Origin of the sequence: Nostoc sp. (genome assembly GCF_036917355.1) — a bacterium.
In the GTDB taxonomy this organism is placed as follows: Bacteria; Cyanobacteriota; Cyanobacteriia; order Cyanobacteriales; family Nostocaceae; genus Nostoc.
Genome location: NZ_JBALDP010000043.1, coordinates 1 through 56,472, shown reverse-complemented (window position 1 = coordinate 56,472; position 56,472 = coordinate 1). Strand labels below are relative to the sequence as shown.

61 protein-coding genes and 1 tRNA gene (1 of these 62 only partly in view) are annotated in these 56,472 nt (G+C 42.0%); 32 read left to right on the top strand and 30 right to left on the bottom strand.

Features of this window, described 5'->3' with window-relative positions; genetic code table 11:
- Positions 1-125 carry the start of an LCP family protein gene (locus tag V7K53_RS12535; RefSeq protein ID WP_335197819.1) on the bottom strand. The gene continues 1,300 nt to the left of window position 1, outside the view, so only the first 125 of its 1,425 coding nucleotides appear in the window; it begins with the start codon at positions 123-125; the stop codon falls past the left edge of the window.
- 286 nt (positions 126-411) lie between these two features.
- On the bottom strand, positions 412-753 hold the full coding sequence (locus tag V7K53_RS12530; protein ID WP_335197835.1) for a hypothetical protein: 342 nt from the start codon (positions 751-753) through the stop codon (positions 412-414).
- Positions 754-973: 220 nt separating this feature from the next.
- On the opposite strand from V7K53_RS12530, the gene V7K53_RS12525 reads away from it, so the two are divergent.
- Together V7K53_RS12525 and V7K53_RS12520 are read left to right on the top strand one after the other, a co-directional pair.
- Complete coding sequence (locus V7K53_RS12525) at positions 974-2,140, top strand: AI-2E family transporter (protein WP_335197818.1); 1,167 nt, start codon at positions 974-976, stop codon at positions 2,138-2,140.
- 340 nt (positions 2,141-2,480) lie between these two features.
- Positions 2,481-3,236 (top strand): SDR family NAD(P)-dependent oxidoreductase, encoded by a 756-nt coding sequence (locus V7K53_RS12520; protein ID WP_335197817.1) that lies wholly within the window; start codon positions 2,481-2,483, stop codon positions 3,234-3,236.
- A 358-nt stretch (positions 3,237-3,594) separates the two neighbouring features.
- On the opposite strand, the gene aroQ is transcribed toward V7K53_RS12520, so the two are convergent.
- Together aroQ and V7K53_RS12510 are read right to left on the bottom strand one after the other, a co-directional pair.
- Positions 3,595-4,266 (bottom strand): gamma subclass chorismate mutase AroQ, encoded by a 672-nt coding sequence (aroQ, locus tag V7K53_RS12515; RefSeq protein WP_335197816.1) that lies wholly within the window; start codon positions 4,264-4,266, stop codon positions 3,595-3,597.
- A gap of 179 nt (positions 4,267-4,445) precedes the next feature.
- Positions 4,446-4,613 carry a hypothetical protein gene (locus tag V7K53_RS12510; protein ID WP_335197815.1) on the bottom strand — a complete coding sequence of 56 codons (168 nt, stop codon included), beginning with the start codon at positions 4,611-4,613 and terminating at the stop codon, positions 4,446-4,448.
- Between the two features lie 392 nt (positions 4,614-5,005).
- Here V7K53_RS12510 and V7K53_RS12505 point away from each other — a divergent pair, with 392 nt between their 5' ends.
- The 3 genes from V7K53_RS12505 (at position 5,006) to V7K53_RS12495 (ending at position 6,747) form a co-directional block, all read left to right on the top strand.
- A complete protein-coding gene (locus V7K53_RS12505; RefSeq protein ID WP_194045000.1) occupies positions 5,006-5,494 on the top strand; it encodes a GNAT family N-acetyltransferase in 489 nt (162 codons plus the stop codon).
- 33 nt (positions 5,495-5,527) lie between these two features.
- Positions 5,528-6,205 carry a ComF family protein gene (locus V7K53_RS12500; protein WP_335197814.1) on the top strand — a complete coding sequence of 226 codons (678 nt, stop codon included), beginning with the start codon at positions 5,528-5,530 and terminating at the stop codon, positions 6,203-6,205.
- 86 nt (positions 6,206-6,291) lie between these two features.
- Positions 6,292-6,747 carry a PPC domain-containing protein gene (locus tag V7K53_RS12495; RefSeq protein WP_335197813.1) on the top strand — a complete coding sequence of 152 codons (456 nt, stop codon included), beginning with the start codon at positions 6,292-6,294 and terminating at the stop codon, positions 6,745-6,747.
- Positions 6,748-6,841: 94 nt separating this feature from the next.
- Here the strand turns inward: V7K53_RS12495 and cobS are convergent, their stop codons facing one another.
- Positions 6,842-7,615: an adenosylcobinamide-GDP ribazoletransferase gene (gene cobS / locus V7K53_RS12490; RefSeq protein ID WP_335197834.1), complete on the bottom strand. Its 774-nt coding sequence runs from the start codon at positions 7,613-7,615 to the stop codon at positions 6,842-6,844.
- 376 nt (positions 7,616-7,991) lie between these two features.
- Between cobS and V7K53_RS12485 the strand changes: the two genes are divergently transcribed.
- The 5 genes from V7K53_RS12485 to psbM all read left to right on the top strand — a co-directional run bounded on the left by V7K53_RS12485 (position 7,992) and on the right by psbM (position 10,946).
- On the top strand, positions 7,992-8,444 hold the full coding sequence (locus V7K53_RS12485) for a hypothetical protein (RefSeq protein WP_099102673.1): 453 nt from the start codon (positions 7,992-7,994) through the stop codon (positions 8,442-8,444).
- Positions 8,445-8,772: 328 nt separating this feature from the next.
- Positions 8,773-9,921 (top strand): tRNA guanosine(34) transglycosylase Tgt, encoded by a 1,149-nt coding sequence (gene tgt, locus V7K53_RS12480; protein WP_335197812.1) that lies wholly within the window; start codon positions 8,773-8,775, stop codon positions 9,919-9,921.
- A gap of 78 nt (positions 9,922-9,999) precedes the next feature.
- Entirely contained in the window at positions 10,000-10,137 is a 138-nt protein-coding gene (locus V7K53_RS12475; protein WP_006195022.1) for a photosystem II reaction center protein K, read from the top strand.
- Between the two features lie 185 nt (positions 10,138-10,322).
- On the top strand, positions 10,323-10,619 hold the full coding sequence (locus tag V7K53_RS12470) for a 2Fe-2S iron-sulfur cluster-binding protein (RefSeq protein WP_335187075.1): 297 nt from the start codon (positions 10,323-10,325) through the stop codon (positions 10,617-10,619).
- A gap of 210 nt (positions 10,620-10,829) precedes the next feature.
- Positions 10,830-10,946 (top strand): photosystem II reaction center protein PsbM, encoded by a 117-nt coding sequence (gene psbM / locus V7K53_RS12465; RefSeq protein WP_084227279.1) that lies wholly within the window; start codon positions 10,830-10,832, stop codon positions 10,944-10,946.
- Between the two features lie 147 nt (positions 10,947-11,093).
- Here the strand turns inward: psbM and V7K53_RS12460 are convergent, their stop codons facing one another.
- Together V7K53_RS12460 and V7K53_RS12455 are read right to left on the bottom strand one after the other, a co-directional pair.
- Complete coding sequence (locus tag V7K53_RS12460; RefSeq protein ID WP_335187077.1) at positions 11,094-11,945, bottom strand: universal stress protein; 852 nt, start codon at positions 11,943-11,945, stop codon at positions 11,094-11,096.
- 620 nt (positions 11,946-12,565) lie between these two features.
- A complete protein-coding gene (locus V7K53_RS12455) occupies positions 12,566-14,137 on the bottom strand; it encodes an alkaline phosphatase D family protein (RefSeq protein WP_335197811.1) in 1,572 nt (523 codons plus the stop codon).
- Positions 14,138-14,382: 245 nt separating this feature from the next.
- Between V7K53_RS12455 and V7K53_RS12450 the strand changes: the two genes are divergently transcribed.
- Both V7K53_RS12450 and V7K53_RS12445 read left to right on the top strand, forming a co-directional pair.
- Positions 14,383-14,553: a hypothetical protein gene (locus tag V7K53_RS12450; protein WP_335197809.1), complete on the top strand. Its 171-nt coding sequence runs from the start codon at positions 14,383-14,385 to the stop codon at positions 14,551-14,553.
- 97 nt (positions 14,554-14,650) lie between these two features.
- Entirely contained in the window at positions 14,651-15,394 is a 744-nt protein-coding gene (locus V7K53_RS12445; RefSeq protein WP_335197808.1) for a WD40 repeat domain-containing protein, read from the top strand.
- Positions 15,395-15,462: 68 nt separating this feature from the next.
- On the opposite strand, the gene V7K53_RS12440 is transcribed toward V7K53_RS12445, so the two are convergent.
- From V7K53_RS12440 to psbZ, 5 genes are all read right to left on the bottom strand, one after another.
- Positions 15,463-16,725, bottom strand: coding sequence for a glutamate-5-semialdehyde dehydrogenase (locus V7K53_RS12440; RefSeq protein ID WP_335197807.1), 1,263 nt, complete (start codon positions 16,723-16,725; stop codon positions 15,463-15,465).
- A gap of 4 nt (positions 16,726-16,729) precedes the next feature.
- The gene (locus tag V7K53_RS12435) at positions 16,730-17,137 is read right to left on the bottom strand and encodes a hypothetical protein (RefSeq protein ID WP_094348002.1); all 408 of its coding nucleotides are present in this window, start codon (positions 17,135-17,137) and stop codon (positions 16,730-16,732) included.
- 670 nt (positions 17,138-17,807) lie between these two features.
- Positions 17,808-17,879: transfer RNA gene (locus V7K53_RS12430), tRNA-Gly, on the bottom strand.
- A gap of 121 nt (positions 17,880-18,000) precedes the next feature.
- Entirely contained in the window at positions 18,001-18,579 is a 579-nt protein-coding gene (gene ribH, locus V7K53_RS12425; protein ID WP_099103015.1) for a 6,7-dimethyl-8-ribityllumazine synthase, read from the bottom strand.
- Positions 18,580-18,771: 192 nt separating this feature from the next.
- On the bottom strand, positions 18,772-18,960 hold the full coding sequence (gene psbZ / locus V7K53_RS12420; protein ID WP_289799468.1) for a photosystem II reaction center protein PsbZ: 189 nt from the start codon (positions 18,958-18,960) through the stop codon (positions 18,772-18,774).
- Between the two features lie 150 nt (positions 18,961-19,110).
- On the opposite strand from psbZ, the gene V7K53_RS12415 reads away from it, so the two are divergent.
- Complete coding sequence (locus V7K53_RS12415; protein ID WP_335197805.1) at positions 19,111-21,822, top strand: CBS domain-containing protein; 2,712 nt, start codon at positions 19,111-19,113, stop codon at positions 21,820-21,822.
- 12 nt (positions 21,823-21,834) lie between these two features.
- On the opposite strand, the gene V7K53_RS12410 is transcribed toward V7K53_RS12415, so the two are convergent.
- Positions 21,835-22,578 carry a Uma2 family endonuclease gene (locus V7K53_RS12410; RefSeq protein WP_335197804.1) on the bottom strand — a complete coding sequence of 248 codons (744 nt, stop codon included), beginning with the start codon at positions 22,576-22,578 and terminating at the stop codon, positions 21,835-21,837.
- A gap of 66 nt (positions 22,579-22,644) precedes the next feature.
- Between V7K53_RS12410 and V7K53_RS12405 the strand changes: the two genes are divergently transcribed.
- The 6 genes from V7K53_RS12405 (at position 22,645) to V7K53_RS12380 (ending at position 28,608) form a co-directional block, all read left to right on the top strand.
- Positions 22,645-22,770, top strand: a complete 126-nt coding sequence (locus tag V7K53_RS12405) for a hypothetical protein (protein ID WP_335197803.1) — start codon at positions 22,645-22,647, stop codon at positions 22,768-22,770.
- Positions 22,771-23,011: 241 nt separating this feature from the next.
- Complete coding sequence (gene abc-f, locus V7K53_RS12400) at positions 23,012-24,625, top strand: ribosomal protection-like ABC-F family protein (protein ID WP_335197802.1); 1,614 nt, start codon at positions 23,012-23,014, stop codon at positions 24,623-24,625.
- Between the two features lie 96 nt (positions 24,626-24,721).
- The gene (locus V7K53_RS12395; protein WP_334928773.1) at positions 24,722-25,048 is read left to right on the top strand and encodes a DUF6825 family protein; all 327 of its coding nucleotides are present in this window, start codon (positions 24,722-24,724) and stop codon (positions 25,046-25,048) included.
- Between the two features lie 210 nt (positions 25,049-25,258).
- On the top strand, positions 25,259-26,944 hold the full coding sequence (locus tag V7K53_RS12390; protein ID WP_335197801.1) for an ABC1 kinase family protein: 1,686 nt from the start codon (positions 25,259-25,261) through the stop codon (positions 26,942-26,944).
- 16 nt (positions 26,945-26,960) lie between these two features.
- Positions 26,961-27,698 carry a Stp1/IreP family PP2C-type Ser/Thr phosphatase gene (locus V7K53_RS12385; protein ID WP_099101680.1) on the top strand — a complete coding sequence of 246 codons (738 nt, stop codon included), beginning with the start codon at positions 26,961-26,963 and terminating at the stop codon, positions 27,696-27,698.
- A gap of 712 nt (positions 27,699-28,410) precedes the next feature.
- Positions 28,411-28,608 carry an NblA/ycf18 family protein gene (locus V7K53_RS12380; RefSeq protein WP_094348015.1) on the top strand — a complete coding sequence of 66 codons (198 nt, stop codon included), beginning with the start codon at positions 28,411-28,413 and terminating at the stop codon, positions 28,606-28,608.
- Between the two features lie 454 nt (positions 28,609-29,062).
- Here V7K53_RS12380 and V7K53_RS12375 read toward each other — a convergent pair whose 3' ends face one another.
- The 4 genes from V7K53_RS12375 to V7K53_RS12360 form a co-directional block, all read right to left on the bottom strand.
- The gene (locus tag V7K53_RS12375) at positions 29,063-30,616 is read right to left on the bottom strand and encodes a serine/threonine-protein kinase (RefSeq protein WP_335197800.1); all 1,554 of its coding nucleotides are present in this window, start codon (positions 30,614-30,616) and stop codon (positions 29,063-29,065) included.
- 390 nt (positions 30,617-31,006) lie between these two features.
- Entirely contained in the window at positions 31,007-32,005 is a 999-nt protein-coding gene (locus tag V7K53_RS12370) for a glycosyltransferase family 2 protein (RefSeq protein WP_335197798.1), read from the bottom strand.
- A gap of 225 nt (positions 32,006-32,230) precedes the next feature.
- Positions 32,231-32,677: a hypothetical protein gene (locus V7K53_RS12365; protein WP_335197797.1), complete on the bottom strand. Its 447-nt coding sequence runs from the start codon at positions 32,675-32,677 to the stop codon at positions 32,231-32,233.
- 127 nt (positions 32,678-32,804) lie between these two features.
- A complete protein-coding gene (locus tag V7K53_RS12360; protein WP_335197833.1) occupies positions 32,805-34,067 on the bottom strand; it encodes an anhydro-N-acetylmuramic acid kinase in 1,263 nt (420 codons plus the stop codon).
- A gap of 495 nt (positions 34,068-34,562) precedes the next feature.
- On the opposite strand from V7K53_RS12360, the gene V7K53_RS12355 reads away from it, so the two are divergent.
- From V7K53_RS12355 to V7K53_RS12345, 3 genes are all read left to right on the top strand, one after another.
- The gene (locus V7K53_RS12355) at positions 34,563-35,324 is read left to right on the top strand and encodes an Npun_F0296 family exosortase-dependent surface protein (RefSeq protein ID WP_335197796.1); all 762 of its coding nucleotides are present in this window, start codon (positions 34,563-34,565) and stop codon (positions 35,322-35,324) included.
- A 368-nt stretch (positions 35,325-35,692) separates the two neighbouring features.
- A complete protein-coding gene (locus tag V7K53_RS12350) occupies positions 35,693-35,875 on the top strand; it encodes a hypothetical protein (protein ID WP_335197795.1) in 183 nt (60 codons plus the stop codon).
- A 411-nt stretch (positions 35,876-36,286) separates the two neighbouring features.
- The gene (locus V7K53_RS12345) at positions 36,287-37,489 is read left to right on the top strand and encodes an argininosuccinate synthase (protein ID WP_335197793.1); all 1,203 of its coding nucleotides are present in this window, start codon (positions 36,287-36,289) and stop codon (positions 37,487-37,489) included.
- A 108-nt stretch (positions 37,490-37,597) separates the two neighbouring features.
- On the opposite strand, the gene V7K53_RS12340 is transcribed toward V7K53_RS12345, so the two are convergent.
- Positions 37,598-38,227 carry a DedA family protein gene (locus V7K53_RS12340; protein ID WP_335197791.1) on the bottom strand — a complete coding sequence of 210 codons (630 nt, stop codon included), beginning with the start codon at positions 38,225-38,227 and terminating at the stop codon, positions 37,598-37,600.
- Between the two features lie 485 nt (positions 38,228-38,712).
- On the opposite strand from V7K53_RS12340, the gene V7K53_RS12335 reads away from it, so the two are divergent.
- A complete protein-coding gene (locus V7K53_RS12335; protein WP_335197790.1) occupies positions 38,713-39,066 on the top strand; it encodes an STAS domain-containing protein in 354 nt (117 codons plus the stop codon).
- A gap of 485 nt (positions 39,067-39,551) precedes the next feature.
- Here V7K53_RS12335 and V7K53_RS12330 read toward each other — a convergent pair whose 3' ends face one another.
- Both V7K53_RS12330 and rpsF read right to left on the bottom strand, forming a co-directional pair.
- The gene (locus V7K53_RS12330; RefSeq protein ID WP_334928755.1) at positions 39,552-40,112 is read right to left on the bottom strand and encodes an Npun_F5560 family protein; all 561 of its coding nucleotides are present in this window, start codon (positions 40,110-40,112) and stop codon (positions 39,552-39,554) included.
- A 202-nt stretch (positions 40,113-40,314) separates the two neighbouring features.
- Complete coding sequence (gene rpsF / locus V7K53_RS12325) at positions 40,315-40,674, bottom strand: 30S ribosomal protein S6 (protein WP_194042163.1); 360 nt, start codon at positions 40,672-40,674, stop codon at positions 40,315-40,317.
- 380 nt (positions 40,675-41,054) lie between these two features.
- On the opposite strand from rpsF, the gene V7K53_RS12320 reads away from it, so the two are divergent.
- Positions 41,055-41,828: a fumarylacetoacetate hydrolase family protein gene (locus tag V7K53_RS12320; RefSeq protein WP_335005758.1), complete on the top strand. Its 774-nt coding sequence runs from the start codon at positions 41,055-41,057 to the stop codon at positions 41,826-41,828.
- A gap of 3 nt (positions 41,829-41,831) precedes the next feature.
- Here the strand turns inward: V7K53_RS12320 and V7K53_RS12315 are convergent, their stop codons facing one another.
- Positions 41,832-42,308 carry a Tic20 family protein gene (locus V7K53_RS12315; RefSeq protein ID WP_335005760.1) on the bottom strand — a complete coding sequence of 159 codons (477 nt, stop codon included), beginning with the start codon at positions 42,306-42,308 and terminating at the stop codon, positions 41,832-41,834.
- Positions 42,309-42,395: 87 nt separating this feature from the next.
- Positions 42,396-42,599 (bottom strand): hypothetical protein, encoded by a 204-nt coding sequence (locus V7K53_RS12310; protein WP_335197789.1) that lies wholly within the window; start codon positions 42,597-42,599, stop codon positions 42,396-42,398.
- Positions 42,600-43,201: 602 nt separating this feature from the next.
- Here V7K53_RS12310 and V7K53_RS12300 point away from each other — a divergent pair.
- Both V7K53_RS12300 and psaI read left to right on the top strand, forming a co-directional pair.
- Positions 43,202-46,495 (top strand): hypothetical protein, encoded by a 3,294-nt coding sequence (locus V7K53_RS12300; protein WP_442940486.1) that lies wholly within the window; start codon positions 43,202-43,204, stop codon positions 46,493-46,495.
- Between the two features lie 204 nt (positions 46,496-46,699).
- Positions 46,700-46,849: a photosystem I reaction center subunit VIII gene (gene psaI / locus V7K53_RS12295; protein WP_335055939.1), complete on the top strand. Its 150-nt coding sequence runs from the start codon at positions 46,700-46,702 to the stop codon at positions 46,847-46,849.
- A gap of 213 nt (positions 46,850-47,062) precedes the next feature.
- On the opposite strand, the gene V7K53_RS12290 is transcribed toward psaI, so the two are convergent.
- From V7K53_RS12290 to V7K53_RS12265, 6 genes are all read right to left on the bottom strand, one after another.
- Positions 47,063-47,182: a photosystem II reaction center protein J gene (locus V7K53_RS12290; protein WP_012411803.1), complete on the bottom strand. Its 120-nt coding sequence runs from the start codon at positions 47,180-47,182 to the stop codon at positions 47,063-47,065.
- A 71-nt stretch (positions 47,183-47,253) separates the two neighbouring features.
- Entirely contained in the window at positions 47,254-47,376 is a 123-nt protein-coding gene (locus tag V7K53_RS12285; RefSeq protein ID WP_094332364.1) for a photosystem II reaction center protein L, read from the bottom strand.
- An 8-nt stretch (positions 47,377-47,384) separates the two neighbouring features.
- Positions 47,385-47,522 carry a cytochrome b559 subunit beta gene (gene psbF / locus V7K53_RS12280; protein ID WP_015115279.1) on the bottom strand — a complete coding sequence of 46 codons (138 nt, stop codon included), beginning with the start codon at positions 47,520-47,522 and terminating at the stop codon, positions 47,385-47,387.
- A gap of 9 nt (positions 47,523-47,531) precedes the next feature.
- Positions 47,532-47,780 carry a cytochrome b559 subunit alpha gene (psbE, locus tag V7K53_RS12275; RefSeq protein WP_094348030.1) on the bottom strand — a complete coding sequence of 83 codons (249 nt, stop codon included), beginning with the start codon at positions 47,778-47,780 and terminating at the stop codon, positions 47,532-47,534.
- A 293-nt stretch (positions 47,781-48,073) separates the two neighbouring features.
- On the bottom strand, positions 48,074-49,093 hold the full coding sequence (locus tag V7K53_RS12270; RefSeq protein WP_335197788.1) for a photosynthesis system II assembly factor Ycf48: 1,020 nt from the start codon (positions 49,091-49,093) through the stop codon (positions 48,074-48,076).
- Positions 49,094-49,234: 141 nt separating this feature from the next.
- A complete protein-coding gene (locus V7K53_RS12265; protein ID WP_335197787.1) occupies positions 49,235-49,570 on the bottom strand; it encodes a rubredoxin in 336 nt (111 codons plus the stop codon).
- A 324-nt stretch (positions 49,571-49,894) separates the two neighbouring features.
- Between V7K53_RS12265 and ndhC the strand changes: the two genes are divergently transcribed.
- The 3 genes from ndhC to V7K53_RS12250 are packed head-to-tail and all read left to right on the top strand — an operon-like array spanning position 49,895 to position 51,508.
- Positions 49,895-50,257 carry a photosynthetic/respiratory NAD(P)H-quinone oxidoreductase subunit C gene (ndhC, locus tag V7K53_RS12260; RefSeq protein ID WP_012411797.1) on the top strand — a complete coding sequence of 121 codons (363 nt, stop codon included), beginning with the start codon at positions 49,895-49,897 and terminating at the stop codon, positions 50,255-50,257.
- Positions 50,248-50,985 carry a photosynthetic/respiratory NAD(P)H-quinone oxidoreductase subunit K gene (ndhK, locus tag V7K53_RS12255; protein WP_099103181.1) on the top strand — a complete coding sequence of 246 codons (738 nt, stop codon included), beginning with the start codon at positions 50,248-50,250 and terminating at the stop codon, positions 50,983-50,985. Before ndhC ends, ndhK begins: the two co-directional genes overlap by 10 nt.
- Entirely contained in the window at positions 50,978-51,508 is a 531-nt protein-coding gene (locus V7K53_RS12250) for an NAD(P)H-quinone oxidoreductase subunit J (RefSeq protein WP_099103180.1), read from the top strand. Before ndhK ends, V7K53_RS12250 begins: the two co-directional genes overlap by 8 nt.
- A 104-nt stretch (positions 51,509-51,612) precedes the next feature.
- Here V7K53_RS12250 and V7K53_RS12245 read toward each other — a convergent pair whose 3' ends face one another.
- The gene (locus V7K53_RS12245; protein ID WP_335197786.1) at positions 51,613-52,485 is read right to left on the bottom strand and encodes an Rpn family recombination-promoting nuclease/putative transposase; all 873 of its coding nucleotides are present in this window, start codon (positions 52,483-52,485) and stop codon (positions 51,613-51,615) included.
- A gap of 247 nt (positions 52,486-52,732) precedes the next feature.
- Between V7K53_RS12245 and V7K53_RS12240 the strand changes: the two genes are divergently transcribed.
- Together V7K53_RS12240 and V7K53_RS12235 are read left to right on the top strand one after the other, a co-directional pair.
- Positions 52,733-53,128 (top strand): Pepco domain-containing protein, encoded by a 396-nt coding sequence (locus tag V7K53_RS12240; protein ID WP_335197785.1) that lies wholly within the window; start codon positions 52,733-52,735, stop codon positions 53,126-53,128.
- Position 53,129: 1 nt separating this feature from the next.
- The gene (locus tag V7K53_RS12235) at positions 53,130-54,899 is read left to right on the top strand and encodes an SUMF1/EgtB/PvdO family nonheme iron enzyme (protein ID WP_335197784.1); all 1,770 of its coding nucleotides are present in this window, start codon (positions 53,130-53,132) and stop codon (positions 54,897-54,899) included.
- Between the two features lie 838 nt (positions 54,900-55,737).
- Here the strand turns inward: V7K53_RS12235 and V7K53_RS12230 are convergent.
- Entirely contained in the window at positions 55,738-56,103 is a 366-nt protein-coding gene (locus V7K53_RS12230) for a hypothetical protein (protein ID WP_335055956.1), read from the bottom strand.
- Between the two features lie 177 nt (positions 56,104-56,280).
- On the opposite strand from V7K53_RS12230, the gene V7K53_RS12225 reads away from it, so the two are divergent.
- A partial coding sequence (locus tag V7K53_RS12225) for a hypothetical protein (RefSeq protein WP_335197783.1) occupies positions 56,281-56,472 on the top strand: 192 nt, incomplete at its 3' end.

The window sequence follows — 56,472 nt, the reverse complement described above, 5'->3', positions numbered from 1 at the left end:
ATACCACCCATACCTACCCAAAACCACAGCCAACGTCCTGATGTCGAGTTTTGGGGAATTTTTTTATTGGACTTTGAGGCTTTTCCCGACTGGTTTTCTTCCGCCGAACTTCTTTGAATGGTCACAGACTTCCTCACACTTACTCACTAATCAAATTCAGTAATTTTGCAGACTAAAAACACCCAAACAAATCAACCCATAATAGCTAACTCTTAATTATCGGTGCTAACTTTTTTAATGTAGTGTCAACCACAACACTTATAGCAGCATTTATTCTTTTTTTGGGACAACCTGGAGATGTTTTACTGAAGTATGGCAATAATAAACTGGATTTGACTAGATATATAGAGAAATCAGCCAGAAATTTTCCAAAATTCAGTAAAAACACCGACAATTTATCACCTTAAAAAATTAAGATAAATACTTGCCAAACACTCGTTCAGCTAAATTACTAAACCCTGGTAAACGACTAGATTTGCCCTGGATTAGGCGTAAAATCAACCAAATACTTACTAAAAAGTAACCTGACGTGAGAAAGCTATTGAGGATAAATAGACGTAGCGGAAAAAAATCTGAAGTTGCTGCTCCGGTAGCTAATAATAGATAGCTCAACAACCAAGTAAGTGCCAAAGTAATAGACAGGCGACTAATAGCAAGTTGTTCCCGATTACCCTGGCCCCGATAGAGCGTCCACAAGGATGGAAAAAAGCCGACGATCGGAACTAAATGTAAAAACAACTGTGTTTTGGGCATTGGGGATGGGACATTATTATTCTCCCCCTGCTCCCCTGCTCCCCCGCTCCCCTGCCCCCCTGCTTCCCTGCTCCCCCACTCCCCATTCTCTTTTGGTTCAAAATTCTTCATTGGGGTTAGTCTAACTCCTAAACTAGAAGGATGAATAAGACTCATATAGTTAGAGATAATAAGCTGTAAAGAAAAATTTCATTTAGTTCTATTCCGCAATCAGCTCAAAATGCAGACACGTAAGCTACTCGACTGGTGGCAAACATTTACTCCAATAGCGCGAATCGGGGCGATCGCGCTATTCGCTCCGCTGCTAGTTCTCAATGGTTGGGCAATTTCGGTCTTTTTCAATTATTTCCATTCTCTCATAGTCATTTTAGTCGGAGCCTCAGTGCTAGCATTTCTGCTCAACTACCCCGTGAGCTGGATGGAGCATCAGGGTGCTAGGCGAGAGCAAGTTGCTATTTTAGTATTTCTCTTGGCTTTATCGATTTTATTGGCGTTGGGTGTGACACTTTTTCCCTTGGCTCTTACCCAAGCACAACAACTGGTGGCGCGTTTGCCAGATTTAATCGACTCTGGACGCTCTCAGTTAATGATCTTAAACGGAAAAGCTGAGACTTTTGGCTTACCGATTAACCTCGATGCTCTGGTGGTGCAAATCAACGATCGCGTCAAAGGACAATTACAAGCGATCGCCGGACAAGTTTTAAATCTAGCTGTACTCACAGTTACTAGTCTGCTAGATATTCTCTTGACGATGGTTTTGACTTTTTATCTTTTACAGCATGGGGGTGAACTCTGGCAAAGTTTAGTCGAATGGCTACCTAACAAATTTCGCGAGCCTTTCTCTAAAACAGTCCGCTTAAGCTTCCAAAATTTTTTCATCACCCAGTTGATTTTATCTACCTGTATGGCTTCAGCCCTTATTCCTACCTTTTTGTGGTTGAAAGTGCCGTTTGGGTTGCTATTTGGACTAACTATTGGCCTGATGGCTCTCGTCCCCTTTGGCGGTTCTGTAGGCATTGCAATGACTACACTGTTGGTGGCGTTGCAAGATTTTTCAATGGGTGTGAGAGTGTTGATCGCAGCGGTAATTGTACAGCAAATTCTCGAAAACTTAATTGCCCCCCGAATTTTAGGCAGTTTTACCGGTTTAAATCCAGTTTGGATTTTAATTTCGGTCTTAACAGGGGCAAGAATTGGCGGATTGTTGGGTGTAATTGTGGCAGTACCTACAGCTGTTGTGATTAAGACTGCTTTAAGTGCCTTGCGTCCTGGTGGCGGGATAAACGACAGCGCCACTGGGGAGATAACTGCATCCGTTCCAGGAAATGAGTCCTCGAAAGCTGACGCCAACAAAACTTTGAGCATTTCTGAAGCAACATTGCCTTAATACAAGAAGGCAGGAGCAGGAAGTGTATCATCAGTTATTTATCAGGAACGGTAAGGGGCAAGGGAAAGGATAAAAAGCTATTGCTCGTATGGTGGGCGACTATTATCAACCCTTTACCCCTCTTATTTATTTATTTATTAAATTCTGTTGCGATCGATTGTTTAATATAAAAGATTTTCCAAATACTGTGAAAAGTCAATCCTTGCCACAAGACCTAGATGGCAATTGGTGTTTTGCTTCGATGTTCTAGATAGCCAAGATCCGAACGGGTGCGTTCTCGTTTTTTCGCAACCCGTTTCTGACAACTTTTTCAAACTCAACAACTACGGCACTCATAATCATGAAAAAACTAGAAGGAAAAATTGCAGTCGTTACGGGTGCATCCAAAGGAATTGGTGCTTCTATTGCCAAACATCTGGCAGCCGAAGGTGCAGCAGTTGTCGTCAACTATTCATCTAGCAAAGAAGGAGCCGATCGCGTTGTCGCCGAGATTCTCAGCGAGGGCGGTAAGGCGATCGCAGTACAGGCAAATGTTGCGAAAAAGGTAGAGATCGAACATCTTTTTGCAGAGACACAGCAGGTATTTGGCAAGCTGGATATCTTGGTCAACAATGCCGGAATTTACGAATTTTCCCCAATCGAAGACATCACTGAAGAGCATTTTCACAAGCAGTTCGATCTGAATGTGCTGGGATTAATCCTCACTTCACAACAAGGAGTAAAGCACTTCGGATCGGGGGGCGGTAGCATCATCAATATCAGTTCAATCGTTAGCACCCTTGCGCCCGCTAACAGCTTGGTCTATAGCGCCACTAAAGCGGCTGTCGATGCCGTCACGAAGTCGCTAGCCAAAGAACTGGGTTCACGCAACATTCGTGTCAATTCCATCAATCCTGGGATGGTGGAAACGGAGGGCACGCACACAGCAGGAATGACCGTAGCCAAGAGCGAAGGCCGCCAACAGATTGAAGCGCAAACCCCCCTTGGTCGCATCGGACAGCCACAGGATATCGCACCTGCCGTTGTCTTCCTGGCATCCTCTGATTCAGCATGGATCACCGGCGAAACGCTGTACATATCGGGTGGACTTCGCTAGGTGTTCGGCGCGGTTACTTTAGCTCAATAGACATCTGGTGAAATTAATGATGCGTTACCTGAAACCCTTGTAGAGACGTTATATATAACGTCTCTACATTCATTGTCGGAGATGTCTTAAATCATTTTGAACTATTTTTTACATAAATCTAGGACTTACGCATTGACAAGAAATACTAAATATGAGTATGTTTAAAAACCACATTTTTTGTAAGGGCACAGCATGGTCTATTTACGTAGTTGACCGCCGTAGGCATCGCAGGATAATTAAGAAAAGCCTGAAATAACCTCTTTTAGTTAACGCACATCACGATGCATTTGTACAGTGCGTAAGTTCTAAAATCTAATTTTCCGAATAATTATCGAATTTCTCTTTTAGGGAAGGAAACCACTTTGCAAGAAGCGCTTTTAAATTGCAGCAGCGGTGAAATTGTTAGGTTCTGCACTTGCCGATCAATACCATCTCCCTGAATAATCACTTGGGAACGTGACTGAATTAATTCCTGTATCTGTGGGCAACCTAGAACAGAAGTCAGTTCTGTTAAAGCAAAGAGAAATTCTGTGTTTAATTTATCTAACGATGGTCGCAATGTCTGATTTAAGTCTGGCACGTTAGCAAAAGATTTAATGCCTTGCTTTTGCCAGTTTTGAAAATCAGCGGTTTGGATGAATTTTCCGGCTTCTATTTGTGCTTGAAAAAATGCTGCAACTCTATCGGGTTCTAGACTATGGGTTGTAGCTTGTTGCCTAACCTTTAATAGTAACTCTTGTTCGCGCTTTAGATCCTCAATCGGACGTTTTTGATTCCATTTCCAACGGGCTACATCATGTGCAATTAACAATCGCTGCTGGATCAATTTTAGTAATTTATCTACAGATCGTTGTTGTTCTGCGCTCGTAATAGCTTGGGGATTTACTAATTTTACTGACCCAGAATTTTGGGCAGCAACTACTGTACTACTGAAAAAAAGCCCAAAAAAAATGATGCTGACAAACAACAGTGGATGCTTTCTAAAAAAACTTAAATTCATCTCAAAAAGTTTATACGCCTGGCTACTTAGTATGAATTATCAGTAAATGTATAGGAATACAGTATTTTTAATCTCAAACAAAATATCTCATAGTTACTGACAAAAAGCAAATTCCGGCTTATACGGGTATTGAGAAAATACATCATCAAGTTACCAAAAACAAAAAGGATACAGAGCAACTAAATTTCTTTATGGGGATCGATAATGCAAGAATTTTGAATTCGGAGCGATCGCCCTTGGCGTCTCGTAGAGAAGCGACGTGACCTCGCATGTTCGGAAAACTGAATGTAATAAGGATCGCAGAATAGAGTTGCTGGTATGTACAATTCTTGACGGGTTAAGGCCATGAAGAAGGGTGTGGGGTGTAGGGGGTAGGGTGTAGGGGAGAAGACGGCATTGGTCAGGGCTTGGAACCCCGACCAACGCAATCGTTTTAAAAAACGGGGCTTCAGACCTACTGATTGTTGGGGCTATTTCTTCCCCCACACCCCAACGGGGCTAGGTCATAAACAATTTGTCAATCAGTAATAGTTGGCAAGAATACACTTGGTTGTGCATTGATGAGATAAGTAGATGTAGAGCCGATTTCTTTAGTTAAAGATGACTTTTCTCAGTACTGGCACAATTCACGCCTTGAGAGTACAGCTTGAAATGAACTCTGCAAAAATTGCTATTTGCTGAGTAAATTGGGATATAGATGCGGAAAATTTTTCTGGGTAAACTTGACCAGCAAATGGTAATGAAAAACTATTATCAAGATTTTTTAATTCGTGATTGGGTGAAAAGCGATCGCACAAGAGCCGCTGAAGTCATCAGTTATGTATTATCAGAATACGGTCTGGCTTGGGAACCCAAGGGTGCTGACCAAGATGTGCTGCGAGTAGAGGAATGTTATTTGGCTACTGGGGGAGAGTTTTGGGTAATTGAACACCAAAGTCAGTTAGTAGGTACTGGAGCATACTACCCCATACACCGAGGCGAAAAAGCTGTAGAAATCCGCAAAATGTATCTTTTACCCAGCATCAGGGGTTTAGGATTAGGGAAATATTTGTTACAACAGCTAGAAGCAGCGATCGCAAAGCGTGGTTTTCAGCAAATTTGGATTGAAACCGCCAGTGTTTTGGTGGAAGCAGTCAAGCTGTATGAAAGCAATGGCTACACTCCAGCAACGGGTGTAGAAACAACAAGATGCGATCGCGTTTATGTTAAGTCATTGGTCAAAGACTAATGACTAATGACCAATGACAAAGGACAATTCTAAATGCACGCTTGGATTAAAAATCTCACAGGCTTACTCAATCTTTTTCTCCAATCCCATTGCCCTCTATGTCAACGCGCAACTTCCCAAGAATTCTGTCATAACTGCACCAGACAACTGCAAAAATGTCAACGTAAAGACCCGATTTCTCTATGGCAAGAGCCTATACCTGTGTTTGGCTGGGGGGAATATGGTGGCCCTGTGAAACGAGCGATCGCAGCGATGAAATACGAAAATCAACCCCAAATAGCTCGTCCTTTAGGTCAATGGTTAGGGGAAGCATGGTTGTTAAATTCACCGAAGCGAGATAGCCAGGCTGTAGTAGTTCCTATCCCACTCCACGCTAGCAAACAAAAACAACGTAAATACAATCAAGCCGCACTGATTGCACAAAGTTTCTGTGAAATAACCGGATTAAAATTGAAACTAAACGGTTTAGCAAGAGTGCGAGAAACTGAAGCGCAGTTTGGTTTGTCGGTATCTAAACGAGAAAAAAACTTGAACCAAGCTTTTGCTATTGGGCAAGAATTTCGCCATCGTCCTCCAAATGTCCCAGTGCTGTTAGTGGACGACATTTATACTACTGGTGCTACTGCCAGGTCTGCTGTGCAAACACTTCGTCAGTATGGAATTGTGGTCTTAGGATTAGTTGCTGTAGCCACTGCCGTCAAAGACGGATAAATTAAGAAGCAATAGGCAAGCTTTGACAGATAAGTACATAAATTGACCGAATTACCCTATTTTTGTAGAAAAATTTCTTGAAATGTATGAATAAAGTTTTGGCGGCAGGTTTAAAACAACTCATCATCATTCCTGCCACATTGCTGGCAATAGGCATTAGTACCAGTGCAGCTTTTGCTCAAAATAAATTGTATAGTCCAATTCCTTTATCTAACAGTACTGAAATTGACGATCGCCTTTCGGATAAAGATATTCCCACCGGTCAAGGTGGGTTTGCCCGTGATTACACAGTGAAGTTACAGAAGGGTGATAATTTAGCAGTTGACCTGTCATCAGAAAACTTTGACAGCATCATCACACTGCTGGCACCTGATGGTACAACTCTGGCTGAAAATGATGATGGCCCTGATGGTAGTAGCAATTCCTTACTATTTACTCGCATCGTAGAGACAGGAAATTATGTTATTCGCGTCCGGTCTTTTGGGGAAACTGGGGTTGGGGCTTTTAAACTCAAAGTGACAAAGTTGCAACCGATTAAATGAAGTAGTCATTTGTCATTGGGCATAGGAAGAAGCAGAGGTGCAAAGCGGAAAGACTTACTGCTACTTCTCCTCTGCTCCCCCCACTCCCTATTTCTTAAAAAATGGTCAATACGCAGAGAAATAAGGCTTCAGTCCACTCAACGACTGCGCCGTAGGTATCTCCAGTGTGTCCGCCTAGTTTATGGTTGAACCATGCACCAGTTAAAGTGGCGATCGCACTTCCAATAACTATCATTGTCAGTGCGAGAAATAGCTGCTGTTTATCTATCAGCCAAAGTAAACCACTCAAACTAAACAACAACAACAATCCCGGTAACAAATCTTTATAAGAACGAATGGCTTGTTTGTGAAATGCGCCTTTACCAGTTGCTTTCAGATAAGGATATCGGGCGATCGCTAATTGTTGTCCCCAACGTCCCCAGCCACAAGCAGCCATCAGCAATAACCAACGGTTTTCTGGCATATCCGTCAAAGCTGTTATTTTCAGTATCACCAAGGCGATCGCAGCCATTGCTCCAAAGGCTCCTGTAGCACTATCTGCCATTACCTCCAATCGCCGATCTGGGTCGCCTACTGCTAAACCATCGGCAGTATCCATTGCCCCATCTAAGTGCAATCCTCCAGTTATGGCAATCCAAACACTTACTACAAAAGCACTACGAGTTAACACGGGCATCCCCAGATAATCCATCCCCGTATCCAGAAACCCTAAAATTCCCCCAATTATTAACCCAACAAGCGAAGCAAGATGTGCTACCCCCCGAAAGTCCAATCCGTTTAAATACGGCAGTGGAATTATTGTGTAAAATATTATACTAGCCGCCAGCTTTAACAGCAGCTTTTTCCACCACTGTTGCTGTTTCGTCATCTGAATTACATTAATTTTTGGTAAATTGCTGGATAATACTAATAATTTCGGTACAACCGACATCAGTAGACTTTAAAACTTTAAATAAGATTTACTTCCATTAAACATTCTCGTTGAAAATTTTGTTATGCTGGTCTAAGTGGTAAAAAAATAATTTTGAGTAATTTTTTATACAAAAACGAGTAACTTAGGAAGTTAAAATTCCATCAGGGAGCAAAATTTGTGTTTTGTATTCGTTAACTAAAAACTTACTCCAAATTATTAGACGATTGCCCCACAAAATTGATATTTTTTTAAATGTAGGGAGTAAACAAGCTATTCAATTATGACAGTTTAGCTATGTTGTTGCTCTCCTTAGCTCAATCGCAATTTTCCTATGAGTCACCATCTACCCGACACCAGGATACCAGCTCCGTGCATTATTAACACGGGCATCATTGTGAATAAGCTCGACATCCGGCGATTGCTGGCAGATTTAGGTCGAGTCCACTACATCTACACCCAAGAAGATAAGGTACTGAGCGAGGGTGAAGGGGATGTGATGGAAGTTTTTGCCAATCCGCAAAGGTCTACCTTAGTGGCTAACCGCGCGCTATATCTGAATGTTTGTAGTTTTGATTACTTGGAACTAAAACAGTCGTCGCAACAAGAAACCTACTTCGATTTGATGCAAGATGGAGTGTGTCTGCGGTTAATTCCCCGATCGACTCCTTTACAAGAGCGACGAGAGCGAAGCTTCAATGTCAGCGCCATAGAAGCGATGATGGAACAAGTACTCTCAGCCAGGTGGGATGCAGAAATTGACGATGACTGTTCTGATTCTTTCTAAATAACAATTATTTAGAGTATATACTCGTAAAGTTGGTAACTAGGTTAGTAATGAATGCTTAAGTGTTCGCTAAAACTCAATTACCAATTTTGATGTTTGGTCATAATTTAGCCAAATAATATTAATTTTGCCCTAATACCATTTGGTTTTATGGCTGCTAGTAGCGCAAGGCAAAAGCCAAAAGTCAAAAAGCTTTCATTTTGGGCTTTCTGGCTGTAATGAAATGGTAGGTTTATTTCTGCTGCGTTGTACTAGTTATGGATTTTTGAAACTCTTTGCCTATTAGTGTTTCACAATCCAAAATCTAAAATATAAAATTCCAAATGGCATGAGTGCGAATTTTTCTTTTCAATGTCTTGCTTGCTGTAGTCAAACCAAAGCTAGAGCAGGAGTGTTTTTCACCCCTCACGGTCTTGTAGAAACCCCCAGATTTATGCCAGTGGGAACACTGGCTAATGTCAAAACTATCACCCCAGCCCAGCTACGAGATACTGAGGCGCAAATGATCTTATCCAATACTTATCATCTTCACTTACAACCAGGAGAAGCGATCGTGGCTGGGGGTGGTGGGTTACACAAATTTATGGGTTGGAACGGCCCAATGCTCACAGATTCGGGTGGGTTTCAGGTCTTCAGCTTAAGCGAGATGCGAAAAATTACTGAAGAAGGCGTAACTTTTCGCTCACCTCATGATGGAAGAATTATTAACTTAACACCAGAGCGCTCCATTGAGATTCAAAATACTTTGGGGGCTGATGTGATTATGGCGTTTGATGAGTGTCCGCCCTACCCAGCGACTCGCCAAGAGGTAGAAACTGCAACTGAGCGCACTTACCGCTGGTTAGAACGCTGTATAACAGCTCATCAACGCAGCGATCAGGCGTTGTTTGGGATTGTGCAAGGGGGCGTGTATTTGGATTTGCGTTGCCGTGCGGCGGAAGCTTTGGCTAAGTTGGATTTGCCGGGATATGCGATTGGTGGCGTGAGTGTGGGAGAACCGCCAGAATTGATGGCTGAGATTGTCAAAGTGACAGCACCGCTTTTACCCCCAGAAAAGCCGCGTTACTTAATGGGTGTGGGTACTTACCGGGAAATGGCGATCGCGATCGCATCTGGTATAGATTTATTTGATTGCGTCATTCCCACTCGCTGGGCAAGACATGGTACAGCGATAGTCCAAGGCGGACGCTGGAATTTAAAAAATGCTAAGTTTCGTGAAGATTTTACGCCATTAGATGAAACTTGCCCATGCTACACTTGTCAAAATTTTAGCCGTGCTTACATATCTCATTTAGTGCGATCGCAGGAAATTTTGGCTTATACCTTGTTGAGTATTCACAACATTACCGAACTAATTCGCTTTACGCAAAAAATTAGAGAAGCAATATTGAGCGATCGCTTTGTCGCAGAATTTGGTCACTGGCTCAACTCATCTGAATCAGCATCAGATGAGGGTGAAATTACAAATGACTATTGACCAATGATCGATACTCAAACCATGTTAAGATACTTCTCAATTATGAAAGCTGTGTTGGATAGGTGGATTTAAACAAACATGGAAGCAGCACTTTTATTAGCAAAACTGCCAGAAGCTTACCAAATCTTCGATCCTTTGGTAGACGTTCTCCCAGTCATCCCGGTATTCTTCTTGTTGCTTGCTTTCGTTTGGCAAGCAGCTGTGGGATTTAGGTAAGTTAATCTATTTTTCAATTTATAGGACAGGTAGAGTACCTGTCCTATTTTTTTGTAGGGCTATGTTTTATAAAGTTAATCTTTATTAATATTTTGTAATGAATTATTATAAGAAATAAGATGTTAATTAGTCCATGTCAATATAAAGCCTTGAAAGCCAAGCCTACAGTCAAGGAGGAATCAGTTATGGGTAATATCAAATTCGTTAAAGAAAATAAAGAAGTAGTGGCAGCAGATGGTGCTAATCTCCGGCTCAAGGCGATACAAAATGGTATTGACATATATACATTGATTGGCAAGATGACTAATTGTGGTGGTAATGGTCAGTGTGGTACTTGTATTGTCGAGATAGTCGAAGGACTAGAAAATCTTTCCCCTCGCACAGACGTAGAAAACCGGAAATTCAAAAAAAAGCCAGAAAATTACCGCCTTGCCTGTCAAACTTTAGTCAATGGCTCAGTCAGCGTAGTCACGAAACCTTAGTTCTCCAATCTGCCATTGCTTCAATTTTTATCCACTCAGTAGTCAAAATACTTACCAAAATTAAGTTTCCTCTCTACGAGATGATATGCGGACATTTTGAATACTTTGACAAGCTCAGTACAAGTTTTGAATTTTGAATTGGTATAACTGTGTCATCGATAATGCTATCCTAATGTTGTTGACTGGAAATTAAAGAGAGGTTTTCTTGCCATGCAAGTTAATGACCTGGGGTTCATAGCGAGCATTTTGTTCGTACTAGTCCCTGCCGTGTTTTTACTAATTCTTTACATCCAAACTGCTAGCCGCGAAGGTGGAAAAGATAGTTAAGAGTTTGTGCATAAATAAATAACCCCTGCACCAATAGTGTAGGGGTTTTTATTTATCAACCAGCAACTTAGCGCTGAATAGTAAAGACAATAAAAGTCTTACTTTACTATTCGATCGCAACAATTATTATACTCAGCACTGTTGACTTTAAGCGATCGTCCGCGCTAACAATACCGGACAAGTGGCATTGACTCGAACATAGTCAGACAAGGAAGATCCGATGAGGCGATCTATATCAACAAAACTCTTAGCGATCGATGGACGACGATCTGGAGAACCGAGCAATAATAAGTCTATATTCAACTCTTCTGCCAATCGACAAATTTCTTCACCAGGTTTGCCACTGCTGATATAAGAACGAGATTGAATGCCTTGTTTCTGAGCTTCTGCAACAGCAGCTGCTAAAACTGGATATTTGTCGGAATTAACCTGGGTGATTTCTGATTTTTTACCGCCAAAATCTGTACTAATATTTGCCAAAATTAACTCGCCACCCGGAATATCTCGCAGTAAAAACAATGCCAATTTCAAGCAATTTTTTGCTGAATCAGAATTGTCTATCGCCACCATAATGCGCTTAATTCTTTTAACATAAATGTCATCTTTTACCAGCAACATGGGGCGAGAAGATAGCTGGAAAACATACTGACTGACTGAGTTCGATAAAATCGATTGCAGCCGCTTCAGTCCACGTGAACCCATAATAATCAAGTCAGCGTCGATTTCATCAGCTACTTGGCAAACCACATCTTTGGGATCGCCTTCACGCAAAATTGAAGAAACTTGGCTAGGATCTAAGTTCAAAGTTTGAATAGCATTCGCCAGAATTTTACCCCCATTTTCCCATTTAGTTGTCATGGTAGTAGCAGCATTTTGTGCTTGAACAACATGCAAAATCGTAACTTTTGCAGATTGAATGGAAGGGATTTCTTTCAGGGTTTTGAGCATTTCTTCTGCGTGTCCCAATCCCGATACAGCCAGCAAAATTCTTCTTATCATCTTACGTAATTTTTGTGAAGTTTACTTTTGTTTTCGCTGTTGGTACTTGGCTCTGGTCGGATTTTCACCACCTTGCTTGACAACCTAGTCAGTAAGTTGGCACAAATAAACTTTGTTTTTTAGTATTTAACACTCAAATAAATGACAAAGGATAAAAAACTAAACAAATATTTAAGTTTATTTGCACTTAGTTACTTAAACTTTCAACTAGACTTCAACTATTCAGCATACTCTCAATTTAGTCTGATGAACTTAATAAATTATGATGTTAGTTATTATTTTTAATCTATGTTTACTTTTGTTAATTAGAAGTTAGTTAAGTATTGCAAATAAATGCCAAAATAACTCTATAGTAAAATTGATTCAGTATAAGCCTTAAAAAGCGATCGCTCTCGACTTGGATAGTCTACATTGTTCCTGATTTTCCCATATTCTCTGCTTTTTTAAGTGTTGTACAGTTTTGGTAAATCAGATAAGATTGCTATATCCGAACACCTGCAAAATGCAGGATAACAACATCCAAATTCGGATATTCTAATAGTCGAAATCATATTTAATGACTATATTGAAACCCTCCAGATTATATTTGGAGGGTTTGTTTGATGACTTGTGAGATTTGCTTAACTTAGAAGTGCCCCTGGTTGTCCGTTTTGGACTACAAAGGAAGCTAGGGTTTTCACAGAGGCATTCATATCAACGATGCTTGATACAACGCGATAGTCACTTTGCCAGCGTTTTGGAGTCAGGTTGCAGCGGACGTATCCTCGGTAAGCTCCGTCAAAGAACTTAGTATGGGGATTGTTGCTTAGAGAAGCTTGAACTGGAGCGATGAATGAGGTGGGAAAGTCAGAGGTAATTGAAGTTCCTACAAACTCAGTGCCTACCGTCGGTGAGTTTGGGTTATTAAAGTCAAGCTTGAGGTTGTGTACCCAACTAGAATGGATGTCTCCAGTAATTACCACTGGATTAGAGGGTTGGCGCTGGTTGAGAAAACTCAAAAGCCGATTACGTGCAGCCACGTAACCGTCCCACTGATCCACATTGAAGACACCCGCACCTGGATTACTATTGAAATTGTACTCGGCTAGCATGGTCTGTTGAGCAATCACATTCCAGCGCGATCGCGATTGGTCTAACCCTTTTCGTAGCCACTGTTCTTGTTCTGAGCCTGTCATGGTAGCATTTGTATCAAAAGCTTGGGGACAGCGAGGCTTAAGTCCGTCATCACAAGGTTGATTAGTGCGATACTGCCTCGTGTCTAGCACATTGAACTCAGCTAAATTACCGAAAGTCAACCGCCGATAAAGCAGCGCGTCTGGACCCTTGGGCAATGAAGACTGACGTAGAGGCATGTGTTCGTAGTAAGCTTGGTAAGCATTAGCTCGCCGTTTTCTAAAAGCCTCTTGGGTTTGGTTGTCTTCGGGAATTAAGTTGGCGTAGTTGTTGTCAACTTCATGATCGTCCCAAGTGACAATCCAGGGAAAAGCCGCATGAGCGGCTTGGAGATTTGGGTCAGTTTTGTACAAGGCATGGCGATCGCGATAGTCTTTAAGAGTGATAATTTCTGGACTATTATGCTGGCGCGGCCCACCAGACTGTGGCCCGTATTCGTAGATGTAATCACCCAGATGAACCACAAGGTCGAGATTTTCCTCAGCCAAATGGCGATAAGCCGTATAGTAGCCATTTTGCCAATCTTGACAGGAAACAAAAGCAAAGTTCAGTTGTTGGGTATAGCTATAAAATGCTGGTGCTGTGCGAGTCCGTCCAATGGGGCTAACCTCCTTACCCGCTTGAAATTGATACCAGTACCAACGGTTAGGGTCTAGTCCCCGGACATCAACGTGGACTGAGTGTGCTAATTCTGGTGTCGCTAGTACTGTTCCTCGTCGCACAACCTGTTTCATGTTTTCGTCAAGGGCAACTTGCCACCGCACTGGAACATTGACTAGTGACATTCCGCCTCCAGAGAGTGGATTTGGAGCCAGTCGTGTCCAGATAACAACACCATCCGGTAAAGGATCGCCAGAGGCAACACCAAGACTAAACGGATAGCTAGAAAACCTTGAGTTAGCCAATACCGGATGCCATTGGCTAGCTATTGTTAACCCCATTAAGAACCCTGCACCCAACAAAAAATTCCGCCGTTTGCACCGATTTGCTAGCAGGCGTGTACCATCCATAAGTTCCATATTGATCCCTTCCCAGATGTAAATACAGTTGGCATTCAGGAGGGTCAATTGCCAAAAGCACAAATAATGGCTTGATTTGACTTGTTTCCTAATTGCTGCTCAACCAAACACAAGGAACCTATCAACCCAGGATCAAGTAGAAATTAAGATTTTGTTAAGTTTAAAATTAAATTAGGGGATTGAGTATTGAAACTAGAAGAAATTTGTGGAAGATTTAGACCCAACACCAAAATAGTAAAGAATTTATGACAGTTAACAATACAGTTTTGGGAGGGATTGAAAGAGTTAAGCAATTGATGGCGTATGGAAAGGTTGAACAAAAAATTGATGCCCTTCTAGATGCTTTTGAGTATGGAGAAGCTGGCTTAGACTTGATTATTGAAGCTTTACAGAACTCAGAGATTGATGTTCAATAAGCAGCTTATTGGCTACTTCAGGAAAGTACAGAGCCAAAAGCTAAACTGGCATTACAGGCATACAACCCCTATTTATTTTTTGAGTATCTTTTTACTATTGAGATATACAGATGAAGTTCGTAAGATAGCTTGTGTAGATATAAACCAAGAGTTGCAAACCTTAGTTACTTATAATTATGACAACATAATTCAAGTGTGGAATATACAAACAAAACGAGTAATATGCACATTTCAGCCAGAAGCAACGAAGGAATTTGATAAAATCGCGATCGCAGCTAACAATCGCGTTTTAGGACTTTGGAATTGTAATGATTATGCTGAAGTGTGGGATCTAAAAACAAAAGAAAAAATCTTCACTATACATCGGCGCTCAGATTGGTTTTGGTATATTGCCTTTAGCCCAGATGGTCAATCATTTTTAAATGCTGTTGACGGAGAAATTTTTGAATTGTGGAGTATACAAGTAAAAGGAATAATTTCCTATATTTCTATGTCCGATCTGAGTCATAATTTTATCTATTCAAATTCGCAAGTTTTAGTGACTCAAGAACAAGGCTTTGACCAAAAGTATAAAATATGGGATTGGCAAACACAACAATTAATTTGCACCTTAAGTCTTTCAGGGTATATGCCTGTAATTACTGTCAATTGCGATCGACGCTTTTTACTTAGTGGTAGTCGAGAAAATGGAATTATCAAAGTGTGGAATATTCGGACAGGACATGAACTTTGTAGTCTCACAAGTCATTTATCATCAATTACTGGTCTTGCAATTAGCTCAGATGGACAGAAACTATTTGTTTGGAGTGGAGACAGCACCGTTGAGGTGTGGGGAATTTAATTTTTCACGGTGATTTGAGATAGTTTTACTTTAAAATTCAGAATTATACTGTATAAATTACGAATTATTTAAAACCTACCATTTCCCTGAACAATGTGCTTAACGGTGGTCAATGTTTCCAGGCTGATAAATCCCCGGCGATGACCTTTTTGGTTAGACATACCGAGAAATACTGAATCCCCCCGCGAAGGGTTGCGGGAAAAACGCGGGGAAGTATTGATGTAAGTAGAAGCACTGTTAACTCCTAAAGCAAACTGCCGACTTTCCTGGTAGGATTCAGTCACGATGGAGTCAGCATGACCACTGCTGTATTCATTAATCCAGGCGATCGCAGCCTCTAAGCTATCCACTAGTTTAAAAGCTACTGTCCTCGTTAAATAAGGGTTTCCCCATTCGCCTTCTTTTACCAGCTGCAACTGGGGAAAGGCTTGTACTAGTTCTGCATCTCCTTTAATTTCAAAGCCTTTTTCCATCAAGCTGTTCCACAGAACTGCTAAAGATGATGGCAAGGCTTGACGATGAATTAGTACTTTTTCAATGGCATTAACTTGATCGGGTTCGCTCTGATGACTATTAAGAATCATCCAGCGCACCATTTCTAAGCTGCTATTCAGCGACCAATAAAGGTAACAGTTACCCATTGCCGACTTTAAAACTGGGCAAGTTGATTGTCTGACTACCTGCTGCACTAAGCTAGAACGTCCGTAGGGAATCACTAAATTCACGTACTGGTCTTGGGTAACTAGATCCCGAACTGAAGCCCCATGTTCTGCTGTGATCAGTTCTAGACAGCCAGGAGCTAGACCAACTTCTGCGATCGCATTTTGCAGTGCCTCAGCAATAGCGGCGTTGGAATGGCTGGCTTCGGTACTGCCTTTGAGAATTATACAATTGCCAGTTTTGATACAAAAACCCGCTGCGATCGCCCCTAAATCGGGAAACGCCTCATAAATAAATCCAATCACTCCCAAAGGCATTAACTGGGTGTAACTTTGGGAATCTTCTAGTTGATAATCAGCGGTTCTAACACGTCGCAGCGGATCTGATAATTCCCCCAACCGTTTTAAAATGTCTACTGTCATCTCTAGCCTTGTGGGAGTCAGCTTCAGCCAGTCCAATATCAACTCAGGCACCGCCATTTCCCGACTGGCTTCTAAATCCAAGGTATTGGCTTCTAGAATGTCGTCAAATGAGCGCTCAATCGCTTTTGCCATTGCCAACACTGCACGACTTCGGTCTGCTCCTTTTGTTAGCGCCAACTTTAGGGAAGCTTGATAGGCTCGTTGGGCACTAGTAATCGGTTCGGGGTAGTCATACAATTCAACAGTCATTGAGTTAACGTCTGTAGGTAAGCCAGACCATTAGTGCTGGTAAGATAGCCAATAGCACCGCCACCATTGCCCAAGCAATAATGCTGGAACCATTTGCCAATCGCAGTGCTAATGGCAGCCATATAATCACTAGCACGAAAATAATCCCCAGCGCTATAGGCAAATAGCTTTCTCCCAAGCGGGGATGGACAACATGCCAACTATTTCCCATCCAACGCCAAGCCCGTTTGTAGGGATAGGTGGTGGAAAGCTGTTCTAAGACATGACCATTATCTTCTACAACAAAGATTTGCTGACAGCGATCGCAACCAAATGCTTCTGTCAACGTAATCGGAATTAGCTGACCCCGGCGACGACAGGGACAGGGGTATTCGGTATTGAAATCGATTTTTTCGGGTTTTTGAGATTGCACAAGCGTTCTAATAACTTGGGCGTGTTTTACACGAACTACGAGAATATAATGCCTTGGTAAACACCTTAGAGGCTTCTGTCTTTATATACATAGAAAGGCGATACAAACATTGCCCTGATTAAAAATAGTAGATGCCGCTAACTTTAAGTATACTATTTGCCAAATTAGTACAGAGTTATCTATTTGTAATCTTTCCCCATAGCTGGCGATCTTGTTTAAAAATTTCCTTCTCTTCATCTGTCGCTTTCAAGGTAATGTGGTTGCGTTTTTGGGGATTTATTATGCTGACACACCTGGTACAATTTTAAACATAGGTGGCGATTCGCTTCTAAAGCAAATTCTTTGGGAAGGCTACGCTCATAAACAACACACATCAACAAACCCGCTAATTTTCCTTTGGGTCACTATATATTACTATCAGTTCTCAAGGTTAGATCGGCATTATGTCCAATCTCTATTCCTTGGAGTTCGCAATCGTTTGCAAAGCGGGAATTGCTAACAATACAGTGTGTAAATCTTTGTCCAAATATATAGATTCTGGCTAATCTTGACCTATCTCCCCACATTCGGAGCAGTTTACAAGAGTGCAGAGCTAATCTACGTACACTTCAACGCACCCTAAAAACACTAAACCTCTTGGAATTTTCAAATTCAAGAGGTTTTAGTTGGAAGCGGGTAACGCGATTCGAACGCGCGACATTCACCTTGGCAAGGTGACGCTCTACCACTGAGCTATACCCGCGATCATCACCCAAATATTAATATCTCAGATTTATCTGTAATTGTCAACCCCTTAAATTTGGTCATTAGTCATTCATCATTCGTCATTAGTGAATAACAAAGGACAAATGACTAATGACAGACTAGCCGAGTTCTTCTGACTCCAAAGTTAAATTGCCAACGCTGGCACTTGGAAAAGAAGGTGGCAGAGACTGGCTATTACGAGAATATGGCTCTGCTAGGTTAGAACGCAGTTGTCGCATCAGGCTAGCCATTTCTAAGGCATTCAGGGCGTAATCCCAGCCATGATTACCTTTTATGCCTGCCCGTTCTAGGGCTTGCTGCATAGTATCTACTGTCAAAATGCCAAAAATGACTGGCACTCCAGTTTGAAAGCTAGCGGCGGCAATGCCTTTAGAAACTTCTGAGGATACGTAATCAAAATGGGGTGTTTGTCCTCGAATGACTGCGCCAAGACAAATTACAGCATCATAACGATGGGAAAGTGCTAATTGGCGAGCTACTAAAGGTACCTCAAAACTTCCCGGAACCCAAACATAGTCCACTTGATTACCTTGGGGATTAGGGTCTACACCGTGGCGTTTTAAACAATCTTGACATCCCTCTAGCAGCTTTCCGGTAACGAGGTCATTGAATCGACCAATCACCACTGCAAACCGCAAAGGCTCCGTTTGGGTAAAAGTTCCCTCGAAAACTGCCATGATTGCCTCTTTATCAACTATACTTCTGGCCAATATACATTTCTTATTTAAATGTAGAGGAGCAGGAAAGCGCGGTCAAAATGAAGTTAGTAGGAAAAAGAAAAAATCCTTTGTTTCCCTTAACCTTTGACCTTGGCTTTTCTGCCCCTCTAGTTCTTATATTATGTGCCTGCGCCAGAGCGAAGCCGTCGCCTACACGACAAAAAAGTTTAACAAACCAACTAAAAACACCAAAGCAATCCAGACCCCAGAACCAACCCAGAGCAGTTTTTTAGATTCACCCCAATTTTGGGGAGTGGCGTAAGCAACCGGAACGCCCACAACTAGGACAAAAGATAACAAGACTAGACCTATCAAGGCAAATTGGAATATTATGGTCATTTTTACTTCTCCCAATACTGTGAAATACTAAAGATAGAATATCCTAAAGGGCGACACTGACACTTTCTTATTATTTTTAAGCTAGCAGAAATTGCAACATTTTTATCATTTGTCCTTTGTCTAAGTACAAGTGATTAATGACTCTTAACTATGGATTTAATTCTTTGCCACACAACAGCAGATTTTGACGCACTAGGAGCAGCAGTAGGGTTAACGCGCCTACTATCGGGAAGCAAGATTGTGCTAACTAGCGGATCTCATCCTCCTGTACGGGATTTTTTAGCATTGCATCGGGATGAATATCCGCTGATTGAACGCCGTTCGGTGAATCCAGAAAAAATTCGCTCTTTAACTGTGGTGGATACACAACAGCGCGATCGCTTGGGTAAGGCTGCTGAGTGGTTAGATTTACCTAATCTAAAAGAGATTATAGTTTATGACCATCACTTAGGGCAAGAATCAGATATTCCCGCCACGCGATCGCATATTGACTCAGTAGGAGCCACCACAACTTTAATCGTTGAACAATTGGAACAACAGGAAATTTCCTTGACTTCTGCCGAAGCAACTGTGATGGCTTTGGGTATCCACGTTGACACTGGCTCTTTGACATATGACCAGTCCACAGCACGGGATGCCCTAGCTTTGGCTTGGTTGATGCAACAAGGGGCTAGTTTATCAGTAATTTCCACCTACCGTGACCCCGGATTATCTCCGCAATTGCAGCAGCTATTAACTGAATCTCTGGAAAGTTTAGAATATCTCTATCTACATGGATATACGGTTGCTTGGGTAACTCTGAAAACAGATAGTTTTGTGCCGGGGCTGTCGAGTCTAGCATCGGAACTTGTAGAATTAACTGAAATTGATGCTCTACTGCTGGCTAATGAGTATCCTTTAGGTGAAGAGGATTCACGCTTAACTGTAATTGGGCGATCGCAAATTCCCAAAACGAATCTTAACCTATTATTCCAACTCTTGGGCGGTGGCGGTCATTCGCAAGCCGCATCGCTAAATCTAAGGGGAGTTGATTCGCAGGCGATATTAAAACAACTTCTTGACGGGATAAAAGCACAAATTCCCCATCCCCTCACTGCTAGGGATTTGATGTCTTCTCCTGTCCGCACGATTCTGCCTGAAACCACAATTGCCGAAGCCCAGCGCATTTTATTACGCTATGGACACTCTGGTTTGTTCGTAGTTGATACTCAAGGGCAACTAGTAGGTATTATTTCGCGGCGGGATATTGATATCGCCTTACACCACGGGTTTAGTCATGCCCCAGTCAAGGGCTACATGACCAAGAATCTCAAAACGATTACACCAGATACGACATTGCCACAAATTGAGTCGGTGATGGTGACTTATGATATCGGACGCTTACCAGTATTGGAAAATGAGCAGTTAATGGGCATTGTCACCCGTACTGATGTCTTGCGGGAATTACATCAAGAATGGGATGAAGAGCAAGAGGGAGAGCAAAAATTCAAAATTCAAAATTCAAAATTTAAAATTCCTCTCAGGACTGAATTGCAAAACCGTCTTGCGACGCAACTGTGGCAATTACTTGCTACAGCATCGCAAGAGGCAGAAAAACGGGGTTGGCATCTTTATCTAGTGGGCGGTGCGGTGCGGGATTTGCTATTAACAGAAGCAGTCGCGGGCACTTTGATGATTAAAGATATCGATCTTGTAGTTGATGGCTTTCATAAATCAGCAGATGTCGGTGCTGGTGTGGAATTAGCCAAGGCACTCCGACAACTTTACCCTATGGCTCGCTTAGAAATCCACGGGGCTTTTCAAACTGCGGCTTTGTTGTGGCACAAAGACCCAGAATTAGATTCTCTATGGGTAGATATTGCTACTGCTAGAACAGAATTCTATCCTTATCCAGCCGCAAATCCAGAAGTTGAGGCGAGTTCCATTCGTCAAGATTTGTATCGCCGAGATTTTACCATTAACGCCCTCGCCTTGCGCCTGACTTCTCCTCGTACTGGTGAGTTACTCGATTTTTTTGGCGGTTTACTAGATTTACAAGCTAGGCAAATTCGGGTTTTGCACGCCAATAGCTTTATTGAAGACCCCACCCGCATTTTTCGTGGCGTGCGCTTTGCCGTGCGCTTCGGATTTGAGATAGAACCGCAAACTGAAGAGTTTATCCGCTATGCCATCAACAGTGGTGTTTACGATCGCACTGCTCAAGAGAATAGCAGAACTCCAGCTCTGCAAACTCGACTGAAAACAGAACTAAAACACATCCTAGAAGCTCCCTACTGGAAATCAGCTTTACAGTTGCTCGATAACTTAGGGGCATTGCAATGCATCCATCCTAGCCTAAAGCTAGACGCAGAACTCCTGCGAAAATTACGTTTGTTAGAAAGCTGTTTGCGGCGATTTGACTCGCACCCAACCCTGATTAATTGGGAAATGCGTTTAGAAGCGTTAATTGCCCATCTAGCACCACAATATCGGGCGAAAGTAGCAAAAAATCTACAATTGCAAGAAGATGGTATTGAACGCTTGCAAAACTTGGCTTGTGCCCAAGCTGAGGTAGTGGAATCTTTACCTAAATGTCAAAGTCCTAGTCAAATAATGCAGTTGTTGCGAGAGTATGATTTACCAATGCTGATTTTAATCGCTTTGCAAAGTCCGCGATCGCTTAGACATCAGATTTGGGAATATTTAACTGTTTGGGCTAATGTGCAGCCACTACTGAATGGCAATGATTTAAAGAAACTGGATTATAAACCAGGGCCTCAATATCGACAAATGTTAGATGATATACTTGCTGCTACCTTGGATGGAGTAATTACAGACAAGACTGAAGCTGAGGAATTTTTAGCGCAACACTATCCTAAATGAAATAGCTCTGGTCTAAATTGTATCTGGATCGATATTTAACTCCCGCAGTTTTGCTGCTAAACGTTCAGCCTTTTGTTCGGCTTGTTCTGCTTGTTGTTGTAACTGTTCAGCTTTTTGTTCGGCTTGTTCAGCTTTTTCCTGTACCTGTTCTACCGTTTCTTCCGGTGTTGGTACTAGTTGCCCATCTCGTGTAAAAAATCGCAATAAACCTTCATAAACTCCCAAATATAAACCTAGCTGATGACTCCACAAATATCCTTGTTCAGTTACTTGTAGAGGTTGATATTCTCCATCTACTAAATGAAATCCCGCAAATTCTTGTGTGTAAAGGTCAAACCAAAAATAATCGGGTGTACGGAAGGTATCTTGATAAATTGTCTTCTTTAAACCTTTATCAGTATTAGCTGTTGAGTTGGACAAAATTTCTAGAATTACATTCGGATATTTGCCATCTTCTTCCCAAACTACCCAGCTTTTACGGGTTTTACATTCAGTTCCCAGTACAACAAAAAAGTCTGGTCCTCGGAAGTATTCTGATTTGCGTTGGTGCAGACTATAGTAGATAGTCAGATTTCCCGCCGCATAAAAATCATTTCTATCTCGCCACAACCATTCCAGACATGTTAAAAGTAGGATTATTTGCCGTAAATGCAGTTCGCTTTCCAAGGGAGGTTCGTCACTATATAAATCACCAGGGGGAAATATAACATCTTGGCAGATGCCCTCTTGAAAATCTAATTCTTGAGCAATGGTCATAGAATGGATACGGCATCAAGTAGTTATTAAATTATTTTACCACTGTCGTAGTTAGCGAGCGATCTGATGGTATTGCTATCGCTTACCGCGCTACATTGCCGCTTGGCAAAAACAGGCGATCGCATCCTCGCTTTCCGAAATACCTTAGTGCTACACTGTAGTCAATATCAAACCTCATCACAACTCCAATGAGATAGCACAAATGAAGTAGTACCAAACACCTGTTGCACTAAAGCAACAAATGTCAACGAAGAATAAACGCAACTAGTTTGACAGGGTTACTTCACATAGTCATGTACTAAAAATATTGTCACCACTCTTATATACATAGAACCGCTTGACGAGTGTCTGTGTCTGAGTTTTTTTGTGTCTAATCTACCCGTAATTTTTGGAAACACGCGGGTGGAAGTTGGGGAATTGAGGTTTGAGAATAATGCCGAAAAAATCAATATTGTTAGCTGAGAACTTAGCCTATGATTTCAGCGTACATAGAACTTTGTTTCAAGGAGTTCATGTGAATATCGACGCAGGCGATCGCATTGCTTTAGTCGGTCGTAACGGGGTAGGAAAATCAACCCTTTTCAAGATACTTGCAGGTCAAATTAATCGATATACAGGTTCAGTTTGGTGTAATGGTATTGTCTACTATTTGCCACAAATCAGCACTATCAGGCAAAAAATTACAGCAGATACAGTACTTAATTTTTTGAGTTGTATCTCTGATGAATGGTGGAAAATTGAGGATATTTTGCAAACACAATTTCACACAATAATTGACTTATATTTACCAATTGTTAACTTGAGTGGTGGAGAACTTACTAAACTGTTTTTGGCAATTGGTTTAGCTCAAGAGCCAAACTTATTATTGCTCGATGAGCCAACTAATCACATGGATTTGCAAGCATTAGAAAGCTTAAGACACTTTCTTTTGAATTTCACAGGTGCGTATGTAATTGTCTCTCATAAACCTTTTTTCTTAGACCAAGTAACAGAAGTTACCTGGGAATTTACACCTGTTGGCTTGAAAATATATGGCGGTAATTTCTCGTACTATCGAGAACAGAAAGGAATAGAGTTAGAAGCAGCATTGCGATCGCACGAATCCGCCAGAAAGGAACTCAAACGTACTCAAGCCACAGCGATGCAAGAACAGCAACGCGCAGCCCAATCTAGTCGCAACGGTCGCGCCAAGTTTCTGAATGGTAGTATTGATAGAATGGCAGCAGGACTGATTAAAACCAAAGCTGAGGTGTCTAGCGGAACTGCGAAAAAGAAACATGAAGCAGCAGTAGCAAAGGCTAATCAAAAAGTTGCAGAGACGAAAGTCAAAACAACGAAAGTAACGAGTATTCAGCTAGAAGAAAAAAATCACAAGCGCCGAAATCTAATTAATATCCAGGGTGCAAATCTTAGGATATCAAAGCGTCTATTGATTCAAAATATTCAACTACATATATCATCTGGCGATCGCATAGCCATTATCGGCGCAAACGGTTCTGGTAAATCAAGTCTGGTAAAGGCAATTTTGGGAATGGAAAACCAAACAGCGGTTTTAGAATCAGGTGAGGTTTTGCTCACACCAGCCATGAAAGCTGTATATCTCGATCAAACCTACGAATTGGTAAATCGACAATACACAATTCTGGAAAATATGCAAGCTGCCAATCCCGATCTCAGCTATCAGCTTTTGCGTCAACAGTTGGGGCACTTCCTCTTTAAATATGATGACGTTCACAAAAGCGTCTCTGTATTAAGTGGGGGTGAGTTAGCAAGATTAGCGATTGCTATGATTAGTATCTCAGAAATCGATCTACTGATTCTCGATGAGCCAACTAATAACCTGGATATTGAAACTGTTGAACAAATAATAGCAGGTATCAATGATTACCAAGGAACGCTTTGGGTAATTTCCCACGATATCGATTTCCTCAGCCGGATTAACATTACCCAAGGTTTCAAATTGAGGGAACAAACTTTGCAAATGACAACTTATTTACCGAGTACACCAGAGCAATATTATCGAGAGTTGCTGGAATGCGATCGATAAAGCGATCGCCTCATGTAAATTTCTAGCTCAACAATAGAAGCCGCAAAGCATACAGGCAAGTTATAATTCTCTTGCGGTGCAACGTAACAAAAATTTATGAGTAATCCCCTTGTGCAAGCCTTTTTCGTAGGCAGAGCGGTAGCAGAAGTAGTTAATGAGCGTTTAGAGGTCGCCTTGACCGATGCTTTGAGCGATCTGGGCAAATTTGATGCAGAAGCTAGAGAGCAGCTGCGCCAGTTTACAGAAGAAGTCCTAGAGCGGGCAAATCGGGCAGCAGAATCAGCTAATGCTGGTCAAGCTACTGCAAGTACTGGGCAAGCCAGTTCTGATTCCGGTGACTTACAAGCAGATATTGACGAATTAAGAGCAGAAATTGCCCTGTTACGAACAGAATTGCAACATTATCGCCGAACTTCTGCATAAATTTTAGTCATTAGTCATTAGTCAAAAATTATGAATTATGCACGAATGACATAGACGTGCCAGCGGCTACTCTACGAGTTATCCGAAGGAGTACCCGCAGGGTAAGACAAATGACAAATGACAAAGGACATTTAAGAAAAAAACAGTTTAGGAATCAGAGTGTCTTTTCTTCCAAGTGATTCGGTCGCAAACCAACGGTAAACAAAGTATATGGAACAAGGTTATTCAGAGAAGGCATACCGTTGGAATCGGGAAAAATACTCTAGCAAACGGCGTTTTGTGGACATTTGGTCTTTTGTCTTGACCTTATTGTTCAAACTTTGGCTATACAACAAATCTTGGAGTTATCCAGGTGGTGTGACTGATGTAAAGCAAGCTGCAAGACGCAAAATCCAAGCAGTTTGGATTCGCAATACTCTATTGGATTTAGGACCAACCTTCATCAAAGTTGGGCAACTGTTTTCTACCCGTGCTGATATATTCCCTGGTGAATATGTAGAAGAACTAGCCAAATTACAAGACAAAGTACCCGCATTTAGTTATGAGCAAGTAGAAGCGATCGTTGAGAAAGAACTAGGCAAGAAAATTCCTGAACTCTTCCATAATTTTGAACCTATTCCTTTAGCTGCTGCTAGCTTGGGGCAAGTACACAAAGCTGTACTACATACTGGAGAATCAGTTGTTGTCAAGGTACAACGTCCTGGACTAAAAAAGTTATTTGAAATAGATTTACAGATTCTCAAAGGAATTACCCGCTACTTTCAAAACCATCCCCAATGGGGACGGGGACGTGATTGGTTGGGTATTTACGAAGAATGTTGTCGCATTCTTTGGGAAGAAATTGATTATCTTAACGAAGGTCGTAACGCCGATACTTTTCGCCGGAACTTTCGCGGCTACGATTGGGTGAACGTCCCCAGAATATACTGGCGTTACGCCACTTCTAGAGTACTGACTTTAGAATATCTCCCTGGAATTAAAATTAGTCAATACGAAGCTTTAGAAGCAGCAGGTTTAGATCGAAAAGCGATCGCTCGTCAAGGCGCTCAAGCCTACTTACTACAATTACTCAATAATGGCTTTTTCCACGCCGATCCTCACCCAGGCAATATTGCCGTTAGTGCAAATGGTGCTTTGATATTCTATGATTTCGGCATGATGGGGCAGATTAAGTCCAACATCCGCGAAGGATTGATGCAAACACTATTTGGTATTGCCCAAAAAGATGGCGATCGCGTTGTGCAATCTCTGATCGATTTAGGCGCGATCGCCCCAACTGATGATATGGGCCCAGTACGGCGTTCCGTCCAGTATATGTTGGATCATTTTATGGATAAGCCCTTTGAAAATCAATCAGTCGCGGCAATCAGTGACGACCTTTACGAAATAGCTTATAATCAGCCATTTAGATTTCCAGCAACTTTCACTTTCGTGATGCGAGCCTTTTCTACCCTAGAAGGGGTAGGCAAAGGCTTAGATCCAGAGTTTAACTTTATGGAAGTTGCCAAACCGTATGCAATGCAACTTATGACCGATATGAATGGTTCAGAGGGGAATAGCTTTCTTAACGAATTAAGTCGCCAAGCAGCTCAGGTAAGTAGTACCGCCTTTGGTCTACCACGTAGATTAGAGGATACATTAGAGAAGCTAGAGCAGGGAGATATGCGCTTGCGCGTTCGGTCTATAGAAACCGAACGCCTGCTGCGGCGACAGAGCAGTATTCAGCTCTCAATAAGCTATGCTCTGTTAATCAGCGGTTTCACGCTTTCAGCTACTATTTTAGTGGTTAAGGATTATGTATGGTTAGCACTGCTGCCTGGTTTAATTGCAGCGGCGCTTTCAGCGATCATGATCCGATTACTTTTACGCCTCGACCGTTACGATCGCACGTATTAATTGTTGCAAAAAAATTATGAAACTTAATTTCACGGGTTTTAGCGATCCGGGACTTATTCGTTCTAATAATCAGGATGCTTACTATATAGACCCAGAAGGACGATTTTTCGTTGTTGCTGATGGTATGGGTGGTCATGCCGGCGGTGAAGAGGCAAGTCGGATTGCCACTGGAGAAATTCAGGCGTATTTGGTAGCCAATTGGGAAACTTCTAAATCTTCTCAAGAGTTGCTAGAGCAAGCTTTGTGGGGTGCCAATGAAGCGATTTTGCAGGATCAGCAAAATCATCCCGAACGCGCCGATATGGGGACAACTGTTGTTGCAGTGATTTTTCGCTCTCCAGAGTCGCCTTGGTGCGCTCATGTTGGCGATTCACGGCTGTATCGCTTCCGCGAGTCGCACTTAGAACAGGTGACGGAAGACCACACTTGGGTAGCACGAGCAATCAAAATTGGTGACATCACCTTAGATGAAGCACGATTACATCCTTTTCGCCATGTATTATCGCGTTGTTTGGGGCGCGAAGACTTGCATCAAATTGATGTGCAACCACTAGATGTAAAAGTTGGCGATCGCTTGCTGTTATGTAGTGATGGTCTTACAGAAGAACTTGTCGAGCAGAAGATTGCTAACTGCCTCCAAGATAGTCCTTGGCTTGATAAAGCCGCCATCTCTCTTGTTGAGGCTGCCAAAGAGCATGGAGGGCACGATAACATCACAGTTGTCATCGTCTCGCTTGAAGAAAATAGTCATTAATCATTAGTCATTAGTCGATGCTTAGTAACTTTAAACAAATGACTAAGGACATAGACGCGCCAGCGGCTACTCTACGAGTTCTCCGAAGGAGTACCCGCAGGGTAGGACAAAGGACAAATCTGGTAAATATACTCAGTAATTTGTTCAGCGTGAGCATTTTTCCTTTTTACAATTTGATACAAATATTTTTAGCCTCTAAAATCACCCAAAGAGGCTAAATTTGTATAAATTGGTAAATTGACATCTTGCACGTAATAAGGTAAAGCGACTATAATTCACGCTTATTACCATTAATTCCCCAACCTCCTTAAAATTTCTGTCCTCCGAAGCTTCTTCCACGCTTGGGGAGACAACATCTTAGGCTTTTTAAACACAAAGACTAAGACGGGTTTTGCATAGCACCAAATATTTTCTTTAAAGGAGATTCGTGCAAAGCAGAAAGGAATGAGGGAGGTAGTTATACCTATCTAAGACCAAATAGAGCTTATTTTCCGGAATATGGTTCAGCTGACTTGGGTGGTATATCAGTAGGATTAGGTGCAAGATATCAGAGCAGAAAAAGTCCACACTTTGGATGTGGGCAATCTGTCAAACAATTGTTATCTTTCGTAATACGGAGGAACAAATGTTGGACAGATATAAGTCCAAATATTATCCCATTTGGACTTCTGTGAGCGATATCACCTTTACGCGTTGTTTTTTCGGAGTAACTATGAATCAACCAATGAAACTATCCTTGGAACAGCAATTCAGCATCTGCTCATTTTCGACTCAGGTGCAAAATATGAGCCACGAGCAAGCTAAAGACTTTTTAGTCAAGCTCTATGAGCAAATGGTCGTGCGCGAGGCAACTTATCAAGAGCTTCTGAAGCATCAGTGGGGCTTAGATTCAGGTTCCACTATGGCATAGAGTCGTTCTAATGTCGCAGTGGGCGACCTCCTTCTCTTGCTTGGTTCCAAGGAGGAAAAGAGCTGGGGATGTCGGGGCGTCAACTTCGATAATTGCACAAGATGACGCAAAAGTTTAATTCACGAAATTAACCAAGAATGAGTAAACATTGTCTACGGCATATCTGCTGGAGTCTAGACTAACTTTAGAATTGCAGGCTAAATCTGTTGTTTGCTTTAGCCAAACTTCTTGTTGTTTCGTCTAGCGGGGGAATCACACCTGCATAAATTAACAATCCACTGGAATATTTGCACAGGAAGATTTAGAGATAATTTGGATACCACTGCTTTAGCAACTGGTGATTTCACTCTTTATACATATAACTAGAAGTTACATCTTTATATATCTTTTGTTTATAAAACGTTACATTCTTGGAGCGACCACCTATAAAACACGTAACATAAAGAAATTATGCCTAGCTGGAAAGATCGTATGGAGAATCTGTATCAATACTTTCCAGTTTTGTTATAATTTGAGGCTTAATCTTTTCGTACTCGTTTTTGAGCAAACTTTTACTAATTTGCGGGTCGGCAGAGGAAATCAACGTATTGCTCATTGCGACCCACTCTTGCAGTCGTTGCCGCTGGGCAGAAGCGACGCTGGAAAATAAGATGTGGGTACAGCTATTTGGTGCTTCTCGTGCAAAGAATAAGAGGCGGTAGTAACCTGTTTGCTGTAGTAACCGAGCCATTTCTTGACCAAGGCTGGTTTTGAGATCGAGGTAATAAGGCAACCATTTAGCGCCATGCTTGCGATTGTAGATGACAGTAATCCATAGCAGCATAGGATGGGGGATAGAGATGAACAGAAATTGGTTATAGCGTGTACAGAGTAAGCGTTTTTGAATTTCCTCTTGCGGTAGCATCACCCACAAAGCTGGTAAAATCTCCCCATTAGTCTGAATGGGCTGAGGAAACACAATATCGGCAATTGGTTTATTTTTGGGCCAGGAAATGGCACGAGCGATTTCATCGTTTGACCAGGATACCCGCAAATCGGCTTTGGTCTTTTGTTCAAGCTCAGTGCTAGCGGTAGTAGTAGGAACCAGAGAATGGCTGGCTTGCTGAATTTTGCGTGTATGCTCAGGCTTTTCTAAAGATGCTAAAACTCTGAGGATTTCAGTAATACTTTGGGGGCGATCGCCTGCTCTTTTAGCTAGACAACTCATCACCAAATTTTCAATTTCTTTTGGTAGTTCTAATCCAGGCGCAGCCTCAGCAAAAGAACGTGGTTTTTGATAGTGATGTGTTTTATACCACGCACCAAAAGAGTGAGTTGGTGCCACCAGTGGCATTTTGCCTGTAAGCATCTCAAACATCATGACGCCCAAACTATAAATATCAGCACGGTTGTCTAATTCCTTACCCTCCATCTGTTCGGGAGAAGAATAAGCCAATGTACCCAAATAGAATTTTGTATGGTCGCCATCTGACTGTAATAACTTAGCAATACCAAAATCTAGAACTTTGACCAATTCTCCAAAACTGGGATCTTGAATCACCAGCATATTGCTTGGCTTGACATCGCGATGGATAATTGGGCAAATAGTGCCATCAACCGGGATGCCATCATGGGCGCACTGTAACCCCAGGCTGAGTTGACGCGCCATACTGAGGAATCTTGGTAAAGGTAATCGTTGCTTGCGAATAATATTGTTCAGGCTTTGTCCTTGTAAGTATTCCATGACGTAGAACGGGGTGTTATTGTCATCTACGCCATAGTCCATAACTCGGACAATATGGATACTTTTTTGCCCTAGTAAAGCACAGGTTTTTGCTTCTCGCTCAAAGCGATCTTGCAATCGCATCTTTTCATTTTGGATTGATAGAGCCAGAAACTTAACCGCAACAGGTACACCTCCCAACAATGTATCTTTAGCACGATAAACCCGACCCATTGCTCCAGTACCGATTAACTCTTGGAGTTGGTAGCGTTTGCTGAGTAAGCGACCAATGTTGGGGTCTGACATAGAAAATTCGACTCCAAAAGCAGGTTGTAAATGTTTGGGAGGACAAGTGCATTCAAAAATTGTGGTGTAGTTTTAGTTTGCCCAATTTTGACTAATGCGCTATCATTCTTGGCATCTCCTCTTCCCTACGAGATGTTGCTTTGTGTTGGGAGAAGACAGCACCCGTTTTGGCTACACGAAACCTTACCTGCCTTTGTAGGTTAACAAACCCTTAAATTCGCATTAGTCCACGGAGGTAGGCTTTGTTTGTGTAATAGCGAATTATATTCGCCCAATACTTTTAAAACATTTTCTGATTACCTAACAATCCTTTTAACCTTTCAGCTAATTATTACTATATAAAGATGCATTTGTTATTGATAAAACTGTAATAGTCTAAGTAGTAGTTTTTCATTTTCTCTGTTGGTTAGGATAAATATCAAAAATTGATTTATTATTCATCACATAGTATTGAATTCGACGTTCGACAATACTATTAAATCGGGACATAAAATCATAAAAGAAACCCGGATATTTCCTGATTTCTGTAAATGCTGTTAACCATTTTCTTTGTTTTATAGGTTCTACAACTTGAAGATAAGCTAGATTTTTCTTATAGACTGAGAGATTATAAGATAGAGCACGCATTAGAGTAGGATTCTTTTTTACAATGTCTTGTTGCATGAAATAAGTAGTAGCTTTGCAGTATTGATTTAGACGTGGTAATTGGCTTTGATATACAAGAGAACCAGAGCGTGAACGGTAGAAATAATAGGGTTGTGGCTCAAGAAAAAACCTAGCTCCTTTGATTAAGCATTTCATGTCAATCCAAAAATCTTGACCCATTCTAATTTCTTCATCGTACTCGATGCCGTTCTTAATCAGGAATTCTCGTTTGAATAGAGGCTTGCTTAAGCCAAGATGCAACCCTGGTTGCCCATAGACATCAGTTTCTACAAAATAAACGATATCAATTTGGAAGATTTTATCTATACGTTCTCCACTTTCTTGAATCAATGTACTCCAAGGAGATGTTGTTCCGTCTTTGATCAAATAAACATCATCAGCAATCATGTCTGCATTTGTTTTATTTGCCAGAGATACAAGCTTTTCCAATCTTTCGGGAGCATACCAATCATCTGAATCAAGTACAGCAATCCATTCTCCTTGGGCTGCTCTGAAGGCGCGATTACGTGCCGCTGCCGCTCCAAGATTTTGCTGATTAACTATCACTTTGAGACGTTGATCGGTGAAACTTTTAGCGACTTCTACAGTTTTATCACTTGAGCGATCATCGACTATGATAACTTCAATGTCAGTGAGTGTTTGTTTTAAAGCTGACTTGATTGCCTTCCCAATATAAGTTTCAGTATTGTAAGCAGGTATAATAACGGAGACTTTAGGATTCACGAAACTGAACTCCTGACTACATGGTTAGGTAAAATACTAAAATCCTGACCATAATTTGATCGTTTCTTTTTTACTATACAACTCAGTAGGTCGGTAAGAATAAACGATGAGTGGTTAAAGTTGAGCTGGAGATATTAGACGTTGGTAAACCAGTGCGTTGCCAGAGTTCTTTGAACGGCGGTTTTTGGCTTAGAAGAACAGCAAAGCGGTGAGATAGGGCTGCTTTTAAGCTGACTGACGCTCTAGGCTAGCTTCCATTGTGTTAGTTAAAAAATGACCAGCCAAGATACCACTATTGAGGTAATATGTATCTTGCGAAATCCGGTGTAGGGTTTCAAAACCACTACGACGCTGACGATCGCCTAGTACCCAGTAACGCTGTACGATAGTATCCAGACCAATCCAGCCTTCGCCTTCAACCTGCCCCAAAATATTATGTTGTAGTAAAAAAGTATACTGACGCTCTCCATCATGCAACCGCCCTTTATATTGCAGAGAGATTTCAGAGCGATCGCTACCTGGGAAAATCAGTTTTGTGGCCATAGTAAACCAGTTATCTCGATTCCAAGCGACCAAGGTCATACCCTTGACGCTGATTGGCATACCATTACGTTCCAGCCAATTTCCTTCCATTGCCCAGCGTCCTGGTTCCAATAAAAAAGTATGAGCCACCTTTTATTCCCTGTCTTCCTCGAGTGCCGCCAAGACTATAGTTATAGCAGTGCTAAGTTACGAGTGCTAAGTTGCGAGTGAAGAATGAAGAAATTTTTTATCTTGTTTATTGTTCCTGACTCAGCATTCAGGATTGAACTTGGTGAATTTCTCCCAAAAGTACTTCTTGAGGTGCACCTGTGGCAGTAGGTAGGTTGCCAGGAATACCCAAATGTCGCCAGTAGGCTAAAACCGCGAAGGCGATCGCTTCTTTAAAATCTGCGCTCAAGCCGACTTCATCTGTTGTCGAAACTGGTATCGATCCCAACAACAACTGTAACCTTTGTTTCAAATAAAGATTGCGACTACCACCACCACATAATAGTACTCGTTGTGGCATTTCTGGCAAAAAAGTACGGTAACTATGAAAAATTGAAGCAGCTGTAAGTTCTGTGAGAGTTGCCAGTACGTCAGCAGGATTGAGTTGGTATGCTTGAGCATCTTTTAAACACTGATGCAAGTAAGCCACACCAAATAATTCGCGTCCAGTGGATTTGGGTGGCGGCAGATGAAAGTAGTCTTGGTTGAGCCATTGTTCTACTAATGGATGGCAAGGAGTACCACTCGCTGCCCAATTGCCATCTTCATCATAAGTTTTAGCACCACCGCTTAAATGCTCCACCGCTAGATCCAACAGACTATTTCCTGGGCCAGTATCCCAACCACGAATTTTTGAGAGCCAGTCTCCATGCCGAGGCGGAATATAGGCAACATTGCCAATACCACCAATGTTTTGAATACAACGCCCCTCCTGGGGATGACTGAGTAAATAAGCATCGACTCTGGGCACGAGAGGCGCACCATGACCACCAATAGCAATATCAGCAACGCGAAAGTTGCTCACAGTCGTAATGTTCGTAAGATGGGCAATTAATGCACCTCGCCCTAATTGAAGACTGTAACCCAAGGGACTGCCCAGTGCTGTTAACAGATAGCTAGGGTTTAGCCCGTGGGTAGCGATCATTTCTCTCCCCCTGCTCTCCTGCTCCCCTGCTCCCCCTGCTCTCTCTTTGGGTGGTCGATGATAAACCGTTTGACCGTGGGAACCAATGAGAGTGGCGCGCCGATGACCAATTTGAATATTTTGGGCGGCTTGGGCAAAGACTTGAGCGATCGCATCATCTATTTCCGCTAATTCTGCCATTGAGATGGCAACGCCTGCACCAACTGCTAATATTCTTTCTCTGAGTTGGGCTGGATAAGGATATGTTGCCCCGGCTAGCAACTCAACTTTGAGATCCAATTCTGTGCCGGAAATCTCTACCAACGCAGCGTCTATGCCATCTACGGATGTGCCACTAATTAAACCAATAACGCGAGTAGGGACAACAGCTTTTTCAGGTGGATGCATCGATTGAGATTCTTTTATTGGTTGCAAGAGTTTAGTTTAATTCATGTTACTAGCTATGTCAAAACACTCAGGTTGCATAGTTGACTACAAAAGAAAAAGTAAATAGAGCGAGGGAAGAATGTCAAAACCAATAGCAATGACCATGAATCTATTTCTATTTATCAGCAAACAAAGAATTTCAAATAGTTTTGTTTGTTATCTTGATTTATCCTTAATCAGTACAACATCCAAAGATACAAATTCTTGATATATCCTAGCTAACTTTACAACTTTTTTATCTTCAGATAAAGAACAGATGCTCTATCCTCTTTTGATGCAAGTGAAAGTACTTATTTGTCTTCGACGATAGAGCAAATTATTGACCCAATTTAGGAATTTTTCAATAAATATAAATCCAGTAGTTTCATCCTATTTTTCTTCTAGAAGACACTACATAATGAATCCAAGTCGCACAAAGAACTTTTCAACAAATTAAAAATACAGAATTTCAAAATTATGTCTCTTACAAAAATTGCTTGTATCGCTGCTCTATCTCTATCTGCAATCTCCTCATTTATCTATGCAGGTTCTGCTCAGGCTATATCCTTCCAAGTAACCACTGGTATTGCAGGTCCTAATGGAGAAACTGACCAAGGTGCTTTTTCTGAGTTTACTCAACTTCCTGGTACGACAACTGTTAACTTCAATAATGGTCAAGCACCCACCACTGGTTTTGCTAAATACTCATTTGAAAATAACAGTGGAACCAGCAGTGTAAGGTCAGATGTATGGGCGCCTGCTGGGGCAAATGGTGAGGTCAATAATGGGAAGTATTTGGCAGTTTTTAACGGCGATCAAGTCACAATTAACCTTGCAAGTTCTCTCAATTATTTTGGTATTGACTGGGGAGCTATTAGTTCTGGTAACGTTTTTTCCTTCTACAATGGCGATAATCTAATCAAATCATTTACAACTGAGGATGTGAACCCAGTTGCTCCAATTCGTGCATCACAGCATGGCGGTGAAGGAAATGGCTACCTTCACTTCTACTCAGATAGTAGCAACGATATTTTCAACAAGATTGTCATTACCCAAACAGGTGGTGGTGGATTTGAAAGCGACAACCATTCTTTCCATATAGGAACTGACAAATTTACAGGTTTTGACCCTCAATCTGTTCCTGAGCCTAGTATTACATTAGGTATGCTGGCTGTAGGTGGTATGCTTCTACGCAAGCGCAAGAATGAGAAGTTGCAAAGTGTAAGGCAATCTCATTAAATATATCAATTTTAGCTAAGTAAGATTTTCTCTACACTCTACCCTTAGTCTGTACCAGCATTTCAAAACTTAGTTAATATTAAATACAAATCAGGGTGAGCTTACTTAGGTAAACTCGCCCTAATCCTTTTGCAATTGATAATCCAATACGGTTCAGCTAAGGGCTATTGGTGTATGTAAATAATTGGTCTTTCAAGACGCAATAAATCGCGTCTCTACATGAGGGTTTTGGTATTATCTGAACTGTATTAATTTATAATCGTGCCTTCTTCTACAGCTTGCTACGCGTAGCAAGCTGTAGAAAAATTTTCTTTAACTAGACTTTTTACATGAATTAAAAGCCCTCACCCTAAATTCCTCTCCCAAGCTTGGGCTACGGTGTACACACAAGTCGTGAAATTGCACCTGACACTTGGTTTCGTCCTCTAGCAATAGGATTGTGCGATGGCGTACCCGCTCTTTCCGATGGCGATCGCTCTGTCAGGCTGTCCGCAGCGTTCGCGAATGTGTCTCGTAGAGAGGAGGAACGACGTTCGCAAGTGCCTGTCTAAGACAAGCAATCGCTTTAACTCACGGGATTATGTGATTACTTCGCTCCGTTATCACTGCGCTCGTAATGACAATTTAAGGGGTCTATAACGCCTGAAACCCCTTCAGATAGTACTTGTGTGTACACCGTAGCAAGCTTGGGAGAGGGACTTTGAAATTAGCTCCTCCGATCTCAATTTTGGGAAAAGGGGTTGGAGGATGTAGCAAGATCCCGCAGGGTGGGCAAATTTTACATTTGTGCAAGAGGTCTACTCAATACTGCTTAGAGCTTAACCGAACTGGATTAAGAGTAAACTGTAATTCTGACTCTTAACTCCTAAATCTTTCTACAGGTTGTTGCATGAATAAAATATACATGGATTAGTTTAGATATAATAATGACTCATTCTTTGTTGTCCTAACTGGAGAAATTAATGGGTCGCGCCAAAAAGGTTGTCCTGGCATATTCTGGCGGAGTGGATACCTCAGTTTGCATCCCCTACCTCAAACAGGAGTGGGGTGTGGAAGAGGTGATTACCCTAGCAGCAGATTTAGGTCAGGGAGATGAATTAGAGCCAATCAGAGAAAAAGCTCTGAAATCGGGTGCAAGTGAATCCCTAGTGGCGGATGTCAAAGACAGCTTCGTTAAAGATTACGCCTTTGGAGCGATTCAAGCCAACGCCCTTTATGAAAATCGTTATCCTCTAGGAACCGCCCTGGCTCGTCCACTGATTGCCAAGATATTAGTAGAAACAGCGGAAAAATATGGTGCTGATGCGATCGCTCACGGTTGCACTGGTAAAGGCAACGATCAGGTTCGCTTTGATGTCTCTGTCACTGCCTTAAACCCCAACCTGAAGATCCTTGCACCAGCCAGAGAATGGGGAATGAGTCGTGAGGAAACGATCGCTTATGGTGAGAAGTTTGGTATCCCCTCACCAGTCAAAAAATCTTCTCCTTATAGTATTGATAAGAATTTGCTCGGTCGTAGCATTGAAGCTGGTTTACTCGAAGATCCCTCATTTGAGCCACCAGAAGAAATTTATGAAATGACCAAAGCGATCGCTCACACTCCCAACGAGCCAGAGTACATCGAAATTGGTTTCCACTGTGGTATTCCCACAACTCTCAATGGGATAGCTAAAAAGCCTGTTGAGCTAATTGAAGAACTCAATCAGGCGGTAGGAAATCACGGCATCGGACGGATCGATATGATTGAAAACCGTCTGGTGGGGATCAAATCGCGGGAAATCTACGAATCACCCGCAATGTTGGTGCTAATTCAGGCACATAGGGATTTAGAAAGCTTGACTTTAACGGCAGATGTCACCCATTACAAGCGTGGGATTGAAGAAACTTACAGCCAAATTGTTTACAACGGTTTGTGGTACAGTCCACTCAAAGTTGCACTCGATGCCTTTATTCAAAAGACGCAAGAGCAAGTCTCTGGAACTGTGCGAGTGAAGTTGTTCAAGGGCAACTCTACGATAGTTGGGCGTTCGAGCGATAATTCCCTCTATACTCCCGATTTGGCAACCTACGGAGCCGAAGACAAATTTGACCACAAAGCCGCTGAAGGCTTTATCTACGTTTGGGGACTACCGACTCGCATTTGGTCACAGCAGGTTAGGGGTTAAGAGTTAAGAGTTAGGAGTTAGGAGTTAAAAAAGCAAAATACAAAAGTAAAAGTTAAAAAAATTCACTTTTTACTTTACTCCTCACTCCTCACTTAGTTTATGCTTGACTTACTCTTCTGCTGCACCTTTAACCTGGCGAGATTCCAGCCACAGGGGCACAATAATTAAAGCAGCGAGAATTAGTAACGCTGCGATCGCAAATTGACCCACCCAAGCCACCAATTGTTCTAAAGAAACTATTTTGCCAGCAAAAAAAGCTAATGTCACCATCAAACTAGCCCAAGCAACTGCTCCTAAAAAGTTGTATAAAAAGAATTTTCCAAAGGGCATTTCAGCTATACCAGCTAGTGGTGCAGCAAAAACTCGTAACAATGCCAAAAAGCGTCCAAAGAACACCCCTTTTGCAGCATTTTGACTAAATTGATCTTTAATACTCAGCAGCCGCACTTCAGAAATCCGAAATATGCTGCCAACTTTTACCAGAAAAGCCCAACCAGTAACTCTACCAATCCAATAGCCACAAGTGCCACCAATGACAGCACCCATGATTGCGTCACCGAGAACCAGCCAGAAATTTAGTTCATCGCTGCCAGCTAAAAACCCGCCCACTAGGGTCACGGTTTCACCAGGAAGGGGAATGCCTAAATTTTCTAGCAAAATTCCGAAAAAAATTGCCCAATACCCGTAATTATGAGCAACTTCCTGGATATTTTCTAGTGAAATCAGCTCTAAAGACATTCCGCACCGCCGTCTTTACAAATTTTTACTTTTACTATATCTTTGCTTGTTTTTGGGTGGGGTGTCAATCAAACTAATACATAGAGTCATTTAGTCATTAGTTTAATACTGAATAATCCATATATTTTAGTCTATGGTAACTGTTAATTTTTACTATTAACTATACAACTTTTGAGATTATTACCACATATTCATAATTTCTTAAAAAAAGATTAAAAATTTTATAGAAAATTTATAAATATCCGTTTAAATTGTGAAAATCTTGTAAAAGATACGGTTGATACCGAAATTGTTAGGCGCTTATGCCTATATTGATGAAAGTTATCACAAATTATACGACATGAATACTGAAATAATCCCTCTCAACTGTAGGACTGCGATTGCCCAAATATCTGGGTAAAAGAGTCATTTAACTGTTGAAAGAGAAGAAGTATTGATGTCTTTTTCAATTTTTTGTCAAGTGTTCCAATTACCCTGTTAAATTCATGGCTTTCACACAAGAACTTCAAGTGATTTTGTTTAAACCCCAAGGAAGCATAGATTTGGAAGGCGGTAAGGCTTTGAGCGAACAGATGGCTGGAGTAGTCCCTCAAGCTTATCAACTCTGGGTTATCGACCTAGCAGAAGTTAACTTCATGGACAGCTCTGGGTTAGTTCCTTTAGTAAAAGGCTTAAAAGCTGCACGTCAAAGTGGTTGCCGCTTGGTTCTATGCAACGTACAAGCTCCTGTACGGTTGATTTTAGAACTTACCCAACTCGATACAGTTTTTGAAATTTTTCACACTTACCAAGATATTTTTACCACCGTCAAACATAACAGTCTGGTGCTAGCAGACTAACTAATAAATCTACCTAAAGAAGGATGGCGGAGTCAAGCAATATTTGCATTTTTTCATATTCTTTTAAGATGACAGTCTGGTGCTAGCAGGCTGATCTTCTTCCTTGTCTGGAGAAGAATGTTGAGGGAAACTCATGGCTTTGAGCTAGGCAGTATAAATTTACAGATGAATGAATTTGCTTATTGGATAATCATCTATCTAAAGCAGTAATGTTCAGAAGTGACTAAAGTTGGTCAAAGCAAATGCAACTGTTTGTGATACTCCCCAGCCTTTTAAAGACAGGGTTTTTCAAATTACTCTAAGCTAATTGTTTTATATACGGCGTAACTAGTGAAAGGAAGCAGGAGGTAAGAAAGGTTAGAATATGAGCTTTGACGTTATTTCTAACTCTATAGTTATTTTTGCCTCGATCTACTACTTGGATGTCTCCAAGATGCTTCGCTGCACCAATTTCTTACCTCTTAGATTTCACCATAATGGTAATTTTAGGCATTCTGGGGAGTCGAAATATTAGTTTGTTCAGATGCTGGGCGGGGAAAATTTGGTAAATCAATACCGCTGTGACTAGCATTGCGAGTTTTGAGTGCTAAACGGTAACTCACACTTTGCAGTTCTGCTTGCAGTTGGCGGTTTTCCCGTTGTAGCGTTGCTACCTTTTCTCTCACTGGCGTCATCCGCTCCTCAAACTTCCGGCGGTAAATTTGAGGCAACTCTTGTACTACTTGCTCCAACATCCGAGTGCGATCGGTAAGTTCTTGAACTGACTGTCGCAATTGGTAAATTTCGGAGTCACGAGTTGTAATTTGCTCTTGGTAGAACGCCACCTGCTGTTCCACAGCTTGGAGTTGTTCTTGTAAAGCGTGTAACTGGCTCAGATCGCGCTCAAATTCCGGCTGCTGAGGCATAAAACTAGTATTACCCTTTACCAGCCGGAAGAGTTCTTGAGATAATTGTTGTACTAATTGATCGCGAAGTTGCAACTCCTGGCGTAGCTGCGATACTTCCGTCGAGAGAACTTGAATATTAGGTGTATCAGATTGGCTCACAGTAGCTTAAAGCTCCCATTCAGAATCTTGTCCACTCTTAGGTATAACTGCGGGAGTACTACCTTTGGCAAGTATTTGTTAATTTAGCATTCCCAAATAAGTCACGAAAAAAGAAAAAGACAAAATTTTATTGAATGGGAGTGGGGATTAGACATTTAGTTTCTTCCCTAGCTACTAGTTCCTAGTCCTCAGTCCCTAGCCCTTAAACTGTTGCAGGTGTTGCAGCTACTTTAGTGGGCTTTTCTTTTTCCTCTTTAGGGGGTTTTTCTTCTTCAATGTCCTGCTTAATTGTCAAATAGCGAATCACTTCTTCACTCAAACGCATGGCGCGTTCAAAGGGGGCGATCGCAGTTGCAGGCGCGCTGTAGTTTAACTGGATGTAGATGCCATCCCGGTGTTTTTTGATTTCGTAAGCCAGACGGCGCTTACCACGATTTTGAATTTGGATCTCCTCAGCGCCTTGATCGCGAAGCAAATTCTGATATTTTGTAACTGCTTGCTCTACCTGTTCCTCTCCGAGGTCAGGACGGAGGATGTACATTGTTTCGTAATTTGTAGTCATATTTTTCAGTTTCCTCATGGACAAAAGTGGCTGCTGATATTAATTTATACCTGACTTTTATTCAAAATTCCAGTATTAATCAACATCTGAAGCAACAAGGAACTATAATCTTACCAGTTTTCAATTTGAATCATTAGCCAAATCGCCGAAGTTTGGATTTTTTGGATGTCCCTAATGAAAACTAGGTTGGGAGGCAACCCCGATATTTCTTTTACAAGATCGATCGAGCTATCAGCTTCGCTAAGGGGTATCTTTCTTTAAGGGCATCTTATAGCGATCGCTTTTTTGCTCAAGGCTCAATCGGTTCGCTAAACAGCTAACTGACGATTGCTACCTGCTCACAGCTTCTAATCGCAGAAAAAAGGATATTCATCAAGGTTATGGCGCAGCGCTACGTGCGAATTCAAAATCCAGAAGGACAGATTTACTATGGGTTACTACAGCTATCCCTGAATGTGCAGGTGCTAGATGCTCCACCCTGGTTACAAGGACAACCCACTGATTTAACTTTGACACCAGAAAATTACCAAATTCTGGCTCCCTGCGCTCCCTCAAAAATTGTGGCGGTTGGTAAGAATTATGCAGATCATGCAGCCGAAATGGGAACTCCAGTACCTTCTGAGCCATTAATCTTTCTTAAGCCACCTACGTCGATTATTCCATCAGAGAGGGAAATTAAGTATCCTCCCCAGTCACATAGAGTTGACTATGAAGGAGAGTTAGCTTTAGTGATTGGCGATTATGCCTTTGAATGCACGCCAGAGGTAGCCCAAACCAAAATTTGGGGCTATACCATCGCCAATGACGTAACAGCACGGGATTTACAAAAACAAGATGGTCAATGGACGCGAGCCAAAGGTTTTGATACTTTTTGTCCTTTGGGGCCTTGGATTGTTCGGGAATTAAATCCAGGAGCGAGATTGCAGACTTTTGTAAATGACGACGCTAATCCAGTCCAATCTACCTGTATCGACCGGATGGTATTTTCCCCCGATGTTTTAGTTTCCTATATCAGTCAGGTGATGACGCTACTCCCTGGTGATTTGGTGCTTACAGGTACGCCGGAGGGTGTAAGTGCTTTGCATCCAGGCGATCGCGTCCGCGTAGAAATTGAAGGTATCGGTCGCCTGGAAAACACCGTAGCGGCCCGTTAACTTCTAACGCACTTGCATATACACTGCATCGGAAATCGCCGGAATTTCTGCATAACGTCCGCTCACAGACTGGATGACTGAATATGCGACTGCTCCCACTATGCCAATAAAAATGGTTGTGGATAGGGTTTGGATGGCAAAACCACCAGAGGGAACTAGTCCTACGACATCAGTTAGGATGCTAAACAAAAAGATAATGATGTCCAAAAGGATTGCTTGCATGGTGTTGAAACGAATAAAGTGACTAATTTTTTCGTTTCTTACTACCAGCAAAAATAAAGCAAAGAAAATAATCATTCCTGCATAACGCACGCCGTAGTAAATTCTCAACAATGGCAGAAGGGGCAGAAACAGTAGTTGTAATGGTGGAAACTCTGTGAGCAAATATCTACCAAATACAAAAACTTCAATTAGAGGAAGCAAATAAGGCAAGGAAGCAAAAATCCGATCTGAAACTGTTGTAGACCCGCGCCAAGACATTATGCGTTCTCCTGTGGTTAAATTTTTAATAGTTACTTGAGCTTAGGATAACGCAGTTGCTAAGTCTTGCTGAGAAATTCAACTATTCTATATGGGCTCTATATGGGCGATGCGAAAGCCCATCATACATTCATACTGGTCTGGCTGCTGTTGAGTAAGTTTGCGAATGGCTTGACCACAGCGCAGTTGACCCCCACGCCAGCGGGGTTGACCGCTCCCGTCAGCGAGTAAACAAGACTGGCAAACTTGCTCAGGGGCAAGGATTTGCTCGTCCATTAAAATGACTAGCATCGAATCCCTCCTGTAAATCTTCATTGTCAACCCACATTTCACTCAGGGGAAGACGTGTTTTGTAGCTCTTCATAGAGCCACTTCAGATAGATTGGATGCGTTTTGCGTGGTTAAGTGTTGTGATTTGCGATGGGCTTTGCGCCTAACTTGGGCGATCGCAGACGACACTTAAGAACCACATCCTACCTCTTTGCAGCAAAAATGTGGGTAATTACGATTCAATAACAATTCTCAAGTGAATTTAAATTTATTGTACGTTGTGTCTATTGCAAAGTGGAAGTTTTAGTAAAAAATAATACAAAAATTTTTGCACTAAGTTGAGCAAAGACAACTAATGGTATCCATTGCATCCCTGTTAATTTAGCACTAGGATGTGTCAAACTTAATATTCAGAAAACAACAAAAGCTTTACACACAAGCAACACGGCGACTTATTGAAATTCCCTTGAGGTGAGTAGTTAAAGGGTGAGAAGTCAAGTCAGTAAAACTGAGCTAATTTGATAGCCATTTAAGTGAGGCATTTCTAAAATACTGAGGTAAACTTGCAAGCAAGTTAATACACAATATTACTCAGCGGCTCGTCGGTCTGGGCATCACTTACAATGGAACACTGGCAATTTCTGATACAGAAACAAGGCGCTCGCTCGTGGCATATCCTAGAATCGCCAAATTTGGAAATTTTGGAAGGACACTATAGAGTTTTGGCTCGCTCTAACCTTCTTAATACAGACGTGGAAGTACGGGTAACTCACTCTTCAACTGAGGAAGTTCAACCAACGCGGCGAATTTTCAAGCGATCGCGTCGCACTAATTCAGAAGGCATAATGGCGGTAATTCCTTTTACCTACTTCCAACCGGGAGTTTGGGAGTTGCGGTGTTCCGGCGATTTGATGTCGGATCTGCTCGGTAAATCTTGGCAATACAGCGTGCAAGTGCAAGTCTTCTCGCCGTTAGCAGAGAGAGAGCCGAGGAAAAATTTAGGATCGAGTTCACCCAACGATCGCCTAGATACTGTTTCTGAAAACTTGGAATCTAATGCCTCAGCAGAAACTGCAATTACGTTATTTACGTTTGAGAAAGCGATCGCAGTTTCTGAAGAACTGGCAATTACTACAAATAGCAACCTTGATAGCACTGTTGCACCAGATGAAGGTAACTTGGAATCTAATGCCCCAGCAGAAACTGCAATTGAGCTAGATCGAGCGATCGCAGTTTCTGAAGGACTGGCAATTACTACAGATAGCAACCTTGTTACCACTGTTGCGCCAGATGAAGGTAACTTGGAATCTAGTGCCCCAGCAGAAACTGCAATTGAGCTAGATCGAGCGATCGCAGTTTCCGAAGAACTGGCAAATACTACAGATGGCAACCTCACTGTTGCGCCAGATGAAGAGAACTTGGAATCTAATGCCCCAGCAGAAACTGCAATTGAGCTAGATAAAGCGATCGCAGTTTCTGAAGGACTGGCAATTACTACAGATGGCAACCTCACTGTTGCGCCAGATGAAGAGAACTTGGAATCTAGTGCCCCAGCAGAAACTGCAATTGAGCTAGATCGAGCGATCGCAGTTTCTGAAGGACTGGCAATTACTACAGATGGCAACCTCATTGTTGCGCCAGATGAAACGGAAGAAGATGAAGATATAGTTATCGATCAGCCTGTGAGTCCTGTGTGGCTCAAAGGAGAGACGGCAGAGCAGATTTTACAAAATTTAATAGATTTAGCTTTACCCGCCTCTGAACTGCTGCCCAAAGATGAAAAGGTTACAGACTCTTCGGCAACACAACTACCGCCACCATTATTGCTAACTTTAAGTCAGGATAATTATATTGCTCGTTGGGGACAAGCTCTTATAATCAACGGGTACATAGAATTCCAAGAAAAGACAAATCTAGATTGGGATGAAACATCATCTTCAAAAAGCTTGCAGGCGCTTGAAGTAGAAATTGAACTGCGATCGCCCAAGAACTTGAAAATCTTGACCAAAGTACGGCAACCTTTATCAGATAAGGAGTTGCCCTTTACCATCAATACCTCAATTGATATTCCTGCTGATTGTGAATCTAAGCTAATTTTGGCAGATATCAGTTTGTATGGGAAATTCGCCGATGCTGGTGAAGTCATGCCGTTAGCTACCCAGTCCTTCACCATTACAGCAGATGTAACAGAATTACTGGCAATCACAGCCGCAGCAAAATCCAGTACATCTTTAAATGACCTCATAGCAACATCGGACTCATCTGCTGCTTTCACAGTAACAGAGACACCTGCTAGGCTCGATTTGAAACTATTAAATCTGGTTAAGACTCCAAAAACAGACCAGTCTCAGATAGTTAATCCATCTCCAAACACACCTTTACCAGCGCAAATTAACCTGCAAGTTCTGCGAGAAGCCAACGTGCGGACATCTAAGTTCAAGAATTCAAGCATTTCGTTGCCTCAATTACCGAAACTGCCCCCTATTCAAAATGATGCCAACCTTCCCACAGATGTTGTTGCAGAACCACAGACACCGGAGGAGCTTGTAGAAAAGGATGCTACTATAGCCACCATCAACTTACAGCAGTTGGTCATCAAGCAACGTCGAATGCCAATAATCGAGACTACTTTGCCATACTTGAAACGGCTACAAGCTTCACCAAATGATGCCGAAGAAAAGGTAGAAAATAATGTTCCTCCAGATACATTGGAAGTTAAAGCGGCTGAAGACTTACCAAAATTGAACGCAACTGTGACTGAAGATGAAAATATACCTGAATTAGTAAGTGACGCACAATTCCAGAAAGAATCTTTTGCTGAAGGCGAAGCCCCACAAAATTTACAATTCCAGGAAGAATCTGTTGCTGAAGTAATAGCCCCACAAAATGCACAATTTCAGGAAGAATCTGTTGCTGAAATCGAAGCCCCCCAAAATGCACAATTAATTACAACCGGAAACCTTTATTCATCTCCCCTGCTCAGGAAGTGGATACAGAGCCAAGGATACTCCTTGCCTGAATATATCAACGAGCTGCAACCTCAAGATTACAATAACTATGTTCCACCGCAGCAGATACCCCTTCCTCCTAGTGCAGAAAATGCGAATGTTGATGTTAACTTGCCATTAGACCTAGATGCCAACACAGAGAATAATCTGAACGAAGATTGGAATAGTTCACAACTTCTGTTGGCTGAAACGCGTCAAGGACAAGAAACATGGGAAGAAGTCGAAGGGTTGGCTCCTGAACTGGAGAACTTTGGCGAAGATATAGACACAGCGCAGGAAATAGAACTGGGGATTGGAGAAAATACGGAAATAGAAAAATTACTAGAAGAACCAACAATCTCATCAGCTCTATTAACACAAGTACCACCCCCTCCACCTCCAATAAAAATAAATATAGCGTCAGCTTGGTTGGCGCAAGAAATCGTTGTAGATGATACAGATAACGAACCGGAAGGCAATGCAGAGGAGAGTGACACCTTTGAAGAAAAGGAGCAACCACTGTTATATTCATCTTCTTCCTTACCTCTAATTGCAGCAGCCACTGAGCCTTTGCCAACTCCACATTTGTACGTGCCAGAAGGTGAATTAATTGCTGGCAAGTCTGTCATAGTGCGCGTAGTACTGCCGGAAGTTCCTCTACAAGTTGTTGTCAAGTTATGGCTTGAAGATTATCAAACTCGCTACTTACTAGATGGCCCCCATTTGTTGACAAATTTACTTCCTAATGCATCGGGAGATTTGGAAGTGATGACACAATTAAACATTCCCTTTGGCTGTTTGGAAATTCGTTTAGGAGCGATCGCACTCGATCTAACAACCCAACAGGAGAGTCACAAAGTCACAATAGTACGAACCGTGATTCCTCCAGACTTGCCAAGCTTGCAGCTAGATGAACTTCTGGGTATGTAACTCAGGTATGAGGGGCATTGGGGATTGGGTGCAAGAGGCAGAGGAGCGGAGGGGCAGAGGGGAAAGAACTTGTACAAGAACTCTCCTATGCTCCCCTGCTCTCAATTTTCCCTGTGTTAAAAATATGAAAGAATTTCAAAAATTTGGCAGAATTTGCAGTAAGCTCATCTTGAATTGTAGTGTGATTTCATAGGAACCTTTACTATGGCAACTTCTTTTTTACCTACTGTCTTGGCTAGTACTTCGTACTTGTCTGCTATCTTCGTGCCCATAATTGGTTGGGTTTTGCCAGGTGTGGTCTTCGCGTTTCTGTTTTTATACATTGAAAGCGACGATATCAGCGATATCAACTGATACTGATGTAGTCATTAGTCATTAGTCATTAGTCATTGGTCATTAGTCATTTGTAAAAAACAAATGACAAAGGACAAAGGACAAAGGACAAAGTAAAAATGACCAAAATTAATACCGCCCATCTCGTAGAGACAGGCGGTTTTTTTAACGTTGATTTCTCAACAAATGCTAGAAAAATTCTAACTTATAGTATTCGGTTCAAACTAACTAATGTTAAATCGAAGAACCGAGTCCGGCGTAGGCACCATAAAAGAAAATGCCCAAGACTGTAATTATACCTAAACCTGCGATCGTAGCGACGACCCACAGGGGAATTCTCCCACTTCCAGACACAGCTTCTCTCCTCCTTTAACAACAAATCAACACACGGTCAATAAACAAAGACTAACAACAAGTAGTTCCAATTAGTTAAAGAAGTAACTGGAAAACAGAATCCCCAGAACGAAAACTAGTAGTAGTCCCAGGTATAGCGAAGTCCGGTTTAGTTCAACCGGCTGATTATTGGGATTGGGCGATCTTTCTGCCATAGTTGCTCCTAACGTTGAATAAATTGCATTGCGGCGATCGCGCCCAAAAAGAATACAGTTGGTACACCTAAGGTGTGTACTGCCAGCCATCTAACGGTAAAAATTGGATAGGTAACTGGTTGATTGATGTTGTTTCCGCTAGTCATGATTTCAAACTACTTTCCAATAAATTCTTCAACTTGTTTTTTAGCTTCAAAACGGTTCTTCACAATGGGCACTTCCTGCCGTGCTGGTGTGAAATACTCGTTGGGGCGGGGTGTACCAAAAGCATCATAAGCCAGTCCGGTGCTGACAAATAGCCAACCAGCAATAAATAATGCCGGGATGGTGATGCTGTGAATTACCCAGTAACGAACGCTAGTAATGATGTCCGAAAACGGACGTTCTCCAGTGGTACCTGACATTTAGATCCCTACCTTATACATAGAGTGTTATTGAGTTTATTATCCTACAAAGATAAGAAAGAGTTACAAGTTGCAACGTTCTTCTCAGAAATTGTACGTTGGGAATGGGGCATTGGAAGAAGCAGAGGGGCAAAGGGGAAATAACCTACTGCAACTTCTTCTCTGCTCAATACTTGTCGGGTTTTGGGGGAAAGGGACTCATGTTAAAGGGGAAAAACCTTATATATCGAGCTTTCCAATCCTTTTACCTTTACCCTTTACCCTTTAACCGAGCAGTATTGCTCCCCTGCTCATTAAGCCGCCTCTGGGGAAGTTTTTTCAGGGTTTGGTAGATATTTGAGCAAAACGCCGCGATCGCCAATTATAAATCCCCGCTCTGGCTCTAAGAACACAATCTTGTACAAATTAGCCGCAACTTCTTCTATGTCACGGTCTTTTTCCCAGGTTTTGCCACCGTCGCCACTGCGTAGTAAATTACCGCTACCGCCACCTACCCAAATTTCATCGGGTGTGCGATATGCCAAATCCAGTAAACCCCAACTGGTGGATAATTCTGGATATTTTGCCTCTTGCCATTCTTCAGGTTTAGTTGGGTCACTAAACTGAACTTGACCTCCTCTAGCTAGCAACCACAATTGCCCATTGTCACCAAAGCCCATGTTTTCTACTCGCCGAGAACTATTGCGGTTATGGGGAACCCAAGCATTTTGGCCTGGTTCCCAAGTCGAGTAGAAGCTACCCTTAGCAGAAACAGCAATATATTTCCCATCAGCAGAACGTTCCAAGTTACGCACCACACCGACTGCTGATTCCACCTGGGCTTTCCAGTTTTTGCCGCCGTCTGTGGTCTTATATATGGCTCCAACATTAGTAGCCATTTCCGCTGTATTGTCTGCTAACGCCTTAACTGCGATCGGGCTACCTGGTAGCTTTTCGCTCAAGGGGATACGCGACCAAGAAGCACCTTCATCGGTTGTGTGTAGTAAAAGTCCAGGCTCTCCCGCAATCCAGCCTTCTTTACCTGCAAAACTTACTGAGTCAAAGCGATACTTCTGCTCATCCAGTTGCAGTGTTATTGGTTTCCAGGTATTACCACCGTCATTGGTTTCCAATAGGGTGGCATTGCTACCGACTAAATAGCCATGCTCAAGGTTATTAGTAAAAGCAATATCCAATAAATTTGAGTCTGTTGGCACAGAAATGACTTTCCAAGGGTTGTAGCTAACAGAGGGAACTTGGCTACAACCTATGCACATCAGGACTACTATTAACAAGGCAAATATTCGTTGCCAACCTTTCACAATTGAATGCATCAGTATTTCTTAGTTATTTCTAAATTTTTGTAGGAGTTGGCAGCCAGGATGCTGTAAAGTCCTGGCTTTTTCATTTTGAATTTTGTTAGCGCAGTGTAAAGCCTCTGGTAGAGAGCGTTATTTGGAATTGTTTAAAGGCTGTCATTGTAAGCCGTAAAGACTGATAAAAAACAAGAAGCCAAGAGCCAAAGCACCAAAAATTAGGATATTCTTTTGGGTTGGCGTTAGGTTGTTAACACCCAAACCATAACCGAGATTTTCTTTAAAGCCGGATGCAGTACCGGCAGGGCCGATGTTTGCAAAAGCGGTCTTTTTCGCAGAACAAACTGGACAGCGCCAATTTATGGGCAGTTCTGCAAAAAGTGTCCCTGAAGGAATATCATCTTTGTCGTCTCCCTTTTCGGGTTCGTAAACATAACCGCAGGCGCGACACTCGTAGCGGTCTAACACCGTAGTCTCAACAGCTGGTTCGCTCATGGCTAAAGCCTCGCAAAGGAGAAATCTTAAATATACGTTAAAAATTATGACATAATTGTTAGACTTTTCTATCACTAGCAAAAGCGAATCAAATACTTGAAGTCCGTCTGTTTCCCAGATTTCAGAAAAACCAAACAGATATAATGTAAAAGAAAGTTACGCAGTTAAGGGATTGGGCGTTGGGTAAAACAGTTCCGAGTTCCGAAAGTTCTGAGTAAAGAAGTGAGATTCCCTACTCAGCACTCAGCACTCAGCACTCAGCACTCAGCACTCAGCACTCAAAACTCACTACTTAAAATACTCCATAAGCGGTAGATACTCATTGTGTTTGTCCTCAGCGGTTACGAGTACCTTCTAGGCTTTTTCATCATCTGTAGCCTAGTACCTGCCTTAGCGCTCTCAGCTTCCAAGCTCCTACGACCTAGTGGTTACGCTCCAGAACGTCGCACCACTTATGAATCTGGCATGGAACCCATCGGGGGAGCCTGGATTCAGTTCAACATCCGCTACTACATGTTTGCTCTGGTCTTCGTCGTCTTTGATGTGGAGACTGTTTTCTTGTATCCTTGGGCGGTAGCTTTCCACCGTTTGGGGCTATTGGCTTTTATTGAAGCGCTAGTCTTTATTGCAATTCTTGTAGTCGCTTTAGTTTACGCATGGCGTAAAGGAGCTTTGGAATGGTCTTGAATTCTAACTTAACAACCCAGGGTAAAGAACGAATCATCAACCCCATTGAGCGTACCAATGTCACTCAAGACCTTTCAGAAAACGTCATTTTGACGACGGTTGATGACCTCTACGACTGGGCGCGGCTTTCTAGTTTGTGGCCGTTGCTGTTTGGTACTGCTTGCTGCTTTATTGAGTTTGCAGCTTTAATTGGTTCCCGATTTGACTTTGACCGTTTTGGGCTAATTCCCCGTTCTAGCCCCCGCCAAGCCGATTTAATTATTACGGCAGGGACTATTACGATGAAGATGGCTCCGCAACTGGTGCGTCTTTACGAACAAATGCCAGAGCCGAAGTATGTAATTGCGATGGGTGCTTGCACAATTACTGGCGGGATGTTCAGCGTTGATTCCCCCACAGCAGTACGCGGAGTCGATAAACTGATTCCTGTAGATGTGTACTTACCTGGTTGTCCTCCCCGTCCCGAAGCAATTATCGACGCAATCATTAAGCTGCGGAAGAAAATCTCTAATGAGTCGATGCAAGAGCGGGATAAAATTAAGCAAACTCACCGCTATTACAGCACGACTCATAACCTGAAGCCAGTAGATGAAATCTTAACTGGTAAGTATTTGCAGTCAGCAACTCGCTCTGCACCACCGAAGGAATTGGCAGAAGCGATTGGTATGCCAATACCACCTGCACTACTGACAGAAAAGGCGCAAAAGGAGGAACAAACCCGTGGCTGAAGAAGAATCTAAACCAGTACCAGCAGCGAAAGAAGAGGCATTGGTACAAGCGGGTAAAGTTTCCCAGTGGTTGACGGAAAATGGTTTTGACCATGAGTTTTTAGCACCAGACAAAAATGGTGTAGAGATAATTAAGGTGGCGGCAGATTTCTTGCTTCCTACCGCTACAGCCCTTTATGCTTATGGGTTTAATTATCTCCAGTGTCAAGGTGGTATTGACCTTGGCCCAGGACAAGAATTGGTGAGTATGTATCACTTGATTAAAGTCGGTGATAATAGCGATCGCCCCGAAGAAGTTCGAGTTAAAGTGTTCTTACCACGGGAAAATCCTGTAGTGCCTTCTGTGTACTGGATTTGGAAGACCGCAGATTGGCAAGAGCGCGAGTCTTACGATATGTACGGCATTATCTACGAAGGACACCCAAATCTCAAGCGGATTTTGATGCCGGAAGATTGGGTAGGCTGGCCTTTGCGGAAGGATTACATCTCGCCTGATTTCTACGAGTTGCAGGACGCTTATTAGAAATTGCTGAATAGAGACGCGATGAATCGCGTCTGTACAAGATAGTAGTTTCGGCAGTGATTAACCCCTTTCCGGTGGCGGAGAGGGGTTATGTTTTTGGTGTTTCATGTCAAGTTGGTTGACAAAACTTGCTGTAATTCATTGACTGTATTTACAGTTTTAATTGCCTGTTGAATTGTTTTTAATTTCTGTAAATCCGTAATTTGAGAGATTATCGCCATCAATTCTAAACCTTGATTGCCAAACTTAATTTCTAATGCTAATTCAATTCCTGAATATAATTCTTCCTTTCTTCCTCTCAGTTCTCCTAGTTCTTCCCCTTTGCTAAAAATTTCTTGATACCAAGGCGACTGCTCTAAAAGTGCCATATCCCACCTCAAAATTTGCTGAACTATTGCACTATCTAATACAAACGTAGCAAAAAATCCTAATACTGTTTCTAGTTGATTCAATTGTTCATCTGCACGTAAGATTCGCAATGCGTCTCGAATTGTAGACTCGTTATCACCTCCTTTGAGGATGGGTACAAATGGAAGTAGTGATGGTAATGGTTGTGCAAAGGCAATGTTTACATCAACTTCCCACAGGTTAATGACACGGTAATCTTGAATAGCACGTAAACCAGCAATATTTAATTCATAACTTGTAGGTATTTCAGCGTCACTTGCCTTGAGGATATTAATTAGTACTGGATACGTTGGCAAATTATATTTTTCTTCTGCAAGTGCTGCATAAGCACGCATCCTGCGCGGCATTTCTGGTTTATAGCGGAGTTGTAATTCGTTAAGAACGAGAAACTTTCCGTGCTGGGGACTTTCGACACGGATTAAAACATCACTTTCTCGACTTATCCACTGAAATTCTGAGTTGAGAATTTCGCCAGCAACAATATCAGGAATTTGCGTTACCCATTTTACCCAGTTATCAGGTGCAAGGCTGATTAAGCGTTTGGTGCTGACATCGGCGGGTTTTATCATAGGGTTGTAAACGCACTAAAAGTTATCAAATAATTGTACTTAAGACTGGATTATAGATATTCAGATTTTTGATTGGACTACTTAGAGAAAGCGTAGGCAAAGCCCGTCGTAGACATCGCACCGAATCTGAGATAATTTGAGTGCGATCGCTAAAATGTTCAGTGAGATTTCTTAGTAATCGGAATCGCTATCTCTACCGTTGTATCTATAATTTGTGGGACAATTTAATCTAAATATTTAAAGTAATATGTCAGAAACACCCCAAAACGACGGCATTTGGATCGTGACGGATGATACCCCTCAAATATCGATTCCTGATGGTGCTAAAGGCGTGAGTACTAATACACGCAGTTGGGGAGACGAAACTATCAGGGAAAGCACTGGTAGCAAAGGGGTAGGAGATGCCGTTAAGGTTAGCGCTCAAACATTAGAGCAAAATATGAGTCACTTTCTCAAATTAGTGACAAGTTTATTTAGTCAAGCTGAACAGCAAGCAAAAGTCAACTCCAAGATGCAGCTAGATGAAATTGAGCTATCGGTAGAAATTAGTGCAGATGGAGAAGTTAAATTAATTGGCAGTGGTGTCAAAGCTGGGAGTAAAGGAGCGATTAAGCTGAAGTTTAAGCGCCAAGAATCACAGTGAAATGGCAAAAAATTGGGCGATCGCGATCGGTATTAACCAGTATGATTATCTGCAACCGCTAAACTATGCCAAGCGAGATGCACAGTTAATGCAGGAGTTTCTGGGTAATGAAGCCGGATTTGAGCGGATATTCTTCTTCTCGGATGACTCTCCTGAACTTGCTGGAAAATCGACTCGCCCAACTCGCAGTAACTTGCTGCGAGTCTTACGGCAGTTATTTGACAATCCCTTTATGGGAGCAGGGGATAATTTCTGGTTTTTCTTCAGTGGTCATGGGATAAGATATGCTGACCGTGATTATCTCATGCCCTGTGATGGCGATCCAGAGGATATTGAAAACACGGCAATTGCGATTAACTTTGTGAGTGAACGCCTGCGTCGCTGCGGTGCTGATAATGTTGTCTTGATTCTGGATGCTTGTCGTAGTCTAGGTAGTCGTGCTGGCGAAGGAATTGGGCGACAAACGGCAGAAGAAGCACGTCAACAAGGAGTTATCAGTATATTTTCCTGTAGCCCACAGGAGTATTCTTATGAAATTGAGGCTTTACAACAAGGTGCTTTTACTACTGCACTACTAGAAGGGTTAGGAATTCAAGGTCAATGCGCCACGGTTGAACGCTTGAATCAGTATCTTAAGTCCCGCGTGCCGGAAATTGTTAGTAAGCATAAAAATGTGAGGCAAACACCTTATGTAATTGCTGAACCTGTGAATAAATCCCATTTAATACTTGTGCCACGATACGCAACTCTGGCGGATATCGCCACGTTGAAAAATGATGCTTACCAAGCAGAAGTAAACAGGAACTTAGATTTAGCAGAGCAATTATGGATTCGGGTATTAGCTGCGGCTTCAGGGCGAGATATGGATGCAATCAGAGCAATTCAAAGAATTGAAAGGTTGCGGTGGGAACGTCAAGAACCATCTTCACCACAACCTCGTCCTAGTATTGAAAATTCCACTAAGGGAATATTTACAGTTGAAAAAAATCCTTTAAAAACCTTTCAATTTGAAGTGGTTACGGTAAATACACAAGGCAATATTACCAACCGCCGTAATGAAGAAGCGAAATATTTTGCAGAAAATTTAGGTAATGGTGTCACCTTGGAAATGGTGGAGATACCAGGGGGAACCTTTATGATGGGTTCACCGGAAGGGGAAGCGGAACGACGAGATAATGAAAGTCCACTGCATCAAGCAACAGTTCCTAAATTCTTGATGGGGAAATATGCAGTTACCCAGGCACAGTATCAAGAAATTATGGGCAGTAATCCTTCTAGCTTCAAAGGTGAGAAACGACCTGTAGAACAAGTTAGTTGGGATGATGCGGTAGAGTTTTGTAAAAAGTTGAGCCAGAAAACAAGAAAAACCTATCGACTACCTAGTGAAGCCGAATGGGAATATGCTTGTCGCGCCGGAACAACTACACCGTTTTATTTTGGTGAAACTATTACCACATATTTAGTTAACTACAACGGTAACTATCCTTACGCTTCTGCACCAAAGGGCGAATATCGTCTACAAACAACAAATGTAGGAAAATTTCCGCCTAATTCTTTCGGTTTATACGATATGCATGGTAATATATGGGAATGGTGTCTAGATATATATAATGATAGTACGTGGCTGACTGGCAAAAATAACAACATAAAGCTGCTGCGTGGCGGTAGTTTTTTCAACTATGCCAAATATTGCCGTTCTGCCTATCGCTATGGTGAAGTGTGCGCGAATCGTCTCTACATTGTTGGTTTTCGCGTAGTTGCGGTGGCGTGAGGATTACTTGCCCTTTACACTCTTCCCCTTTTGCCCTCTGCACTTCTTAATTCTTTACCCTTCTTCACCCTCCGCTGTGGCGGATAATTTTTTTTCAGAAAATAAAAGATGTGTATTTATATCAAAACTATTACACACTACATCTAATGAAATTTCTCACTTAGTTTGAGAGTTTGAGCATGGGGCAGGTCGATTTTAGCTGCTGCGTGGCGGTAGTTAGATCAACAATGCCAGGAATTGCCGTTCTGCCAATCGCAATAGTAACGCGCGCGCGAATCGTAACAACAATGTTGGTTTTCGCGTGGTGGCTGTGGCGTGAGTACTCCCCAAAGTCAGAGTCGGTAAGTGGGAATTTATCGAGCGTACACCAGGGAGTCCAGACCTGAACCAGCGAGGAAGGCGACAACCTCCGAATATAAAACCGAGTCGGATAGCTTGGTAGGTTGCAAAACCGAACAGTTGTTCGACTCAATTAATTTTGCGACATTTAAAAGTAATTCGTAGGTTGGGTTAAGGAACGAAACCCAACACTTCCGTGATTTTGTTGGGTTTCACTTCGTTCTACCCAACCTACAATTTACTTAAGTGAACCGTATTGGGTTATAAAGGATACCGTCAATTTATTGTTTTTGAGATGTGAGTTAAGAAATGAGTGAGGGGCAATCTAATAACCTAAAGTAGATGTTGGGTTTCGTTCCTCAACCCAACCTACGATTATGATTTAGAGTTTGATGATACCCTTAGTCTTAATTACGAATTACGAATTACGAATTATTTAATGGTGCGTTGTCACAAAGGTCAACGCACCTTTATCTAAAGAAGCGGCGAGTCCAAACAATTACTTCACAGATGTCACTGTTTGGTTTACTACTGGGCGTGGCTTCTTGCGGTCTGACCTGCGCGTTCCACCAGCCATCCCATATTCATCACTATTTTTGCCATAGTGAGATGCAACATTCAACAGCATTTGCTCAGAATAAGTATTTAACTCACGTTCTGCTTCTATTAATGCATTGTGTGTCTTATCTACTATTATTTGTGCTTGATTATAAGCGGCTAGCTTTTCTCGTAATTCAATTACTTTAGTGTTGTAAGTAGCAATTGAAAACCCATTACTAAAGTCTAACTCAGGGTTAATTGTCTGCATTCCTTCAATCCGTCGTTCAGCTTTAGTCAGTGAGATGGAGTTTCGTTTCCGTTGCATATAGTTTTCCTATTTGGATTTATTTATAAATAACCCTGACTTTATACACTGAGTTATTTATATATCATCAAAATACGCAACAAGCAGATGCACCAGCCACAGTGAAGTTACAGAATTATAAAAGCATTGGATGGCATTAGCCAACTAGATAGATGCGGGTATATTTGCTGAAATTCGTTGAGAAAAGCTAGTTTTGATGTCACAAAAGCTAGTTTTGATGTCACAAAAGCTAGTTTTGATGTTGCAAAAGCTAGTTTTGATGTCGCAAAAGCTAGTTTTGATGTCGCAAAAGCTGGTTTTGATGTCGCAAAAGCTGGTTTTGATGTCGCAAAAGCTGGTTTTGATGTCGCAAAAGCTGGTTTTGATGTC

Excerpts from the sequence above, each read along its gene's own strand:
- V7K53_RS12530 (WP_335197835.1), bottom strand. The coding sequence starts at position 753 with ATGCCCAAAACACAGTTGTTTTTACATTTAGTTCCGATCGTCGGCTTT.
- V7K53_RS12525 (WP_335197818.1), top strand. The coding sequence starts at position 974 with ATGCAGACACGTAAGCTACTCGACTGGTGGCAAACATTTACTCCAATA.
- V7K53_RS12520 (WP_335197817.1), top strand. The coding sequence starts at position 2,481 with ATGAAAAAACTAGAAGGAAAAATTGCAGTCGTTACGGGTGCATCCAAA.
- aroQ (WP_335197816.1), bottom strand. The coding sequence starts at position 4,266 with ATGAATTTAAGTTTTTTTAGAAAGCATCCACTGTTGTTTGTCAGCATC.
- V7K53_RS12510 (WP_335197815.1), bottom strand. The coding sequence starts at position 4,613 with ATGGCCTTAACCCGTCAAGAATTGTACATACCAGCAACTCTATTCTGC.
- V7K53_RS12505 (WP_194045000.1), top strand. The coding sequence starts at position 5,006 with ATGAAAAACTATTATCAAGATTTTTTAATTCGTGATTGGGTGAAAAGC.
- V7K53_RS12500 (WP_335197814.1), top strand. The coding sequence starts at position 5,528 with ATGCACGCTTGGATTAAAAATCTCACAGGCTTACTCAATCTTTTTCTC.
- V7K53_RS12495 (WP_335197813.1), top strand. The coding sequence starts at position 6,292 with ATGAATAAAGTTTTGGCGGCAGGTTTAAAACAACTCATCATCATTCCT.
- cobS (WP_335197834.1), bottom strand. The coding sequence starts at position 7,615 with ATGACGAAACAGCAACAGTGGTGGAAAAAGCTGCTGTTAAAGCTGGCG.
- V7K53_RS12485 (WP_099102673.1), top strand. The coding sequence starts at position 7,992 with ATGAGTCACCATCTACCCGACACCAGGATACCAGCTCCGTGCATTATT.
- tgt (WP_335197812.1), top strand. The coding sequence starts at position 8,773 with ATGAGTGCGAATTTTTCTTTTCAATGTCTTGCTTGCTGTAGTCAAACC.
- V7K53_RS12475 (WP_006195022.1), top strand. The coding sequence starts at position 10,000 with ATGGAAGCAGCACTTTTATTAGCAAAACTGCCAGAAGCTTACCAAATC.
- V7K53_RS12470 (WP_335187075.1), top strand. The coding sequence starts at position 10,323 with ATGGGTAATATCAAATTCGTTAAAGAAAATAAAGAAGTAGTGGCAGCA.
- psbM (WP_084227279.1), top strand. The coding sequence starts at position 10,830 with ATGCAAGTTAATGACCTGGGGTTCATAGCGAGCATTTTGTTCGTACTA.
- V7K53_RS12460 (WP_335187077.1), bottom strand. The coding sequence starts at position 11,945 with ATGATAAGAAGAATTTTGCTGGCTGTATCGGGATTGGGACACGCAGAA.
- V7K53_RS12455 (WP_335197811.1), bottom strand. The coding sequence starts at position 14,137 with ATGGAACTTATGGATGGTACACGCCTGCTAGCAAATCGGTGCAAACGG.
- V7K53_RS12450 (WP_335197809.1), top strand. The coding sequence starts at position 14,383 with ATGACAGTTAACAATACAGTTTTGGGAGGGATTGAAAGAGTTAAGCAA.
- V7K53_RS12440 (WP_335197807.1), bottom strand. The coding sequence starts at position 16,725 with ATGACTGTTGAATTGTATGACTACCCCGAACCGATTACTAGTGCCCAA.
- ribH (WP_099103015.1), bottom strand. The coding sequence starts at position 18,579 with ATGGCAGTTTTCGAGGGAACTTTTACCCAAACGGAGCCTTTGCGGTTT.
- psbZ (WP_289799468.1), bottom strand. The coding sequence starts at position 18,960 with ATGACCATAATATTCCAATTTGCCTTGATAGGTCTAGTCTTGTTATCT.
- V7K53_RS12415 (WP_335197805.1), top strand. The coding sequence starts at position 19,111 with ATGGATTTAATTCTTTGCCACACAACAGCAGATTTTGACGCACTAGGA.
- V7K53_RS12410 (WP_335197804.1), bottom strand. The coding sequence starts at position 22,578 with ATGACCATTGCTCAAGAATTAGATTTTCAAGAGGGCATCTGCCAAGAT.
- V7K53_RS12405 (WP_335197803.1), top strand. The coding sequence starts at position 22,645 with ATGGTATTGCTATCGCTTACCGCGCTACATTGCCGCTTGGCAAAAACA.
- abc-f (WP_335197802.1), top strand. The coding sequence starts at position 23,012 with ATGCCGAAAAAATCAATATTGTTAGCTGAGAACTTAGCCTATGATTTC.
- V7K53_RS12395 (WP_334928773.1), top strand. The coding sequence starts at position 24,722 with ATGAGTAATCCCCTTGTGCAAGCCTTTTTCGTAGGCAGAGCGGTAGCA.
- V7K53_RS12390 (WP_335197801.1), top strand. The coding sequence starts at position 25,259 with ATGGAACAAGGTTATTCAGAGAAGGCATACCGTTGGAATCGGGAAAAA.
- V7K53_RS12385 (WP_099101680.1), top strand. The coding sequence starts at position 26,961 with ATGAAACTTAATTTCACGGGTTTTAGCGATCCGGGACTTATTCGTTCT.
- V7K53_RS12380 (WP_094348015.1), top strand. The coding sequence starts at position 28,411 with ATGAATCAACCAATGAAACTATCCTTGGAACAGCAATTCAGCATCTGC.
- V7K53_RS12375 (WP_335197800.1), bottom strand. The coding sequence starts at position 30,616 with ATGTCAGACCCCAACATTGGTCGCTTACTCAGCAAACGCTACCAACTC.
- V7K53_RS12360 (WP_335197833.1), bottom strand. The coding sequence starts at position 34,067 with ATGCATCCACCTGAAAAAGCTGTTGTCCCTACTCGCGTTATTGGTTTA.
- V7K53_RS12355 (WP_335197796.1), top strand. The coding sequence starts at position 34,563 with ATGTCTCTTACAAAAATTGCTTGTATCGCTGCTCTATCTCTATCTGCA.
- V7K53_RS12345 (WP_335197793.1), top strand. The coding sequence starts at position 36,287 with ATGGGTCGCGCCAAAAAGGTTGTCCTGGCATATTCTGGCGGAGTGGAT.
- V7K53_RS12340 (WP_335197791.1), bottom strand. The coding sequence starts at position 38,227 with ATGTCTTTAGAGCTGATTTCACTAGAAAATATCCAGGAAGTTGCTCAT.
- V7K53_RS12335 (WP_335197790.1), top strand. The coding sequence starts at position 38,713 with ATGGCTTTCACACAAGAACTTCAAGTGATTTTGTTTAAACCCCAAGGA.
- rpsF (WP_194042163.1), bottom strand. The coding sequence starts at position 40,674 with ATGACTACAAATTACGAAACAATGTACATCCTCCGTCCTGACCTCGGA.
- V7K53_RS12320 (WP_335005758.1), top strand. The coding sequence starts at position 41,055 with ATGGCGCAGCGCTACGTGCGAATTCAAAATCCAGAAGGACAGATTTAC.
- V7K53_RS12315 (WP_335005760.1), bottom strand. The coding sequence starts at position 42,308 with ATGTCTTGGCGCGGGTCTACAACAGTTTCAGATCGGATTTTTGCTTCC.
- V7K53_RS12310 (WP_335197789.1), bottom strand. The coding sequence starts at position 42,599 with ATGCTAGTCATTTTAATGGACGAGCAAATCCTTGCCCCTGAGCAAGTT.
- V7K53_RS12300 (WP_442940486.1), top strand. The coding sequence starts at position 43,202 with ATGGAACACTGGCAATTTCTGATACAGAAACAAGGCGCTCGCTCGTGG.
- psaI (WP_335055939.1), top strand. The coding sequence starts at position 46,700 with ATGGCAACTTCTTTTTTACCTACTGTCTTGGCTAGTACTTCGTACTTG.
- V7K53_RS12285 (WP_094332364.1), bottom strand. The coding sequence starts at position 47,376 with ATGGCAGAAAGATCGCCCAATCCCAATAATCAGCCGGTTGAACTAAAC.
- psbF (WP_015115279.1), bottom strand. The coding sequence starts at position 47,522 with ATGACTAGCGGAAACAACATCAATCAACCAGTTACCTATCCAATTTTT.
- psbE (WP_094348030.1), bottom strand. The coding sequence starts at position 47,780 with ATGTCAGGTACCACTGGAGAACGTCCGTTTTCGGACATCATTACTAGC.
- V7K53_RS12270 (WP_335197788.1), bottom strand. The coding sequence starts at position 49,093 with ATGCATTCAATTGTGAAAGGTTGGCAACGAATATTTGCCTTGTTAATA.
- V7K53_RS12265 (WP_335197787.1), bottom strand. The coding sequence starts at position 49,570 with ATGAGCGAACCAGCTGTTGAGACTACGGTGTTAGACCGCTACGAGTGT.
- ndhK (WP_099103181.1), top strand. The coding sequence starts at position 50,248 with ATGGTCTTGAATTCTAACTTAACAACCCAGGGTAAAGAACGAATCATC.
- V7K53_RS12245 (WP_335197786.1), bottom strand. The coding sequence starts at position 52,485 with ATGATAAAACCCGCCGATGTCAGCACCAAACGCTTAATCAGCCTTGCA.
- V7K53_RS12240 (WP_335197785.1), top strand. The coding sequence starts at position 52,733 with ATGTCAGAAACACCCCAAAACGACGGCATTTGGATCGTGACGGATGAT.
- V7K53_RS12235 (WP_335197784.1), top strand. The coding sequence starts at position 53,130 with ATGGCAAAAAATTGGGCGATCGCGATCGGTATTAACCAGTATGATTAT.
- V7K53_RS12230 (WP_335055956.1), bottom strand. The coding sequence starts at position 56,103 with ATGCAACGGAAACGAAACTCCATCTCACTGACTAAAGCTGAACGACGG.